This is a genomic window from Acholeplasma granularum ATCC 19168 (genome assembly GCF_000526235.1).
Taxonomy (GTDB): Bacteria; Bacillota_I; Bacilli_A; order Acholeplasmatales; family Acholeplasmataceae; genus Acholeplasma; species Acholeplasma granularum.
Genome location: NZ_JAFR01000002.1, coordinates 1 through 47,159, shown reverse-complemented (window position 1 = coordinate 47,159; position 47,159 = coordinate 1). Strand labels below are relative to the sequence as shown.

Sequence of the window (47,159 nt, the reverse complement as noted above, 5' to 3'; positions counted from 1 at the left end):
ACAATTAAAGGATCTTCTTCATAAAACTTAAGTAGATTGCTAATTTCATTAAGTAAAAACTCATCATCTTTAAACATGTGATAAAGTATTGATTTGTCATATTTTATTAATGCTTCTAAATCTTTAATACCTACAATTTCTAAGACATTTACAACTTCATTTGAAAGTGATAAGTCCTCAATACTTCTTGGTAATTTATAATAGATTAATGTTGGAAGTACTTCGTTAAATGAATCTGATAATAAACTTTGAAGTTCTCTTAAGTTGAATATATTAAAATCTTCTAAGCGGTCAATACCAGATAGTTTTAATCTTTCTAAAGCCGTTTGGCTTAGTTTTAAAGATTCTACAGGTAAGGTTAATACTTGTTTTGATTGTTTATTTTGTTGAACTTTTTCTTCACTTAAGTTCTTACTTTGAAAAGTTTTTTTAACTTTAGATGTGTTTTTAAGTACTAATATATCATTCTTTTTTTCAGTTTTTTTCATTTGATTCTTTGCAATATCGACTGGTTTGTTCGATTTGTTAAGTCTATTTCCACGTTTCTCATTATCGATATCTACCCAAAAAATATTACTACTTTCTGGTAATTGATTTTTTTTAGTATTAATTGTTTCTCCATTATTTTTAGTAACTTTAACTTCTTGGATTTTTATCTCATTGGTATCAATTGGACTATCATTATTAATATCTTGTCGTATAATTCTCGGCTTAAAAAAATCAAGGTCACTAGGTTTACCAGTTGAATGCGTAGTTACATTTTTTTTCTTATCGGTTTTTATACTTTGTTTTGAACTAAAATTTTTATTCTTGTTCGTGTCGATTATTATAATTTCAGATGTTTCTTTTATTTGGATATTTTTATTGTTTGATTTATTTTTGAATCTATCAGTCACTCTTTCTTTTCCATAGAACTCAAGTATTTTATTTGTCTCATCTAGTAATGATTGATCATCCTTAAGTATCTGGTAAAGTATAAATTTACTATATTTCACTAAGGTAAGTAAATCACTTATACCATGATTTTCAAGTAGAAAAACAAGCTCCTTTGACTTTGTAAGCTTGTTAATGCTTCTTGGTAATTTATAGTAAATTAAAATCGACTTAATTTGACTAAACATATCTCCTAAAAATAATTCTAGTTCTTCTAATGAGTACTTGTTGAAATCATATAGTATCTTAATATTGGATTGGTTTAATCTCTTCACTACTTCCGGATTTAATCTTAAAGAGTTCACATTTATGTACAACATTTTATTCATATCTATTTTCTATTCTCCAAATTATAATAATGTTGGGCATCAAAATTATTTTATTATGTGCTTTTCTTATGATAGATTTGGTTTATTATAGTATGTTTTATTAAATACATCTTTAGTTAATATATGTTGAAATAAATTGGAATTATTCCAGTCAAATTAACATTACTCATTTAAACATACTACAAATACTTTAAGATATGTCCCCTATCATAATAGTATTCTTGAACTGAAAGTATAACATAAATAATGAAATTTATCTTTATACTTAACTATATTTACATTTTAAATCCCCAAATAATCATAAACACTCTTGACGCTATTTACTTCAGAATCATTAGATATAGATTTTAATCTATTCTTAGTATTTTTAACTTTAAAGACTTGTTTTAATATTCTTACAAACCATGCCCATGAAAGTAAATATGGATGTTTTTTTAAATATGGGTATGATTCTTTAATACGCTCTTTACTAGGAAAGACTTCATTTAAGAAAAATCTAAATTTAGATTTTTTTAGTCTTGTTTGTTCATGTGTTCTTTTAGTTAGATATTGATCGTGTTTTTGACCTAAGCCGTGGATACCACTATCCATAATATAATCTATGATTAATTCATCTTCAACTGTAGGTTTTATTTTATTTGTAAATATATTATTTAAGTGAATTACTTTTAAGTGAAAATCATATAGGTTTTCATCTTTTAAATACTTATCTAACTTTTCTTTATTGATCCATTCTTCATATGCATTATAAAATATATCAATATCTAAAATACTTCTAATACCGACACCTGATGTTCTTATATGTCTAATTAAATGTGTTAACAAATAGACATATTCATAAGCTGGTTCTATTTTATATGTATATTCTATATCAATACGGGCGTGATTCCAAATTTCTTTTAAAAAGTTTTCATTTTCATATTCATTAGATGATGTGATTGATTGATGAAGTTCAATTTGATTTAAATCATCTGATTCATAGACATGGTGGTGTGAGGTTGCACTTTTAAATTTAAAGTTTGCATTCAATAATACTTTCTTTGCTTTTTCAAATAATTCTAATGGAACTAAAATATCTATATCACCCATACCTCGCATATAACTTTTAGGGTATAAACTTTTTAGGTGTGAACCCTTTAAAAATATATGAGGTATTTTATTTTCATTAAAAATATCTTTTAATGTTTCAATGATTAATTGTTGTTGGGTATCTTTAGCTACAAAAGAACCAAATGCGTGTTTAAGCATTTGGTTATATTTAGGCAATATAAAACTGTCAGTATCTATACTGTTATATAAAAGTCCGACAAGACCATTTTCGAATATTTTTTGAGTTAACTTTAATTCATCTTCTGATTTAAATTTAAAAACTTCTTCTTTTAATGCGTGGTCAATTAAATTAAATATAATTTCATTGTTGTTCAATTAAACTACCAGTCCTAAGTTATTTTAAATTTGATGTGTATGTAACAATAATTTTAGAAACTTCTTCTTTAACTTCATCGTTAGTTAGATTTTCAAAATTAGACATTAAATTAACGACTAAACTTGTATCTAGTTCTACACCTGTTTTATGTTCTACAAAGATGAGTTGGTTTTCTGTTTTGTGAATACTTGGATCATTAATATCTAAAAGTAGTTCTTCATATAGTTTTTCACCTGGACGAAGACCAACGACCTCTATTTTAATTTCATCTAATTTATATCCTGCAAGTTGAATCATTTTTTCTGCAAACTCATAGATTTTTACAGGTTCACCCATATCTAGAACAAATAGGTCATCACTTTTTGCAAATACAGCAGATTGTAAAATTAAACTTACAGCTTCTGGTATGGTCATAAAGTATCTGGTGATATCTTTATGTGTTACTGTAACTGGACCACCATCTTCTATTTGTTTTTTAAATAAAGGTATAACTGAACCATTTGAACCTAATACATTACCAAATCTAACTGCTGAAAAACTTGTTTGACTTACTTCTTGTTCTTTTTTAATAATGAGTTCTGCAAAGCGTTTTGTTGCACCCATTATGTTGGTTGCTCTTACAGCTTTATCACTACTTACTAAAACAAACTTTTTAACGTTATATTTTGTAGATAGTTTTGCTGCATTATATGTTCCAATAACATTCGTACGAACTGCTTCTTTAGCACTATCTTCCATTAATGGTACATGTTTATATGCTGCAGCATGGAAGACTAATGTTGGTTTGAATGTAGAAAAGATTTCTTCTAATCTTTTCTCATTATATACACTACCGATTCGAACATCTAATTTTGGATATTTATGACTATTAAATTTAAATGCTTTTCTAGATAGTTCCATTTGAATGTCATATGCATTGTTTTCATAAATATCAAATATTATTAATTGTTTTGGTTGAAGTTCAAATATTTGTCTACATAGTTCACTACCAATTGATCCACCGCCACCTGTAACTAATACTATTTCATCTTTAATAAAATCAAATATACCTTTGTCATCTAACTTTATTACTGGTCTATTAAGTAGATCTTCTACTTTAATATCTACAAGTTTAGATTGAACATTATCTTTTACATCTTCAATTAAGTTTAATTTTTTAACACGAATACCTTTTTCAATTAATTTATTAACTAAATCATGGAATCTATTTTTAGGTAAATCCTTAATTGCTATAATGACTTCTTCAATTCGGTTATTTTCAACTAATCTATCAATATCATTTAGTGTACCTAATATACGAATACCCATTAGTTGTTTACCAACTTTAACAGGATTATCATCAACAAACCCTATAGGAATATTGCTTAATGCATTATTCTTGTAAAACTCTTTAATAACCATCTCACCTGCAGAACCTGCACCGACAACTAATGTTCTTACACCTGTTGTATTAAACCAGCGCATACGGTGACTTACAATATTAACTGTTCTTCTTACTATTCTTGGTAACATCATACCTGTAATTTCAATTAAAGAAATAAGTATAAATGCTGGTTCTACCATGAATTTTAAATCAAATGAAAAAACAACTAATACAATAATGATATTAGATAGAGCAACCGTTCCAATAATTCTAAAAAAGTCTTCAAAAGACGCATGTTTAGTAATTATTTTATATACTCCAGCAATAAAGTATACTGCTATTTTAGCTGGTATAATAAATGCTAGTGCTAACCATAAATCTGATGTATCAATTTGTACTAAGGTCCCCCCGGCCATAATACTAGATACCCAAATAGTTAAATAATATGACGATATAATTGTAAGTATATCGTATATTATATATTTATAGACTTTAAAAAAAGTCATTACCTTTTTCTTGTTTGACATTTAATTTTCCCCTTGTTTGATTATTATGTCCTTTTTAATTTTTACTACTTTTGTTTATATTTTTAAAAATTTAATCCGCTAACAATTAGTTAATTGATATATAAAAATTATATCATATTAGATCCTTATTTACGAAGGTTGATTTATATTTTCAATTGTAAAAACGTTATTATTAGTTTGTTTTATCAAATATAGGATTAAATATAGCATAAAGGCGCTAGTTAAGCGCCTTTATTATTTAGTAAATTATTTGATTTCTAATAGTTTAGTTGAGTTTTTAGTTACTTCTAAGACGAAGTCTCCACTTTCTAAACCTAATGACTCTAATTTTAGTGCAGCTTCATCTTTGCTTAATACTGGATAAACTCCAAAATGAATTGCAAGTGAACGAGCTTCTTTAGCTGTTTTAACTACTGCAATATTTACTGCTTGAGAGTGGAATTTAGCAAATGATTTAGCAACTTCTAAACCATTTGTAATTACAGCATCTACTTCGTATTCTAATACTAATTTTGCTGCAGATTGAGCAATCGCATCAATATTAGAATCTCCCATGTAATATCCATCTAAGAATATTTCATGATCTAATGTAGATTCTGCTTTTTCATCAATTTTAGCCATTTTAGTAACTGATTCAACAGGGTAATCACCCGCAGCTGATTCACCACTTAACATAGTTGCTGATGTTCCTTCTCTAACTGCGTTAAACACATCAGATACTTCAGCTCTTGTAGGGCGTGGATTTTTTTGCATAGACTCTAACATTTGAGTTGCTACGATAACTACTTTACCAGCTTCTAAACATTTATCAATCATTTCTGTTTGATACATTGGTACTAATTCACCTTCAACCTCGATACCAAGGTCTCCACGTGCAACCATAATACCATCAACAACTTCTAAAATATCATCTAAGTTATCCATACCTTCTTGGTTTTCAATCTTAGCAATAATTTGAACATCTTTTCCGCCATTTTGATCTAAAATATCGCGCACTGCTTGAGCATCTTCACCGCGTCTTACAAAACTTGCTGCAACAAAGTCATAACCCATTGATGCTGCAAATTTAATATCGCTTGCATCTTTTTCTGAAATGAAAGGCATATTTAAAACAACACCAGGAACATTCACACCACGTCTTGATTTTACAACATGCGTGTTTAATGCTTTTGTAACAAGTTCACGGTTTGCTTCATCTTTAGCAATCACTTCTAAAGTTAAGTAACCATCATCAACTGTAACAAACTCTCCAACTTTCATATCATCATATAAACCTGGATATGTTACTGAGAATTTTTCTTTATTTCCTAATACAGGATTAAATGTAATTCTTACCTCTGAACCTTTAGTAATTTCTACTTTACCATCAAATTCATGTGTTCTAATTTCAGGTCCTTTAGTATCTAGTAAATAAGCTACGTGTGTTCCTAATTCTTCGTTGATTGATTGGATTGTTTTTAAACGATTACCATGTTCTTCATAGTCTCCGTGTGAAAAGTTAAAGCGTGCAACGTTCATTCCAGCTTTAACAAGTTTTGTCATAACTGCTTTATCTTCTGAAGCAGGTCCTAATGTACAAACAATTTTAGTTTTTCTCATATTTTTATATACCTTTCATTTTATTTAATTTTTTTAACTATCTTAATTTTTTTATTAAATCGTATAATTCTACACGTTCTTTTGGATGGTTTACAATATCTTTTAATGGTGATGTAACTAGTTTATCATCTTTGATCCCAACACAATGTCCACTTACACCTCTCATAATTGATTCAACAGCAAATGCGCCCATTCTTGATGCTAAAATTCTGTCTTCAGCAATTGGTGTCCCACCTCTTTGAATATAACCAAGGACTGTAGCTCTTGAACTAAAACCTGATTTAATTGAGATTTCAGCAGCAAGTTTATGCACATCGAATTGTTGTTCTGTAACAACAATAATCGCATGGCGTCTACCTTCTTCATTATGTTTTCTTAATGTTGTAATTAATTTGTCTTTATTAATTGGATTTTCAGGTGTAATAATAAACTCTGCACCACCACAAATACCTGCATATAGTGCTAAGTCACCAGATGTTCTACCCATAACCTCAATAATACTACAACGTCTATGACTAGAAGATGTATCTCTTAATTTATCGATTGCTTCAACAATTGTATTTAATGCTGTATGAAATCCTATTGTATAATCTGTTCCATATACGTCATTATCAATTGTTCCTGGAATTGCAATTGTTTGAAATTCTAGTTCATGTAGTGCAAGTGCACCTTTATAACTACCATCTCCACCAATAACAATTAATGCATCAATGCCACGTGCTTTTAAATTATCCAGTGCAACCATTTGTACGGGTATTTCTTTAAATTCAGAAACTCTTGCAGTTCCTAATTTAGTCCCACCAATACTCAACATACCTGAAACGTCTTTTGCAGTCAGTGGAATAAATCTATCTTCTAAAAGACCTCTATATCCATCCATGATTCCAAACATTTCATGACCTTCTGCAATACCGGTTCTTACAATTGCACGGATTGCAGCATTCATCCCAGGAGCGTCGCCTCCAGATGTTAAAACTGCTATTTTCATGTGTCATACCTCCTCTAATGCCTTTATAATTATATCATGTTTATGTAAATAAATTGAATCAAAAAAATGAAACCTTATTCATTATATAATTTTTTTTATAAACATGAATGTTTAGAGGTAATTTTCACAATCATTCCCATGATTTTTATCCCTATTTTCTACAATATTGTTAGAAAACAATTATAATGAGATACAAGTGTTTGCATTAACGGACATTCTTTGATAAACTTATTAATGGAAAATTAGTTAAATATTAAATAAAAGGATGGTATACAATGAAAAAATTAGTTGGTGCTGCACTTCTAGGACAATCAGGTGGTCCTACATCAGTAATTAACGCTTCAGCTGCAGGTGTTTTCTTAGAAGCATTAAAGCATGAAGAAATTACAGAAATTTATGGTGCACAACATGGTATTAAAGGTATCTTAGATGAAAACTTTTATGACATTAGACAAGAAGAAATTGAAGAATTAGAGAGATTAAAATATACACCTTCTTCTGCAATTGGTTCTGTTAGATATAAATTAAAAGATTACAAAAAAGATCCAACAGATTATAACAAACTACTTGAAATCTTTAAAAAATATAACATTAGATATTTCTTCTATAATGGTGGAAATGATTCAATGGATACTTGTTTAAAAATTTCTAAGTTTATGAAAACTGCTGGTTGGGAAATGCGAGTTGTTGGGGTTCCTAAAACAATTGATAATGACTTAGCAGGTATTGACCATTCTCCAGGATATGGTTCAGCAGCTAAATATGTTGCAACATCTATTATGGAATTATATTTAGATGCAACTGTTTATAATACTCAACAATTTATTATTGTTGAAGTTATGGGAAGAAATGCAGGATGGTTAACAGCAGCAACAGCTTTAGCATCTGTAGGTGGTGTAAAACCAGACTTAGTATATCTTCCAGAATTACCATTTGATATGGATAAATTCTACAATCAAGTAGGTGAATTACTAAAAACTGGTAAATCAGTATTTGTTGTTGTATCAGAAGGAATTAAAACTGCTGAAGGTAAATACATTCCAGAATATGAAACAGAAATTGCTCGTGATGCTTTCGGACACGCAAACCTTGGTGGAACAGCAAGTGTTCTTGCAAGCCACGTTGGTGAAAAATTCGGTGTTAAAACACGTGCAATCGAATTCTCACTACTACAAAGATCAGCTGCTCATATTGCATCTCAAACAGATATTAATGAAGCATTTAAAGTTGGACAAATCGCAGTTAAAAAAGCAATTAATGGTACAACAAACAAATTTGTTGGTATCCAAAGAGTTCCTGGGGATAAATATAAAGTGAAGTATCCTCTACTTCCATTAAAGATTGTTGCAAATGCTGAACGTAAAGTACCATTAGAGTGGATCTTACCTGATGGTAAAGGTTTAACTCAAGACTTTATTGATTATGCATTACCATTAATCCAAGGTGAAACTAAACTAGAAAAAGTAAATGGGTTACCTCGTTTTGCTAAATTAAATAAAGTTTTAGCACCTAAAAAATAAATACTTATATTTGAAATAGAGTCTAACAAAAATGTTAGGCTCTATTTTTATATCAATCACTTTAACTATCATTTATATCAAATATTTGTTACAATATGGCTAATATACTAAGGAGTTGACATATAAAATGCATGAACATTTAGAATCTATATATCATGATTTAAAGTTAAAATATCCATATCAAAAAGAATATTTACAATCTGTTTTAGAGTTTTTTGAATCCATTAATAATGTATTATTAGAAGATCCTAAAATTATTGAATCTAATGTCATTAGAAATATTGTAGAACCTGACCGTATTATCACATTTAAAGTACCTTGGGTAGATGATAAAGGTAAAAATAGATTTAATACAGGATACCGTGTTCAATTTAATCAAGCACTCGGACCTTATAAAGGTGGAATACGTTTTACACCTAATGTAAATGAATCTGTTTTAAAGTTTTTAGGTTTTGAACAAACATTTAAAAATAGTTTAACAGGACTACCACTAGGTGGTGGTAAAGGTGGGTCTGATTTTAATCCTAAGAATAAATCAGATGCTGAACTTCTTCGTTTTTGTCAATCATTTATGATAGAACTTCATCGCCATCTTGGACCAACATTAGATGTTCCTGCAGGTGATATTGGTGTATCCCAAAAAGCTATTGGATATATGTTTGGTATGTATAAACGCCTAACACATGCGCATCACGGAAGTTTTACTGGTAAAGGTACAAACTACGGAGGTTCTTTAGGTCGCACAGAAGCTACTGGGTATGGCATTATTTATATGACGCTTGCTGCATTAGATAAATATTTTAATACAGACTTAAAAAATATAACAATCATTATATCCGGTAGTGGTAATGTTGCATTACATACTGCATATAAAGCTAAACAAATGGGCGCTAATGTGGTTGCAATGTCATCTATTGATGGTGTAATTTATCATCCACAAGGCATTGATGTTGCACTTTTAGAACATATTAAAGAACATAACCAATTAATTGAAGTTTATCTAGAAAGATATCCAAATGCAGTTTTTTCAAAAGATACTAAAAAGATTTGGGAAATACCATGTGAAATTGCACTACCTTGTGCAACTGAAAATGAACTTGAACTTGAGGATGTTAAAAAATTAGTTAAAAATGGCCTAAAAATGCTTGTTGAAGGAGCAAATATGCCAACAACTTTAGACGCAACTCATTATTTACTTGAACATAATATTTTATTTATTCCAGGAAAAGCTGCTAACGCTGGTGGGGTTTCTGTTTCAGGTCTTGAAATGCAACAAAATGCATTACATACAAGCTGGACATTTGAAACTGTTGATAATAAACTTAAGGAAATAATGACTAAGTTGTTCAACTCAATTTATGAAACCGCAAAAAGTTATGATAAACCATTTGATTTGGTTAGTGGGGCAAATATCTTATCATTTAAAAGAATATACCAAGCAATGCTTGATCAAGGACTATAATCATAAAAATTAACATTGGTATAAAGCCAATGTTTTAATTTTTATGATATAATTTTTTATAAGCTTTACAATTAAACTTTGGGGTAGTAAATTTGAAAAAATGTATAGAACATTTATTAAATAATAAACTTTATCAGGTGATTATGCTTGGTATTTCTTTAACGATATGGTCATATCGCTATTTTATACCAAGTGACCTTATCATGTTTTTTTCATTCTTAAGTTTACTTCTACTTTCTATTCCATTTTTCTTAATATCTTATTTTTATGAAAATACCATTTATACCATACCGATTGTTTTTGGACTTGTATTTTCTTTAGGCATTCAAGATATGGGACTACACACATTTGATCAAGCACTCCTAGGTTTTTTAAGTGTGTTTTTAATTATATTTGGAATGATTATTCACTTAATAAAGTATAAGGTAAAAATCAAACTCAATACACTGGGTGTATCACTTATTTTAGTATCGATTAGTTTTATACTACCAGAACTTTCAAAACCATTTGTTCCTGTAGGAATGATGTTATCATTTCTAGGCGTACTTTATTTACTAATTTATTTATATTATGCGAATACCATTAAAGGTAATCAATTAAATTATTTAATGCGTACTTTTATCATTACTGGATTTATGTTATCCTTACAAATAGTTTTAATGTGGTATGACGGTTTTAGAGTTTGGGAAGGTACTGATTTTCTTCTTGATTTTATGGATATGTTTAACCTGGGAACTGGTGCAATTCCTGGTTGGGGTAACATGAATGATTTAACAATCCATATCGTTTTATTTTCAGGTTCCGTTATATATTATTTATATAAATACCCTAAAAATATATTACCGTGGCTTTACTTAGCCTTTGTAGCATTTTGGATATATGTTTCAAATGCACGTGGTTCAATTATTACTATTACTATTTATGGTGCTGGTGTTATTTTATATGCGATATTTAAAAGAAATAAGCGTCAACTCCTAAACCTACTGATTACACTATTATTAGGTGGTATCGTCATACTCATATTTTATCCAACCATTGAACAAATATGGAACTCATTTTTTAGTACCATAGACTTTGATAATCCAGATTCAATGCTTACAGGAAGATTAACACTTTGGTTTTATCATGAATATTCTGCATGGCATCAATTCTTACAAAATCCCGTTGTGGGTACGGGTTGGTATAATGAAATATGGATACTAGGTACAAGTGAAAATAGAATAACTGTTTATCACTCCACATTTTTCCAAGTACTTGCAACAGGTGGTATATTCGGATTATTTACTTTAATCTATCACTTTGTTTGTATCGGCAGATTATTTATAAAAAACTTAAGATTTAAAGCCGTTTCAGCATTCTTATTCACTTATATTTTAAGTCAACTTCATGGCTTGCTTGATAATACTCAGTACATGATTCACTTTTCTGTGATCACTTATATTACCTTTGCCGTATTTGACAATTTAGGTAGTGAAGATGACTTCGTACCTAAGGAACTTCAAGTTTCAAAAACACCTCATGATCCAAACATAAAAACCGTGTAGACTCAATGTGTCTACACGGTTTTATTTATCTTAAGGATTCAAATGTTATAAATTCTTTATGAAAACTTTCTGCTACATCTTTTTGAGTGATGTATCCTTTATAGGTATTGAGTCCTTCATTGATTGAAAGATTTTCTTCTACTGATTTTTCTAAACCCTTATTTGCAATCTCTAATCCAAATTTTAAAGTTGCATCATTAAGTGCAATCGTTGCTGTTCTAGGCACAATACCTGGCATATTTGCTACACAATAATGTGTAATACCAGAAACTTTAAAGACTGGTTCTTTATGTGTAGTCGGTCTACTTACTTCAGTTGATCCACCTTGATCGATTGCGATATCGACAATCACCGCACCTTTTTTCATATCTTTATAATATGCTTTTTTAATGAGTTTTGGTGCCTTCTTACCAGGTAATAGGACACTTGAAATCACTAAATCTGCATCTTTTAATGAAGCGATAATATTTTCTTCATTAGAAATAAGTGTTGTTAATTTAGGATAGATTTGTTTTAAATCGTCTAATCTTTTCTCATTAATATCTAGAATCGTGACATCACTGCCTAATCCGTAAGCATTTTGAAGTGCTGCAGTACCTGCAACACCAGCACCAATAATAGTAACTTTTGCAGGGTTGACACCTGTTACACCAGAAATTAATAACCCATTTCCACCATTGTTTTTATATAAAAATCTACTACCTTCTAAAACAGATAGTCTACCTGCAACCTCACTCATAGGTTTTAATAAAGGTAGCCCTGTTTCATCACGTACAGTTTCATAAGCGATGGATGATACACGTTTTTTTAGTAATGTTTTTAATAAGGGTTCATCTGCTGCTAAGTGCAGATATGTAAATAGAATTTGACCGGTTCTAATGAGTGGATACTCACTACGAACTGGCTCTTTAACTTTAATAATCATTTTTGACTTATGCCAAACTTCTTTTGCACTGTCTATAATGACAGCGCCTCTTTTTTTATATGCTGCATCGCTAAACCCTGAGGTTTTACCTGCACCACTTTCTACCAAGACTGTGTGTCCTGCTTTTACATAAGCTCTAACAGCATCCGGTGTTAACCCAACTCTATCTTCACTCTCTTTTACTTCTCTAACTAATCCAATAATCATGTGTTTTACTCCTTTATAATTTATTTGGAAATAAGACCCCTGGCTCTTGTATATTGTTTCGGTAATAATTGATCGTCTAATTGAAATATAAAATATGGTTCTTTTAATAATTTACGGCCAAAATAGGCCATATCCATTGTGCCATCTAAAATAGCGTCTTCTGCCAGTAGCGGTTCATCAATTTGTCCACCGCCTATCGTTACTAGGCCAGTTTCTTCTTTAATAATCTTTGCATAAGGCAGTTGGTATCCTGGATAGTCTTTAACCGGTGTAGGTAGAATGCCTCCACTTGATACGTTTACGATATCAATTTTATCCTTAAATGTATTTAAAATACTTGCCCAATCATAAGGTGTCATCCCTAGATCGTGATACTCGTATCCTGATACTCTAATTTGAAGAATTTTTTCGTTTGGAAAATAAAGTAATACTTCATCAATAATTTCTTTTAAGAATAAAGTACCATCTTTATATTTATCTGTTCTTTGATTTGTAACATCAGATATAAATTGTGCAATTAAATACCCATGTGCACCGTGAAGCTCAATACTATCAAAACCTGCCTCATTGGCACGACGTGCTGCTTGGCCAAATGCTTTAACAATTTCTTTAATACCTTCTTCATCCAACATCTTAGGGGTCAAATTCTTATCTGAAAAAGGTACATCTGTACTAGATACAATATTGTGGGTACGAGATTTTCTACCTGCATGAGAGATTTGAACACCAATTTTTGCACCATACTTGTGTACTGCATCTACGATTTTCTTTAGTGGTGCTACATGTCTATCATCCCATAAACCTAAATCTTCATAACTAATACGTCCATTTGGTAATACTGCAGTAGATTCAAGCATAATATAACCTACACCACCGATTGCTCTTGTAACATAATGTACATAGTGAAAATCAGTTGCTACTCCATCTTGTTTTTCTACAGAATACATACACATAGGACTCATCATCACACGGTTTTTAAACTCTGTATCTTTAACCTTAATTGGTTCTAATAGTTTCATATTTAACCTCCACTTACTTCTATTTTAACATGCGCTATCTCATTAGATTACCCAAATCACTTAAAAATCAATTCCGTAGTAATTGAAATCCACCGTCATTAACGGTGGATGGATTGTTTATTTTAATTCAATTTAAGAAGGAGTATGTACGTAGTCTTAGTTTATCGGAACTAAGGTAGAAACTTAACTACCGAATATTAGTTAATTATACGGTACATAAGATACATGTTAAAATTATAACCTATTCACATAAAATTGTAAAGTCTAATGTTTTATAATAACTTCGATTGTCAAAACTTCACACAATCTTATCCTTGACAGTTTTTACATATACCGTAAAGATTTAAATCGTGATGTTGAACTTTAAATCCGTAAGTAATTTTAATTTCTTCTATCAAACTATCGATATGACAATCAAACTCATATTTCTTATGACAATTCTCACACACCATGAAATGGTGGTGTTCAGCTTCATTTAAATAGTAATACGCTGTATTGTCTAAGTAATTTCTAGAAACCAGTGCATCTTGATGAAATTTTTCTAAAGTTCTATAAATGGTAGATAAATTAAGTTTTTCTCCACCGAGTGCGTTATATATGTCATCAGCACTTTGAGGCTTTTTAGCTCTTTTTAAAGTATCATAGACCATTTGCCTTTTAGTTGTAAGTTTCATTTAAGTAGCCCTCCTAAATATGACTTTTTTAATAATAAATAAGACAAGAAATACAAGTGTATATAATAACACAATAATACTTCCTGCAGGTTGCTTCATGATGTGTGCAAGAATTAGTCCTGTACTAATGACTAAGGTTGACACCACACTTCCAATAATCATAAGATCTGGAAATCTTCTTGCAAATAAATTTGATGTTACAACAGGAAATATCAGTAAACTAGAAATTAATAAGACCCCAATACTACGTACACCAATAACTACAAATACTCCAGTTAGGGCTGCAAATATGTAATTATATAAATCCACTTTAATACCACTGAATTTTGCATGTTCATAATCAAAGGTAATACTAATAAGTTTTCTATAACTTAAGATAATGAATAATAACGTTAAACCTAGTAACGCAAGTGTTAAATAAACATCCACTTCACTTCTAAACCATAGGTTGCCGGATATTAAACTTTCTAAGTCAATACTAGAATTAGTATATCTAATTAAAATTAAACCGATTGCAAAACCGACACTAGATACAATACCGATTGCACTATCTGCGTGTATTTTTGTATACCTAATAAGCCATCTTATAAATATCGATGCTACAATGACAATCGGTATAGCAATATAAAATGGGTTATCTATAAAAAAGATACCAACAACTAGTGCAGCAAAACTCACATGACTTAGTCCATCTGCGATTAAGCTTTGTTCGTTTAATACAACAAAAGGACTTAATAAACTTGCTGTAAGTCCAAGGAGTAAGACAATCATAATACCATACTTTAGGGTATCAAAAATCAATAATAGATCAGTCATGATGGTGGCCCTCGTGTTCAAATTTGTTGTAGTCAATGTATGTACCAAAGAATTTAATTTCTTGATCCACATACATGACTAAACTATTTTCCAAAATAACATCTGTTAAATCATGTGTAATATGAATAATTGTTAGATTGTTATTTCGTCTAATGTCTTTAATCAGTTCATAAAAATATTCTCTAAAATTAGGATCAAGTGCACTAGCAGGCTCATCTAATATGAGTACTTCTGGATTTGATATTAAACTTCTAATTAAATAAATACGTTGTAGTTGACCACCGGATAAGTGACTTACCTTTTCATTTAATAGCGATGTATCTAACTTCATTTTAGTTAACCACTCAACGATGAGTGCTTTATCACTTTTAGATATGATAAGGCGTTGTTTGGTAAACCCTGTATAGATAAACTCTAATACGGTTAAAGGGATATTTCTTTTAATGGTTAATTTTTGAGGCACATAACCCATGTTTAGATCTTGCATGATGATTTGTCCATGTTTTGGTTTGATTTGGTGAATTAAACTTTTAATTAAGGTGGTTTTACCTGCACCATTTGGTCCAACGATGTTTAAAAAGTCATTTTGGTGCACGGTAAAACTTGCATGCTTAATGACGTCTAAATAACCATAAGAAAGGGTTACATCTTTATATTCAATTAAACAATTTGAACAATTAGGTTTCATAGTTTTAATTTGCCATTTCTAAGTGATTTATATTTCTTTCAATTAATTCATAGTAACCAATATTATTTTTATAATCTTCTTTAGATATTTTATGGAAGGTGTGTAGTTCAAGTATTTCTATATTAGGTATTTGTGCTTTAATATAGTTTACTGTTGTTTGATCAGGTGTTTCTTCCATATACATTGTTGTTATGCCATTATTTTTTAATGCACTAACAAATGCTAGTACTTGAGCACTGGTTGCTTCTGTATTAGGTGATACATTTTCATCAAGTGCAATAATATTTAAATTAAATGCTTCACTAAAGCCGTTTAGTGCATTATGTCCAATAAAATAAATATCTAAAGGTACTAAGGCTTCTCTACGCTCATGATATGGTGTAATTAGATTGGTAAGTTTATCATAGTAGTCATGTGCATTTTCATCAAATACTTGTTTTAATTCTGGATATAGTTCACCTAAGTAGTCACTTAGATTTTGTACAATTGTTGCTACATAAAACGGATTAGATATAAAGTCAAATCCGTGATCATGGTCATCATGCATATCTTCTTCATGATCATGCCATGTTTCTTCATCATGTGTTACTTCTAAATTAAGTAACACTTCAAAAGATGTAAAGGCACCATCACCGATGACACTAGATACATTATTTTCAGATACTAACCAAGGTGATGCATTAATGGATGTATAGATAAAGAGATCTGATTTCTTTAAATCTACTAAATCACTGCTACTTGGTTCATAAGTGTGATAGTCCATATGGATGGGTTGTAGCGTTTTAATGGTGAGTTCATCACCTGTAACTTGCTTAACAATATCATATGTGAAATAATCAGATACAACAATATCATAATGATATGATGAGCCACAAGCATATAAAATTAATAAAGGTGATAAAATAAAAAGTGTAACAAATAGTTTTTTCATGTCGAATTCCCTCTTTTGCGAATCATTTGCAAAAGTATTATATCACACAAAATAGACTTTGCAAACGATTTGCAAAAGAAAGGTGCATGCAATGTTGTATTATGATTTCATAAGCTATGGTGATTGGACCTTTATCATTAAAGTGTCCAAAAACGGTTTAAAATCTATTGATATTTATAATCATCAAGACCTTTCAAATTTAACTTTAAACAAAGAAATAACTGCACCGTATATTCAAATACTTGAAAACTATTTTAAAGGTATACCTATACCTAAAGATATTAAACTTGATTTAGAAGGTAGTTCATTTGAAAAATTAGTGTGGCAACAATTAATTGAGATACCTTATGGAAAGACTGCATCCTATAAAGATATTGCAGTTAAAATTTCAAACCCACGAGCATACCAAGCCGTTGGTAATGCGGTGGGCAGTAATCCTTTATTGATCGTCATACCTTGCCATAGGGTGATCAAATCAGATGGCAGGTTAGGTGGATTCTCATCAGATATTCAGTTAAAAATAGATTTATTACATAAAGAAGGGGGAAAGTATTTATGAAAAAACTTTATGATTTTTATCTAAACCAAGTGAAACATACCCATTATGTTGAACTTAATTTTGAAGCGTTTGGTGATATGCTTACGAAATTAGAATACATTGACACTTATTATAACATCATATGAAATCTATCAAAAATATAAGCGTATCTAGCAAATTAGATACGCTCATTTTTATTTTTTATTTATCTATTTTAATTGTCTTTCTGGTTTATCTTTTGGATTATCTTTAGAATCACCAGATTTATTTGTTAACTTACCTGATGCATAACCTGCAAGTAAACTGGTTAAATCAATACCTGTTGATTCTTGAATGGATGATAATATTTGAGTAGATGAATTTACAATATCACCTACAAGTTTTGTAGAGTTACCATCACCATACATTGTGATCTTATCAACTTTAGATAGTGGTGCTGCAGCAGCCTCAACAATCTTAGGTAATACATCTGATTTTAGAATTAATTCTAATACAGCTGCCTCTTCCATTAACTTCATTGCTTCTGCTTTTTTCTCAATTGCTTCAGCCTCAGCAATACCTACAGCTTGAATACCTTGAGCACGTTGTTCCTCAGCAAATCTTTGAGCTTCAGCAGCAACTTTAATAGCTTCTGCTCTTCTTGATTCTTCAATATATTTAGCTTCTGCTTCTTTAGAACGAATATAAAGGTCTGCTTGAGCTTTTTGTTCAGCTGCATAACGCTTAGCATCTGCATCTTTTCTAACAACTGCATCTAGACGTTTTTCTTCAACTTCAATTTCTTTTTGTTTTAACTCAATTTCTTTTGTACGTTTTGCAATCTCAGCTTCTTGTATAGCAATATTTACACTCTTAGACTCATTTGCACTTTGAATTTGATAAGCTGCATCAGCTACCGCTTTTTGTGTATCTGATTTTTGTTTTAATGCTGCTTGACGTAATTCAAGATCTGTATTTTGCTCAGCTATTTTTAACTCGGCTGTAATTCTTGCCTCGTTTGCAGCCTCTTTTGCTTGAGCTGTTGCAATCTCTACATCTTTTTCAGAATTCGCACGAGCAATTGAAGCATCTTTTCTAATTTGAGTTACATTATCGACCCCTAAATCTTCAATCACACCATTTTTATCACTAAAGTTTTGAATGGTGATATTAATGATTTCAAGGCCCATACGGTTCATATCTTGCATTGCAGAATTATATACTTGCTCAGCAAATTTTTCTCTGTTTTGAACAAGTTCTTTTAACTTCATTTGACCAATAATTTCACGCATGTTACCTTCTAGAATCTCTTTAGTAACGATACGTATACCTTCTAAGTCTCTTGATAAAAGAATTTGACCTGCTAAACGTATAGAGTCTTCATCCGTCATAATACGAATATTTGCTACCCCATCTACAAAGATATTAATAAATTCATTTGTAGGTACTGCAGAATCTGTTTTAATATCTGTTTGAATAAGTGATAGAGGAATTGCATCAATTCTTTCTAAAAACGGAATTCTTAATGTCCCTTTTCCTATAACAACACGTGACTTTTTAGGTCCTGTAATAATGTATGCTTGGTTTGGTTTAACCTTAACATATGATGCAGCAAGAAATATTATTAATATGACTACTACAATGCCGACAATTAAAATCCATCCACCTGGTTCCATATTTTACCCCTTTTCTTTTTATGGTCGTAATTATATACACATTTATTATACATTAAATCCTTTAAAACATTGTAGAATTTAATAATAGTTTTTTATTAAAAATAAGGATGCCTTTTTTAGCATCCTTATATCTTTAAATCTATCTAGATTCTAAATACTCATCATAACTTGTTATATGTAAAATAAGTTTTCCATCTTCTGATATTTCATATAATTTATTTGCTGTTGAAGATACTAACTGATGATCTGTTGATGTAAATAATACTACCCCTTTAAATTCTTGTAAACCTTTATTTAAAGCGGTAATAGACTCCATATCTAAGTGGTTTGTAGGTTCATCTAATATCAGTGTGTTTTTCTCTTCAATCATCATTTTTGAAAATAATAATCTTACACGCTCACCACCGCTTAATACATTAATTTTCTTTAATGCATCCTCGCCACTAAATAGCATTCTACCTAAGAATCCTCTTACATATGTATGCTCTTTATTTTTAGAATAATTAGTTAGCCAATCAACCATAACAATAGGTTTTTTAAACTCATCATTGTTATCTTTTCTAAAGTAACCTTTAATTACAGTTTCACCCCATTTAAAGGTTCCAGAATCTTGTGTATCATAACCATTTAATATGTTAAATAAAACTGTTGTTGCTTTTTCATTTAATCCAATAAAAGCAACTTTATCTTCTTTACCTAATGTAAATGAAATATCATCTAAAACTTTTATGCCATCTATTGTTTTAGTTAAGTTTTCTACCTTTAAGATGTCATCACCTAAAGGTTTTTCAAACTTAAAGTTTACATATGGATATCTTCTAGTTGATGGTCTAATTTCTGTTAATTCTATTTTATCTAGTGCTTTTTTTCTAGATGTTGCTTGTTTAGACTTTGATGCATTTGCACTAAATCTTGCAATAAAATCTTGAAGTTCTTTAATCTTTTCTTCACTTTTCTTATTAGCTTCTTTTGCTTGTTTTAACATTAATTGGCTAGATTCATACCAAAAATCATAATTACCTGCATAAAGGGTTACTTGTTTATAATCAATGTCTGCAATATGTGTACATACTTTATTTAAAAAATATCTATCGTGTGATACAACAATTACTGTGTTTTCAAAATCCATTAAAAAGTTTTCTAACCATAATACAGCTTTACTGTCTAAATGGTTTGTAGGCTCATCAAGTAATAATACATCTGGGTTATCAAATAAACTTTGTGCAAGTAAAACTTTAACCTTATCATTACCTGATAAATCTTTCATATACTCATAATGTTTATCTACTTCTATACCTAGACCGGTTAATAAAATTGCTGCATCTGATTCAGCATTCCAGCCATTCATATCATCAAATAAACTTTCTAATTCTCCTGCTTTAATACCGTCTGCTTCAGTAAAGTCTTCTTTGGCATAGATTGCATTTTTTTCAATCATAATTTGATATAACTTTTTATTACCTTGAATGACTGTATCCATAACTGTAAATTCATCATATTTAAATTGATCTTGTTCTAAGAAAGATAATCTTTGATTTTGTTGCATTGTAATCACACCACGTGTTGTAGATAATTTACCTGCAAGTATTTTTAAAAATGTAGATTTACCAGCACCATTAGCACCAATAATCCCATAACAATTTCCTTTTGTAAACTTAATATTAACATCTTCAAATAAAATATCTTTTCCTATTTGATACGTTACGTTTGAAACATTTAACATAAATTATAATCCTCCAATATGATAAACCTTTACTATCATATCATAAATGAGAAAATATTGCATAATTATGAAATAATTTAGTTTATTAGTATATATTTCATATATAAAACATTTATTTATTAAAAATTATTGCATGATATAATAAACTATATAGGGGGCTTTGTCTTATGAAAAAAATATTTTCATTCATCTTATCGTTAATTGTATTATTTCTTATTGGATGCAATCCAAATTCTAATATATTAATTCCAGATGAGAATCTAGATAATATCGATTATACACATGGATTAGAACACAATACTTATTTAGATAGTCTTTATAATGATTTTTTTAATCCCAATAGTACAGTTGAAATTAAAATTGATATTGAACCAAGTGAACTCGCTCTCATTCAAAGTGATTATGAATATTATTCTAGTATCCATAGTAAATCTCCAATTTACCGTAAAAGTGATGTCACATTTAAGGTAAATGGCGTATCTTATGAATTTTTAGAGGTAGGTATTCGAATGAAAGGTAATACCTCGAGAACTTCCTTTTATAATGATAGTGATGGCATGTTTGATATGATTCACTTTAAACTTTCTTTTAAAGAAACATTTGATGATGAAGACGAGTATATAAATCCTAAAGTGTGGGAAAATAACACGCTTAGAACAGAAAGAAAAAATCGTAGATTTGCACAAATGGAAAAATTAGATCTTAAATGGAATCGTACAAAAGATGAAACATATTCAAGAGAATATTGGACATACCGTATGTTTGAGTCACATGGTGTACTCTCACCAAATATTACCCCTGTGAATTTAAAAATTAATTATAACCAAACCGAAGAAAACTTTGGTGTTGTCTATGCCCTTGAAACTATTGATGAACTTTTCTTAGAGAAAAGATTAAATGAAAAACATTTAGGTGGAGACTTATATAAGGTTGGTTGGAATAATTTATTTGGTGGTGAACTCACCACTAGAACACTTGAGGCAATTGGTATAGAAGATGAAAAAATATCATATTTTCCAGTTTATGATTTAAAAACCAATAAAAAAACAAGTACGAATGAATTACTCATTCATATGATAGAGACACTTAATGCTTCAAATGACTTTGAAGATATTATTCATATAAACTATTATCTAGCATTTGAAGCAATTAGTTATTTAGTCGGTAACCCTGATGATTTAAGAAACCATTATAATAATTACTATATATATTTTTTAAAAGACTCAAGTAAAGCTATATTTATTCCTTATGATTATGACAGAACATTTGGTATAAATTGGGACTGGGACCCAACATCTAATGCAATGACCAGTTATAGTCCTTATTCTACAAATACAACTATGGGTGGCATAAATGATCAAGTAAATCCGTTAGTACTAAAAACAATTGCTAGAAACTCCAGTAATATAGATTATATTGAAACTTATAAAGAAATGATTATTGATGCTGTTAATTCTAAATTTTATAAACCAAATGAATTTGAAAATATATTTAATATTCATAAAAACAAATATAATAATCTAACAGATTATTCATTAAATAAATTATCTGATAAATCTATTGATTTTAATTATAATGAAACATTTAATATGCCATTTAATACTTATAGAGAAAAAAAGTTAGAAACGCTTAGGAATTTAATTAATAGTTATTAAAAATATAAGGGAAATGACTTCATAATCATTTCCCTTATAATTTGGTTAAAACATAAAATATAGTACAATCATGGATACAATAACAACAGATATATCTATAATAATTGCAGCAGCAACAGGTTTTGCACCAACACCTTTAACCTCATTAAAACTAGTTTTTAAGCCGATTGCTCCCAGGGCTGTTGCCATAAAAAACTTAGATGTGGTTGAAATAATATTTACAGAACTATCACTTAAGATATTTAAACTTCTAATACCTACAAATGCAATAAAACCTAAAATAAACCACGGGAATATTGCTGTTAGTTTAATCTTATTTGTTTCTAATATGTCTGAATTTTTTTGTTTTTTCTTAGCGTAAAACCATGAAAAGAATAACACAATTGGTACAATAAATAAGGTTCTTGTAAGTTTTACAATGGTTGCAAGACTTCCTGCTGCTTCTGAAAATGCATAACCTGCAGCGACAACTGATGATGTATCATTTACAGAAGTTCCTACCCATAAACCGTATGTTGTATCACTCATTCCTAGTAACATTCCAATCCATGGAAATAAAATAACTGTTAGTAGATCAAAAATAAATGTTGCAGATAATGCATAAGCAATTTTATGATCTTCTGCTTCAATAACAGGTCCTACGGTAGCTACTGCAGTTCCTCCACAAATTGCTGTTGAAACTGATAGTAAACTTGATAGTTTCCAGTCGATTTTAAAGATATTTTTACAAATAACGCCTACACCAAATGCTGTAATAAAGGTAAATGTTAATAATATTAAAGCATATTTACCACCTTCTAGTACTTGAGCAAAACTTAAAGAAATACCTGCAAGTATAATACCTAACCTTAATATATATTTACCTGACCAATCAATACCTTTTTGGAATTGAGCTTTTTTTGAAATGATTGGATTTAATAACATACCTAATAAAAGTGAAATTAAAGCAGCCCCAATTAAATCAATAGGTAATATATTATTAATTAATATTGCAAACACTGCAATTGTGAAACTCAGTAATATACCTGGCATAATTTTTCTTATTTTTGTTATCATATTTTTATCACCTTTATAAAATTAATTATTTTAAAAAAATAAAAACCCCCTTCATAAAGTATATATAACTTTTAAGGAAGTTTATGTTTTTATTTAATTTATGCTAAATCAATTATAGCACCGATAAGTAATTTAAGCCAATACTTATGTATTTAAATTATTAACTTTACTTAAGTATCCTTTTAATGATTTTTTTTGACTTTTCATTAGATGGTAAATATTTGAATTTTACATCAAATTTGTTACTTTTATAAAGTACTGGTTTTTCATGTGTGAATGTATCAAAACTATATTTACCATGATATCTACCCATACCACTTGCACCAACCCCTCCAAAACCTAAATGATGATTACTAAAATGCATTAATGTATCATTAATAGTCATACCACCTGCACTTATATTTGTTGTTACATAATCTTTAATTTTATGATTATCCGTAAACAAATAAAGTGCGAGTGGTTTTTCTTTAATATAGTTTTTTATTTCTTCTATATTTTTAATTGTTATTATAGGAAGAATCGGTCCAAAGATTTCTTCATCCATAACTAAACTATTTTTACTAGGTATTAGAATTATTGGTTCTAATTTTAAATCCTTATGCTTTCCACCAAATAAAATTTCTTGGTTAACTAATAAGCTCTTTAATCTGTTTAAATGATTTTCGTGAATAATATTTGGATAATCCTTGGAATTTAATATATCTTTTCCATAAAATGAAAAAATGGCTTCTTTATAATACTTAATAAAATCATCTTTATAGGTATCTTGAATTAATAAATAATCTGGTGCAATACATGTTTGGCCTGCATTAATTAGTTTCCCAAAAGCAATCCTTTTAGCAGCTAATTTCAAATCTTTTTTATCCATAATGATTACAGGACTTTTACCACCTAATTCTAGGGTAACAGGTGTTAGATTTCTACTAGCTTTTTCCATAACTATTTTTCCAACTTTTGTACTGCCTGTAAAAAAGATATAGTCAAACTTTTCATCCAGTAGTTTTTGATTTACTCTATAATCACCTGATACAACCATACAATCATCCATTTTAAATACTTCGGATATGATCTTGATGATTATTTTTTCAGTTGATATAGCAAATTCAGATGGTTTAATAACCACTTTATTTCCAGCACCGATTGCTCCAATTAATGGCATCATAATAAGTCCAAACGGATAATTCCATGTTCCAATTATAAGCACTTTACCATAAGGTTCTTTATAAATATATGATTTTGATGGAAAAACTGTTAATGTGGATGGAACTTTTTTAGGTTTCATCCATTTCTTTAATTTTTTTATAAATAAAGAAATTTCATTTAATACAATACCAATCTCTGTTAGATAACTTTCTTGATAAGATTTACCTAAATCAAGTAATAATGCATTTGTTATTTCATCTTCATAGTCTTTAATTTTTGTTTTTAACATTTTTAAGTATTCAATGCGTAGTTTATAATCCATCATATATATTTCCTATTCTTTTATTTTAATTTATTGGAACTTGACTTACAAAGTCAATTAATATGAGTCTATTTTCAGATTTATAATAAATTAAAAATAAATACTTAAAGCGTAGTGTTGTAAGTTTATCTAATAATAAATATTCAAAGTCACTTTCATTATCTATTTGATATGCTCTTGGAATATCTATATTCCCATCTTTATGCGGTATACTTTTAAGTGCTTTATTTAAACTATTTTGAAAATCTAGTTTTGTAATTGAGTTATTATCATTTATAAACAATGATGCATCGATATCTTCTTTAATATCTAGTACATAATAATTGATGTATCCGTCAATTGCTGTATTATTTATTTTATATTTTAAATCATATTTATTTGGTAGTTCGATATTCCACTCATTTTCATACTTATTCAAATTAACTTCAAAATACATGTATAAAAAAATAGCTATTAAAGATAATGCAGTAATTAAAAATATTGATAATAAAATGATATTTTTTTTCATAACTTCGTTTTCCTTATATAAAACTGTTCGACATTAAAATCTATTCATTTTTTAAAAAAATCTATTAATAGTTCGGGTCTTATAACCATTATAATCAGAGCCGGTATCCCTGTTATTAGTGTTAATAATATTGGTAAAATGTACAAAAATCACTCTTAAATAATGTACATGACACTAAGTGATTTGATAGAATCAAACACTGGAGGTCATGATGATAAATGAAAGGTGAACTTTGGATGAATATTCTTTTCATATTCAAAACCTCCTGTTTATTTAGTTGCTGTTAACAAATTAATTACGCTATCATAGTTGATTTTATCACTTTCAGACATATATTGAACTGATACCAAAAACCTGTACTTAGTGTAAACTTATATATATGCAGGAGGAATCAGATGAAAGATAAAAAAGAAAAAGAACATAAAGTACAAGAAAATGGTATCAATTCAATTTTATTAAAGAATATTAATAATGTTAATCACCTTAAAACTAATAAAAATAATGTAATAAATTATTAATAATCCCTATACACAATAAATGGTTTGACGATTTGAATGATTTCATTCATAATACTTGTTTCAGCTTGTTGTCCAAAAATGTTTCCTAGTTTTTCATTTTTTGTATAGGCTAAAATAATAAAATTATGCGTAAATTTGTAATTATCTTTATCGGCAATATTAAAATGTTTCCACGTATGTAAATCATCAAATACATAAATATCATATCTGTTGACATGCGATGCATCAATACCCGGCCAATAAGAAAATGTGTCCATACCGATAATACCTGAAAACCCCAGATTAGAAACATCATAATAATCAATTTTATAACGTTCTGTTCGATAACGATTCAATTCTAAAAATTCAATTTTTTTGACATTCAATTTTTCAATCAATTCGTTGATTTTTTCTCTATCGGTCATGCGACTTTCCTTTCCCACTATATACTTAATTTAACCTATATACTGCCCATACAAGTATATCCTTGTCTTATTTGAGATGTCATAAATGGTAATTACTGAATTCATTGTTTTAATTTATATTGACTATGCAACGCTCACTTTGATAAGAGTATTTTTGACTTTCACCATCTATTCATAAAAACCAAAAGATTAATGATCCTAAATAATTTAAAACACTAAATAACAAGATTTTTTTGTAAAATTTAAAATAGTTCATTTTTCCGTTGTTAACAATAATATTTGAGTTCATAAAAACACTCATTCCCAACACCCTGTTTAATTTAGAATTGTTTCTAAATATTATAGATATAATGGGTGTAATCATTATAGAAGAAATAATGACGATTAAGTATTCTAATTTTATTTTTTCAATTATCATTATTGTCGGCAGTATTAATAATGGTAATACAGAAAATTCCAAAAGCATTGTGAATATGTTCTCAAAAAACTTATTCCCCTTTTTTTGAGCATTAGCGCACATAAATCTGATACCAAATGAAACACCTAACATAACGACATATAAAATCGAGTATAAAATCATAACACCACCTCTTCTTTCTCATATTTACCCGATTTTTCCACTATTTGCCTATCTATTACCCATAAAAGTGTATCATTTTCTTATTTAAGACGTCATAAACAGTGATTATTATAATTATTGAATATGATTAATTATTTCTAAATATTTAGCAATTAAATTCTAATAATTATATGTATTCAACTGAGATTGCTTTAACCAAGTACGTGGGAGGGTATTTAGCTTATGCTTCTCTCTATAAAGATATTGCTTACTCTTGTAATTTTATTCTTTCTGCTAATTCTTTACTCATTGATTGTAAATCTTTAATTGTTTTGCCATAGTAATTTTTAAGAGTATCTGATTTATTAATAAATTCTTTAATGCTTTCTGGAAACAATCTAGTAACATATTTTAATGTTCCAATTTTTTTTAGTTCTTTTTTTAGATCAATCACTTTAGGGATTTTCAATTCAAGTTTATACAAATCATTTACCATTACAACGAATGGCATCTCTAAAAATGTTATGAAGAAGTTCATCATTACTTTATTAAATGCAATTGATTCTGGAACTTGAAATCGTTCGGTAAACAATGTCATGACTCCTTCAAAATTCGTGTGTGAAAACTTATTAAGCATTTCTTTCAAAAGCATCAAATAATTATTAAGTTGATTGAATTCTTCTACTTTTAATTGATATTTTTGTGTTTTGATACGATTCATTATCGTTTTAGGGCTATGTTCCTTTGTTACTAATTCTTCTAATGTATAAACTTTTTCATATACGCCAATTATAACAACAATATTCTCTTGAATTTGTCTTAACCACGGTGAGATTGTAACTATACTATTTTCAATTAGTTCAATGTATGATTTATAAAATAATTTTGCACTACTTAATACAAGTGCATCAATCAAAAAACTTTCTTCTGTTTCCCAGTCTTCAATTGTTTCTAAATGTTTTATTACTTTAGTATACTTTTCCATATTACAATCCCCCCTTTGGTTTTATTTTTTTAAAGTGTTATTGATTCGTGTAAAAAGGTTATTAAATCTTTACCATTAGTAGGATAATACCAGCGCTCATTATGTCTTCTTAATCCTAAATCCACTGTCCATTCCTCCCCATCATCAGTATAAAAAATCAAATAGTTAATTATCGGAGATAAATCAATATCTGTTCCTTTCGGATATGCTTTATACTTGATGTCAAATAATCTTTCTATTATCTCAAAAGATTTTTCTCTTTCTATCTCATATTCAATTGGTTCACCATATATGCCGTTCTCGTCGTCATAATTATTTGAATTTGTTCCAAATACAATTCTACTTGGATTCCTAGGCAAGTCTGCTAATCCATCAAAATCTGTAATACTAAGTGTTTTTTGACATGCTGCTAATAGTCCTAAACTCATAATAAGCATTACCCTAAGTAAAATATTTTTCTTAAACCAAACCTTGTTTTTAATGGTTCTCATGTTTATTTCCTCCGTTCTTTTGATACAATTAAAGTCTTTATTGATTAGATTTGCTGTGGTAAATGACGTTCAATTGACTGTGTGTAATCTTTAGTTAATATTTTTCTACCATATATTACTTTAAATTCATAGATATTTCCATTATTCCAAACTCGAATAAAATATCCATAAAAGTGTGTAAAATACATTCCCTCAATGATAAGTCCAATCTCTTCTTCCTAATATATACATGTAAGACAATTTACATGTAATTTTTTTATTATACTTGATTTTAATATGGATTCCCCATGCTCATCGAAAGTAATATTATATTTCTATGAGTTTTTTTGTTGTAGCACTTTCTTTGATTTTAAATATTCTATATGAAACCATAAGGGTATAGCAACTAATCCAGCAATTATGCCTGTTACTACATCATATCTTTCCATAGGCATAGTAGATCTAATGATTGCATATTGGGTATTGAAAAAATTTTCTTTATATATTCCAAAAACTACCCAATCTAAAATAGCAGTAAATCTTGAGACAAATGATGCCACTATAAATGTAAAACACAAACTTACTATAATAAATAAACTGTGATTACTTGTGTATAACCTTTTTATGTAATTCAAGGTACCCATTGATTCTATTACTACAGTCTTATATCTGCAATATATTTTTGAGGCAATAAAAATCATTACGAGGTAGATAATATTTAGTGGGAAAACTAAATAGCCATATTGACTATTATTGAAAACAACATTCCCTTCTGAAACTATATCACCGTAATTAAGTAAATAATATGTTGTCAATCCAAAATCTAATAAGAGCAATACAAACGCTATAGTTGTGATTTTCCAAATCCTTTTCACTTTTTTACCCCTCAAACTAGAATAATAAAACTGGCAACAATAACATAATGTAAATCATTATTGAATTGATACCATTTTCTTGTACTTTATGTTCTTTGTAGTTATTATATCATTTGTTGATTAATTAACCTATATTGCTATAATAAGCAGAAAAAGAATAGCGTAAGCATTACTGTTAAAAACTTAACTACTCTACTTATGGATGTTATCTCTACTATGAAATTTTATATGAATGATTTATCAGCAAACATTACATCATTCCTAAATGAAAGTATAACCGTTTGTGATGCTGATTTAGAAAATGCTAATGAAAAGATAGACTTATTAAATTTCAAAACTAAACTTTTATCTGCAAAAAACAATCTTCCAAGTTACTTTAAGTTTATTCGTAATATTGATGACTCTTTAGACATACAAGAAATCAAAAGAATATTCACTGCAATTACAATCCACTCAATATCAAATTTTTCTATCAAACTTAATCTTCTTGATAATGGTGAATATAATCATAAGTTAATTGAATCTGTATTACCTTTGAAACTTGGTTATAAAAATGTTGATGTTACATATTCCGTTTATCTATAAATTTCGAACCCGTGTCACAACTTAATTTCAATTTATATTTTCAAAAATAAATGTCCATCTTGTAGGTCGTTACAGACTTTCAGATGGACTATTTTTATTAAAAAATGCCCTAAAAGGGCATAATTTGGTGTTATTTGGTAGTTTTTCGCTACCAATTCAAGATTTCTTTGGAGGCCCCGATCGGATTTGAACCGACGAATCAAGGTTTTGCAGACCCATGCCTTACCGCTTGGCTACGGGGCCAAACACGCTATTATATTATACGGTTTGAACTAAGAAATGTCAATGATAAATATAACCCATCAAACCTTTTAATTGTTTTGATGGGTTATGTTTATTTTATTTTTTAGATATTTGATTCATTTAAGTATGAACTTTGAGCTAATAAATGATCTTTAGAAATATTGTGTTTAATAACGTAACGATTTCTTGGATGTATTCTACATGCATGTGAACATGCACCAAAATATTTAGCTTCAGACTCTTCACTTGCTAATATTTGTTTATTACATTCCGGGTTCGAACAATTAATATATCTTTCACAAGGCTCATTTGTAAAATAGTCTCTACCAACGATTACATGTTCATGTTTATTAATATCTACAGCAATTCTTTCATCAAATACATACATTTTACCATCCCAAAGCTTACCTTCAGTATCTTTATTTGTACCATAATGATGAATGCCACCGTGTAGTTGATTGACATCTGAAAAGCCTTCTTTAATTAACCAACCACTAAACTTTTCACAACGTACGCCACCTGTGCAATAAGTTAAAATCTTTTTCCCTTCAAATTTAGTCTTATTTTCTCTAATCCAATTTGGTAGTTCTCTAAAGTTTTTAATTTCTGGCTTAATTGCACCTCTAAAATGACCTAAATCATATTCATAATCATTTCTAGCATCAATTACTACTGTGTTAGGATCTTGCATTTGTTCAAAAAAAGCTTTAGGTTCTAAATAGTTTCCTGTAATCTCAAGTGGATTTACATCATCTTCCAAACTTAAATTTACCAGTTCATTTTTTACTCGAACATGCATTTTTTTAAATGCATGCGCATCAACTTCATCCATTTTAAAAAACGTATCTTCAAATCCAGGTAAACTTTTTAAATAATCCATATATGCACCGGTTTGTTCAAATGTACCTGATAATGTGCCATTAATACCTTCATGCGATACTAAAATTCTTCCTAAAATACCTAAATCTTTACAAAATTTTAAATGTTCATTTTTAAAACTTTCAGGGTCTTTTATGTAATTATATTTATAATATAATAATACTCTAAATTTATCTTTCATTCTACAACTTCTTTCTTGGTTTTAATTACATCATTCATTATACAAAATAGCTTTAAGCTTATCAAAACATTTGCGTTAATTCACATTATTGGCACTCATTACTTGACAGTGCCAAAGTTTAAGATTATAATATGTTTGAAATATTAATTAGGAGGTATTTTATATGCAATTTAATCCAGTAGATGATTATTCTAAAGATCCTGATATACTAAAAAAATTCGGACGTAACCTTGTTGACTTAGTCAAAGATGGTAAAATTGATCCAGTAATTGGTCGTGATGAAGAAATTAGACGTATCATTAAAATTTTATCAAGAAAAACAAAAAATAATCCGGTTTTAATTGGTGAACCAGGTGTTGGTAAAACCGCAATTGTTGAAGGTTTAGCAAGAAGAATTGTAAATAAAGACGTTCCAATTAGCCTTCAAAATAAAACCGTATATGAACTAGACTTAGCTGCACTTGTTGCAGGTGCTAAATTTAGAGGTGAGTTTGAAGAACGCCTTAAAGCCGTTTTAAATAAGATAAAAGATAGTAATGGCGAAATTATCTTATTTATTGATGAATTACACACAATTGTTGGTGCAGGTCGTGCAGATGGTGCAATGGATGCATCTAACATTTTAAAACCGATGCTTGCTCGTGGTGAACTACACTGTATTGGGGCAACCACATTAAATGAATACAGACTCTATATAGAAAAAGATAGTGCACTTGAACGTAGATTTCAAAAAATTACTATTTTAGAACCTACTGAAGAAGATACTATTTCAATTCTAAGAGGTCTAAAGGATAGATTTGAAGCACACCATGGTGTCCACATTGCAGATAATGCAATTATTGCAGCAACTACCCTTTCATCAAGATATATTACAGACCGTTTCTTACCTGATAAAGCAATCGATCTTATTGATGAAGCTTGTGCTTCAATTCGTATGGAGATTGACTCAATGCCTGTTGAGCTGGATGATGTCCAACGTAGAATGCTTCAATTAGAAATAGAAAAATCAGCACTTTCTAAAGAAAACGATGCATTATCAAAAGAAAGACTTAATAAAATTAAAACAGAAATTGATTCTTTAAAGATTGAAGAATCAAATCTTAAAACACAGTGGGAATCTGAAAAATCTCATTTAAATGATATAAAAATAAAAAAAGAAATTTTAGAAAACTATAAAAACGAATTAAATACGGCTTATAATTCAGGTAATTACTCAAAAGCTGCAGAACTTCAATACTCTAAAATCCCTAATCTAGAAAAAGAAATTCTAAATTTATCTAACCAAGATAATGAAAATAAACTATTAACTGAAACAGTTACTCAAGAATCCATCGCTGAAATTGTAAGTAAATGGACTCATATTCCTGTTACTAAACTTGTATCAGGAGATAGAGAAAAATTGAAGAACTTACGTCAAAGTCTAGCTAAAAGAGTATTAGGTCAAGACAATGCTCTAGAACTTATAAGTGATGCAATCATTAGACATCGTGCCGGTATTAAAGATCCAAATAGACCAATTGGTTCCTTCTTATTCTTAGGACCTACGGGTGTTGGTAAAACTGAAGTAGCAAGAAGTTTGGCAGAAAACTTATTTGATTCAGAAAATCATATGGTTCGTATTGATATGTCTGAATATATGGAAAGCCATAGCGTCTCTCGATTAATTGGTGCACCTCCAGGATATGTAGGTTATGATCAAGGTGGTCAACTCACAGAAAAAATAAGACGTATGCCTTATGCAATCATCTTGTTTGATGAAATCGAAAAAGCGCATCCTGAAGTATTTAACGTACTACTTCAAGTCCTAGATGATGGTCGTTTAACTGATGGTCAAGGCCGTGTAGTAGACTTTAAGAATACGGTTATTATTATGACTTCTAATCTAGGTTCAGAATATCTATTAAATCAAGATACTGATGCTAAAGAAAAAGTTAATAAACTCATTAAACAATCATTTAAACCTGAGTTTATCAACAGAATTGATGAAATCATCACATTTAATCCATTAGGATTTAAAGTACAAGTTGATATCACAAGAAAGATGTTAAATGAGTTAGAACATAAACTTAAAAACGAACAAATATATATTACACTTGGTGAAGATATTCAAAAATACGTTATTAAAAACGGATTTAACGAACAATTTGGTGCCAGACCACTTAAACGTTATATTCAAAGATATATAGAAACATTTATTGCTAAAAATATTATTAATGAAACAATACTTCCAAATACACATTATCAATTAATTGTTACGGATGATGTATTAGCAATTAAAACAATTTAAATATAATGGCCCTAAGCATATAGCTTAAGGCCATTTTTATTATTATTTATTAATTTGTTCCAACAAATATCCTTCTCTTACACCATATTTACTTACAATTAATTTTTCCACCATAAAATAATCCATAATGGATTCTAATATAACTAGTCCTGGCATAATAGTATGAATTCTATCTGGAATCATACGAATAATTGATAAATAAGTTTTCTTTTTAGTTGGATCTATTTTAGATATCAAATCTTTAATGTTTGCTCTTGTAATAAAATCAAACTTCTTTTGATAATAGTTTTCTAATAATACAAGTGCGGCACGTATTGTTCCACCAATACCATAAGCAAGTTCCATTTTTTTATGTTCAATTTTATGTTGTTCAAATGCTTTGAAAACTGCTTGTTTAATACGTTCATTTTCTACTTTACTTGGCAGAATATCTTTAACATAAGTAATATATGCATTTAAAGAACCTAGATTGAGGCTAACCGCATCTTTTAGTTCTTCTTCAATTACAACACTAACTTCTGTAGATCCACCACCAATATCTAAAATTAGACCGTTTTTTATTTGGTATTCTATATCAACACCTTTAAAACCATATATACCTTCTTTAGCTTCATCTAGAACTTCAACATTTAAATTAGATGCACGTTTAATTCTAGTAACAATTTCATTTTGATTTCTAGCATCTCTAATGGTTGCTGTTGCAATTATAAACATTTTTTCCAAGTTATAACTTTGACTTAAGTTTATAAACTCTTTTAAAACTCTTATTACTGTATCAATACCTAAATCTGATAAATAACCTTCGGGTAATAAGTAACTTGCTAAACCTATAACCTCTCTGTGTGAATAAATATTATGTAGTTTTTTTCCATCATACTTAAATACTTCTAACCGAATTGAATTTGATCCTAAATCTATAATTCCATAATTCATTTAGTTCACCACCCTATTATCCTATATTTATATATTACCAAAATCAATAATAAATCAGTTAATATTTTGCTAGTATAATTTAATTATATATTAATTGTAATATTTTAAAATTATTGATATCATAATGTAAAGGAGATTTATACATATGAAAAAAAATTATCATACGGGGTTACTTACAGCAGGCATTATTTTAGTCTTAGCTCTGATTGCATCATTTGTTCTACAAAATTATTTTAAAGGCTCTTATTTAACACTAAGTTATCAGTTTGACACATTTGTTTTAATGGCCGTAGCATTTATGCTTATATTACAATTTAAATCTTTCGATAAAATCGTTTCAATTGTATTAGTTATATATGGTGCATTTAATATTTTATATGGTATAACTGGGAGTTATGCAGTATCAAATATCGTACAATCAGTAGAAATTGAAGTTATCTTTACATTAGGTTTACTTTTAGGTCACGTTTTATTTGAAATTGCAGCACTATTTATACTTGTTCATGTCATGCAAACTAGATTTGAACTTAAATTTACAAAAACATTTGTAAGAGTAACATTATTAGTATCCGCTGTTTTCTTAATTGCAATCTCACCTTTTGTTACATCTTTTTCACTACAATCTATCTTAAGAATGGTATTTCAGGTTATCGCTATTCTAGCAACTTACTTTGCTGTTCAACAATTAGTATTTGAAAGACCAGCACCTGAGGTTGTAACTAATACTGAATCAAATAAAAAACTAGATGAATTAAATAGATTATATCAACGTGGTTTAATTTCAAAAGATGAATTTGAATCTCGATTAAACCAAATAAATAAATAGTAAAAAAGCATCATTTCACAATTGAAATGATGCTTTTATTATGCTTCATTAGTTAATCCAAATAGCTTATTTAAATATTCAACACTACTTGGTCTATAATAATAAAAACCTTGTACATAGTCAATATTATATTGTTTTAGTATCTCTATTTGTTCAATACGTTCAACACCTTCTAGTACAACTTCCTTTTTCATTGAATGGCTTAAATCTAAAACAAACTTTAAGAAATATCTTTCATTTTCGCTTTTATCAATTGTTGCAATAAAATCTTTATCCATTTTTACAATATCAACCGGTAAGTGTTTAAAATACGTCAACGATGAATAACCACTACCAAAATCATCTAATGCAACTAAGAAACCCTTTTGTTTAAGTTCTTTAATAACTAATACTGTATCCGTAATATTATCAAGTGCCATAGACTCAGTAATTTCTACTATGACTTGATCTGAATCTATTTTGTGTTTATCTACATAAAATAGTAGATCTTCAATAAAATTAGGATGCATGAGTACTTTAGGTGATATGTTTATATCTGTTCTAATCTTCTTACCTAATTTTTTCCAAATACTTAACTGATTAAATACTGTATCGTATAAAAAATGTGTAAGTTGCATAATTGAACCAGATATTTCTGATAATGCAATAAATTCATTTGGTGGAATATAACCCATTGTTGGATGCATCCATCTCATTAAGGCTTCAATTTTATTGATTTCATTGGTTTTAAAACTTAATATTGGTTGATACTCAATATAAAACTCATTATTTTCAAGCGATGGAATGATTTGATTGGTCAGTTCATATTCTCTTTGCTTAGCTTCATGCATAAATTTATTGTAGAAAACATATTGATCTTTACCATTTTTCTTTGCTGCTGATAAAGCAAGATTTGAATATCTTAAAACCTCATCATAATCACTACCGTGTTCAGGATAAAGTGCTACCCCTGCAGAGGCTGAATAAAAGTAAGCCTCACTTTGTTCTGCCATTAAATTTTTAATTGCATTAATCGATTTTTGAGCAAGTTCATTAACATGTTCAGTAGATTCATAATTTAAAAAAACTAGAACAAATGAATCCTCACTCATTCTGGCAACCATATGGTCTTTAGCTATTTTTTCTAACTCACGAGCAATTAATACTAATGCTTGATCTCCCCAAACATGCCCCTTTAGTTCATTAATTGCACCAAAATCATCAATGTCGATATAAAGCATAGCAAAACGTACCTTTTTTTCAACAAGTCGATCAATTCTTACTTTTAATCTGTTTTTATTAATTAATCCTGTAAGTGAATCAAAATATGCAATTTGGAAGTGTTTTTCTTCTAGTTCGGTTAATAATTTATTTTGGCTTTCAAATTCTTTTATTAACTTTTTTAGTTCATCATTATTTGATAAAAATCTATGTATACGGCGATATACAATAAAATGATAAACTATACCTATTAAACCTAAAGATATAAATCCTTTTATTGTTTGAATGATGCCAGATAATTCCGGATTACTGATGAATTCTTTTATTAACCAGTCACTCACCCATAAATATGCATAAGCAAAAACAAAGTATGTCAAAGTTATCTCTAACGTTTCTCTAATTGCTGTTTTTTTATATTTTTCATCCTGTTTTAAATAGTTTGGCATTTTTATCCTCGGTTTATTATGCTTTGGGGTATCATAACTATACCTATGTGAATATATAAAATACTATAATGATTCGATTATTTTTTTACGACGAATTTCATATTCTTCTTTAGTAATTAAACCTTTATCATATATACCATCAAGTTCAATTAGTTTTTGTTCTACAGATTGTAGTCCAGATACTTGGTCTTGCGTGCTTGCAGCAACCAGTCCACAAATACCTGCAATTGTTGATGTAAAAATTAGATAAATACTATAGTTTGTTACTTGTTCTTTAGTTGCTTGTCCTTCTTTAGCTTTTCCCATAATAGTTGCAGCTTTAAAGTTAAAGAATGCTAATATCAAGGGTAATATAAATATTCCAAATGGGAAAATCATGAGTGCACCAGAAATGATTGAAAATACTTGTGCAACTGTTAATAATGTTTTATTCATAAATTTATACCTTTACCTTAGATTGATTCGATAATTCTTCTACGACGTTCTTGGTATTCTTCTAAACTAATAAGCCCTTTATCGAATAAATTATCTAAATCTTTAAGTTTTTGTTCAATTGAAGACTCATTGTTATTGGTTGTATTTGAATCTTGACTTAAGGCACCAACTAACCCAAATACACCTGCTAAAATATTACCTGTAATAATAAAAGCTATACTATAAATAATGATTTCAGTTTTCATGAGTGAATTGGTTTTTGCTTGATTAAATCTGATAAATACAAGTATATATAGCGATACAATAATTAAGACTATAAAGAGTGTAATCGTACTAAAACCAGCACCACTGTTGAACATAAATATCATTTGTCCAATAAAAACTATATAAAATGAAGTAACTAAACTACCTAAAATTTGAAATACTTGTGATACCGTTAGAAACGTTTTATTCATTGATAAACCCCCTATTATTAAGCCTCAACAAAGTTATTATAAACTAATTAGTTTAATTAATCAAAATATTTTATGAAATAAATTACTTATTATTTTTTATAACTGCATTTATCCAACTTGGCACATAAGCTGATGTACATCCTTTTGAAACTTTCATGTCTTTATAAACTCCAAGTTTTTCTGATATTTTTAATACATTTTCTCTATAGTTTTCATATTTAATACCTATTGTAGCAAATGCACGGTTCATCATCCACTGGGTATGTGGCTTTGCATCTATTAATTCATTTGTGATAATAGTTATTAATTCATCTATTTCATTATGATTTAATAACTGACCCTCAATTTTGATTACATAGATTGCCCAATATGCACGCATCATTAAATCATTTCTATATTTTTTAAGGCTATCTTGAAGTTCATTTATTAATTTATAATCCTTTATAACTCTAAACATATAATCATCTAGTACTTGAACAAAATCTATAGATTCTAGATCATTAATTATGTTTTCTATAGTTAATTTATCAACATCAAAAAGCATAATAGCAAGTAATCTAGCATCCGTATTATGAGTTTTCCATAGTTCTTTTGCAAGTATATGATTTATACCGATTTGAGCGGCGTATTTTCTTAATGTACCTAAAAGTACTCCGTAGGTATTTATGCTGGCTCCTGCTTTAATGAGTGTTTTTTTTCTTGAAGGATTTGATTGAGATTCTAAAAATATAAGTACTTCATTTAAATTCATACATACACCTTCTTTTATTATATAGGAAAAAGAGTAAACCAATTTTAGGTTTACTCTTATTTTACTACTTTATATCTGTTACTTGGTAACCTAAGTTTTCAATTGATTCTTTAATAATACTATTATCTAAATCATTTTTTAGATTTAATGTAGCAATACCTTTATTTAAATTAACTTTTGCACTTTTAACACCTTCAAGATCAGATAGTTTATTTTCTACCTTAGCCATACAGTTTTTACAATGCATACCTTCAATATATACTTGTTTTTTCATATTTTTCTCCTTTTAGTTTTTAGTTTTAAAACGTTTAATTCTAAGTGCATTTAATACAACAGAAACAGAACTTAAGCTCATAGCTAGTGCTGCAAACATTGGATTTAATAGTGGACCATTAAATAGGTATAATATGCCCATTGCAATAGGAATACCTAAAATGTTATATGCAAATGCCCAAAATAAGTTTTCTTTAATGTTTTTGATTGTTTTATGACTTAATTCAACTGCATTTAGTACATCTAATAAATCATTTTTAACTAATACAATATCTGCTGATTCTATTGCAACATCGGTTCCAGAACCTATTGCAATACCAACGTGTGATTGTACAAGAGCTGGTGCATCATTAATACCATCACCTACCATCGCTACAATTTTACCTTGGTTTTGATAGTTTTTAACTTCATTTGCTTTATCTTCTGGTAGTACATCTGCACGTACTGATTGAATGCCTATTTCTTTTGCAGTTGCATGTGCAGTTTTTTCATTATCTCCTGTAATCATAACTACTTCTATGCCTAACTTAGTTAATCGTTCTACTGCTTTTTTTGATGTTTTCTTAACAACATCAGCAACTGCGATTAACCCAATTAATTCATTGTTTTTAGCAATAAACATTGGTGTTTTACCTTCAAGTGCTAATTTTTCAGATTCTTTTAATAATGCTTTATTATCAATTGACTTTCTATCCATAAGTTTTTGATTGCCTAAGTAGTAATTATCTTTATTTTTTACAACGTGAATACCATGCCCTGGAAGTGCTTCAAATTTATCAATTTTAACAAGATTAAGGTTTCTAGTATGAGCCTCATTAATGATTGCTTCTGCTAGGGGATGTTCTGAGCCCTTTTCACTAGAAGCTGCAATGATAAGTAGTTCATCTTCTTTAAGATTATTTAAAGTAATTATATCAGTGACTACTGGTTTTCCTTGTGTGATTGTACCTGTTTTATCTAAAATAATTGTATCAACTTTATGTAGTGTTTCTAATGCTTCACCACCTTTAATTAATATGCCATTTTCAGCACCCTTACCTGTTCCTAACATAATTGCAGTAGGTGTTGCCAAACCAAGCGCACAAGGACATGCAATAACTAAAACTGTAATAAATATTGTAAGTGAAAAGTTTAAGTCTTTTCCACCAAAAATATACCAAAGTAAACTTGATATAATAGCTAGTGCTATGACTACTGGAACAAAATATCCACTAATAATATCGGCTAGTTTTGCAATTGGAGCTTTAGATCCTTGTGCATCTTCTATGAGTTTTATAATTTGTGCTAATACTGTGTCTTTACCAACTTTTGTCGCCTCATATTTAAACGAACCGTTTTTATTAATGGTTGCTCCAATTACTAAATCATTAACTGATTTTTCAACTGGAATGGATTCACCTGTAATCATTGATTCATCGATTGAAGAATACCCTTCAATAATAAGTCCATCCACAGGTATTTTATCACCAGGTTTTACAATAATAATATCTCCTACTACTACATCATCAATTGGGATAAGAACTTCTATACCATCTTTTAAGATACGTGCCTCTTTAGGTGATAATCCAATTAGTTTTTTAATTGCTTGTGATGTTTTACCTTTAGATACTGATTCTAAATACTTACCTAGCGTTATAAGTGTTAAGATTACAGCTGCTGATTCAAAATAAAGTTGATGCACAAAGTGATTGTTACCTAGTATAATCATAACAAGCGCATATACACCATAAATATAGGCCGCAGAGGTTCCAATACCAATTAATGAATCCATGTTTGGGTTTAACTTAAAAAGGGTTTTAAAGCCATTTTTAAAGTATGAATATCCAGTAATCATTACAGGAGTTGTTAATAACAGTTGTAATATGGTAAAGGTAAGTGGATTTTTATCAGGATGCATAAAATCAGGTAAATATAATCCAATCATCGGTCCCATTGATATGTAAAGAAGTGGTAATGAAAAGATTGAAGATATTAAAAATCTTTTCCATAAACTGTGGGTTTGTTTCTCCTTTATGAGTTGATGTGCATCAAAATTCATAAGATTTTGATCAAGTGTATATCCAGCATCTTTAACTGCTTTTTCAATATCTTTTATCTCTAGTAAAGTAGGATCAAATTTAAGTGTTAATTTTTCAGTTGTAAGGTTTACACTAACATCTTCAACACCGTTTAATTTTTTGGTTGCCCTTTCTACACTTGCTACACAGGCAGCACAAGTCATACCTTTTACATTAAATGTTTCTTGTTTCATTTGTATTCACCTCTGAGTTACCTCCCCTATATAGGGGGTATATATTTATATTACCATATACTTTTTATATATGTCAAATAAGTCGTCTATAAAATTAAAAAAAAGACCTTTAAAAGGTCTTTATAATTTAAATAGATGGAGCGGGTGAGCGGAATCGAACCGCCATCTTCAGCTTGGAAGGCTGGGGTAATAACCATTATACGACACCCGCGAAAATAATGGTCGGGAAGACAGGATTTGAACCTGCGGCCCCTTGGTCCCAAACCAAGTGCTCCACCAAGCTGAGCTACTTCCCGATTATTTATTCATGCTTAATTATTTTATCAAATAAAATTTTTATTGTCAATGATAATATGGCGCACCCAAGAGGACTTGAACCCCTAACCTTTTGATCCGTAGTCAAACGCTCTATCCAATTGAGCTATGGGTGCAATTAAGTGGTGACCCGTACGGGATTCGAACCCGTGAATGCATGCGTGAAAGGCATGTGAGTTAACCGTTTCTCCAACGGGCCACTTTGTGCGCATGTATAATTATATCAATTTATTATGATTTGTCAACAATAAATATAATTTTTTATTTTAATTATTTTTTTTAATACATAATGCTTTTAATAAGCGATTTAGCTTCTTGTTCATTTATGTTTTTCTTTACAATTTCATAGACAAATTCAATGACACTTCCTGCTGATCTTGCTGTAATAATTTTAGGTGTTACCACAACTTTTTCTTGAGGCTTGTAATTTCCATTTAAGGCATCTTTTTCAGAACCAGGAAACGCTGTATAGTCTAGTCCATTTAACAGGTTTAATTGACCTAAAAAGCGTGGTGCAGCACAGATTGCGTATATGTCTTTTTCCTTATCATGAAAGGCCTTAATTGTTTTTTTAATAAAGACATCATTATCTATAACTTTTGAAACATATCCACCACCTGGAACGATTAAAAATTGATAATCATCTGAGTTAATTTTATGTAGATTTTTATCTGCATAAACATTTATTCCAAAGGCAGTTTTGACTAATAAATTATCTTCAATTGTGGCAGAATCTATGATTATACCAGCACGGCGTAATAAACTCAAAGTTGAAAGTGATTCATTATCTTCCATACCATTAGAAAATATAATTAAACCTTTCATTATAAAACCTCCATTACTTCTATTAGAGTATTTCTTAATCTATTAGATAAACTCATTTCATTGGTTTGATAATCATTTAATTGTTCTTTACTACCTATTACATCAGATACTATTTTTAGTGATATTATTGGATAATTAAATCTAAATGCTACTTGAAAGAGGCTAGTACCTTCCATATCTACTATATAAGGTTCATTTGAAATAGGTTTTAAGGAAAATATATCTCCAGTATAAAGTCTAATTCGTGGGTAATTTGTAAATTTATTTAATATATTAGTATCAGGTAAATATATAGTAGGAAAATTTGGAATTTGACCTTTTTCGTAATTAAATACGGTTAAATCAACATCATGATAAGTACTCTCACAAACAATGTAAGTTTCATGTAGTAAAACTTTATAACCACCAACAATGCCTAAATTAATGATTAATTTAGCATGTGGATATAAAGTAATTAAATATGTGAGTGCACTGGATGCATTAGTTTTACCAACACCTGTAATAATTAGTGCTACATTTTTAGATTGAATTTGACCTTCGTATATTGGATAAGGTTTAGATGAAATAAGCTCTAAATGAGGTAGTATTTCATTAACTTCCGAATCCATAGCTGCAACTAATAGTATCATTGTTACTCCTTAATTGTTTTTAACATATTTACAATTACATCAACTGCTGTTGAATGTTTTTCATCATTTGGAATGATCATATCCGCATGACGTTTTGTTGGTTTTACATAAAGATGATACATTGGTTTTACAGTCTTTAAATATTGTTCAATAACAGAGTTCATTGAACGTCCTCTATCTTTAACATCTCTTGTTAAACGTCTGATGAAACGAAGATCATCATCTAATTCAACATATAATTTAAGGTCTGCTAAGTCTCTAATATTTTGGTCAGTTAAACTTAAAATACCTTCTAATATAATAATTGGTTTTGGTTCTATTATCTCTTTTTTTTCACTTCTTGTATACAAATTATAGTCATAAATTGGTTTTTCAATTGATTTTCCTTGTAATAATTGGTTTAAATCATTCTTTAATAACTCAATATCCACACTTTCAGGACTATCATAATTCATCTTTATACGTTCTGACATTGGAATATCTTTTTGATCTAAATAGTAATCATCTTGATTGATTACTAGCACATTTTGTATGCCTGATTTTTTTAAAATTGACTTAACGACTGTTGATTTACCAGATGCAGAACCTCCTGCAACAATCATAAAAAATGGTTTTTTCATATTTTTAATCCTTTACATAAATTGATCTTCATTTGGAAATTCATCGATATTTAACAATAATAATATATCATTCAAATTGTTAAACTTACCTAAAGATTCACCTAATTCGTTTTTCAGTTCATAAATAATTTGATTGCTATATTTATAATATGTTTGATAAGAGTATAATAAATACTTTTTATTATTAATTCTAAAAGTTTTTATTGGTTTATGTTTAGCTGTTAAACCCTTAATAACTGTATAAATAATAGAAGCAAATACTAATATAAATATTGATAAAGATATAATTGGAAAAACATTAAATAAAAATTGCATCTTGTAATAACCTCGTTAAATATTCTATATGTATTATACATGATTATTACTAATATGATAGATTTTTTCATAAATATAGAAAATATATGATTTTCTTGCATAATAAAACCCCACAATAAAGTGAGGTATATATTAATTAGTGGCGCCCACTGCTGGACTCGAACCAGCGACCCCCTGATTAACAGTCAGGTGCTCTAACCAACTGAGCTAAGTAGGCTTACAATTGATAATACATGGGTGACACGAATTGTTTATTTTGTTTAATTTAAGAAAGTAATGCCTGGCAACGTCCTATTTTCGCTATTTGTATTAACTATCGTCGGCGCTAAGGTGCTTAACTTCTGTGTTCGGGATGGGAACAGGTGGAACCACCTTGCCATCGTCACCAGACATATTACTCTCAAAACTAGATAAATGATTTTCTCTGAAAAGAATGTGATGCGAATCATCACGATAGGTTAAGTCCTCGACCTATTAGTACCAGTCAGCTAAATACATCACTGTACTTACACACCTGGCCTATCAACCTCATCGTCTTTGAGGGGTCTTACTAATTGGGAAATCTCATCTTAAGGGGGGCTTCACGCTTAGATGCTTTCAGCGTTTATCCCTTCCGCACATAGCTACCCAGCTGTAGTACTGGCGTACTAACTGGTGCACCAGGGGTGCGTCCATTCCGGTCTTCTCATACTAGGAACAGCTCCCTTCAAATTTCCAACGCCCACGATAGATAGAGACCGAACTGTCTCACGACGTTCTGAACCCAGCTCGCGTGCCGCTTTAATGGGCGAACAGCCCAACCCTTGGAACCTACTCCAGCTCCAGGATGCGACGAGCCGACATCGAGGTGCCAAACCGCTTCGTCGCTGTGAACGCTTGGAAGCGATAAGCCTGTTATCCCCAGGGTAACTTTTATCCGTTGAGTCACGGCCCTTCCATTCGGTACCGTAAGATCACTATGTCCGACTTTCGTCCCTGCTCGACTTGTTGGTCTCGCAGTCAAGCTACCTTCTGCCATTGCACTCTATAGAATGATTTCCAACCATTCTGAGGTAACCTTCGAGCGCCTCCGTTACTCTTTGGGAGGCGACCGCCCCAGTCAAACTGCCCACCAGACACTGTCCTTTAGATTACACATCTAGAAGTTAGAAACTAAGTGCACGAAGGGTGGTATCCCAACGTCCGCTCCGACAATACTAGCGTACTATCTTCTTCGCGTCCCACCTATCCTGTACATCTTACACCCAGTTTCAATATCAAGTTACAGTGAAGCTCCATGGGGTCTTTTCGTCTAATCGCGGGTAGCCGGCGTTTTCACCGGCAGCTTGATTTCACCGAGTCTGTTGTTGAGACAGTGCCCAAATCGTTACGCTTTTCGTGCAGGACGGAACTTACCCGCCAAGGAATTTCGCTACCTTAGGACCGTTATAGTTACGGCCGCCGTTTACTGGGACTTCAATTCAATGCTTTGGGTTGCCCCTGACATCTCCTCTTAATCTTCCAGCACCGGGCAAGCGTCAGCCTCTATACTTCACCTTACGGTTTTGCAGAGACCTGTGTTTTTGCTAAACAGTCGCTTGGGCCTTTTCTCTGCGACTCCTCGTTTTCATAAGGAGTCCCCCTTTTCCCGAAGTTACGGGGTCAATTTGCCGAGTTCCTTAACAACAGTTTTCTCGCGCGTCTTAATATATTCTACTCACCCACCTGTGTCGGTTTACGGTACGGGCAGTTTAATGATTATCCCTAGAAGCTTTTCTTGAAAGCATGAACTCGTACGTCTTTATATCAGTTCTCAGCCTTTATAGCACCCGGATTTACCTAAGTACTAGCCTCGAAGCCTTCTCACCCAATCCATTTAGGGCGGACGCCTATCCTTCTTTGTCACTCCATCAGTCATTACACTGGTACTAGAATCTCTACTAGTTATCCATCGGCTACGCTCTTCAGCCTCACCTTAGGCCCCGACTTACCCAGGGCGGACGAACCTTCCCCTGGAAACCTTGGGTTTATGACGGACAGGATTCTCACCTGTCTTTTCGTTACTTACACCGGCATTCTCACTTCCTAACGCTCCACTAGTCCTCACGATCTAGCTTCTCCGCTGTTAGGAACGCTCCCCTACCACTTAAAATATTCTTTACTTTAAATCCGCAGCTTCGGTAATATGCTTAGCCCCGGTACATTTTCGGCGCAGAGTCACTCGACCAGTGAGCTTTTACGCACTCTTTAAAGGATGGCTGCTTCTAAGCCAACCTCCTGGCTGTTTGTGCATCTCTACTTCCTTTTCCACTTAGCATATATTTTGGGACCTTATCTGGCGGTCTGGGCTCTTTCCCTTTTGACCACGAACCTTATCACCCGTAGTCTGACTGCCAACTTACTTTACCGACATTCGTAGTTTGATTGAGATCAGTACCCCGAGGTGGGGCCATCACACATTCAGTGCTCTACCTTCGATAAACCTTTTTCGTTGACGCTATCCCTAAAGATATTTCGGGGAGAACCAGCTATCTCTGAGTTCGATTGGAATTTCTCCCCTAGCCACAAGTCATCCGAGCCTTTTTCAACAGGCGGCGGTTCGGTCCTCCATAAGGTACTACCCTTACTTCAACCTGCTCATGGCTAGATCACCCAGTTTCGGGTCTACATCACACAACTTAGTCGCCCTATTCAGACTCGCTTTCGCTTCGGCTCCGGACCTTCATCCTTAACCTTGCTATGTAACGTAACTCGCCGGTTCATTCTACAAAAGGCATGCCATCACCCATTAACGGGCTCTGACTAATTGTAAGCACACAGTTTCAGGTTCTCTTTCACTCCCCTCCCGGGGTTCTTTTCACCTTTCCATCACTGTACTGGTTCACTATCGGTCACCAAGTAGTATTTAGCCTTAGGAGATGGTCCTCCTATCTTCAAACGGGATTCCACGTGTCCCGCCCTACTTTCTGATACCATGGATTATATAATTTCGACTACAGGGTTCTCACCTTCTTCGACCGATTTTCCCACATCGTTCATCTATTATATAATTTTGTAACCTTAGGTATCTGGCTCCTCCGCGTTCGCTCGTCGCTACTTACAGAATCGTTATTACTTTCTTTTCCTGTGGGTACTTAGATATTTCAGTTCCCCACGTATCGCCTCTAACACGTGTGTTAGATAACATGTCTTCCACATGCTGGGTTCCCCCATTCGGACATCTCGGAATCGTCGCTTACTTACAGCTTCCCCGAGCATTTCGGTGTTAGTTCCGTCCTTCATCGCCTCTTGGTGCCAAGGCATCCACTGTGTGCCCTTTGTTCCTTAACCTTGTTTCTTTTCAGACATCATTTATCTACTTTTCAAAGA

41 protein-coding genes, 6 tRNA genes, 2 rRNA genes, 1 pseudogene and 1 riboswitch are annotated in these 47,159 nt (G+C 30.3%); of the genes and pseudogenes, 9 read left to right on the top strand and 41 right to left on the bottom strand.

Annotated elements, in window-relative coordinates; all coding sequences use genetic code 11:
* From G324_RS08095 to pfkA, 5 genes and pseudogenes are all read right to left on the bottom strand, one after another.
* A pseudogene (locus G324_RS08095) lies at positions 1-1,262 on the bottom strand (hypothetical protein); the annotation flags it as partial.
* A 282-nt stretch (positions 1,263-1,544) separates the two neighbouring features.
* Complete coding sequence (locus G324_RS0100460; RefSeq protein ID WP_025724435.1) at positions 1,545-2,687, bottom strand: nucleotidyltransferase domain-containing protein; 1,143 nt, start codon at positions 2,685-2,687, stop codon at positions 1,545-1,547.
* A gap of 19 nt (positions 2,688-2,706) precedes the next feature.
* Positions 2,707-4,578 carry a polysaccharide biosynthesis protein gene (locus G324_RS0100455; RefSeq protein WP_025724434.1) on the bottom strand — a complete coding sequence of 624 codons (1,872 nt, stop codon included), beginning with the start codon at positions 4,576-4,578 and terminating at the stop codon, positions 2,707-2,709.
* Positions 4,579-4,824: 246 nt separating this feature from the next.
* The gene (pyk, locus tag G324_RS0100450) at positions 4,825-6,177 is read right to left on the bottom strand and encodes a pyruvate kinase (protein ID WP_025724433.1); all 1,353 of its coding nucleotides are present in this window, start codon (positions 6,175-6,177) and stop codon (positions 4,825-4,827) included.
* 37 nt (positions 6,178-6,214) lie between these two features.
* The gene (gene pfkA / locus G324_RS0100445) at positions 6,215-7,165 is read right to left on the bottom strand and encodes a 6-phosphofructokinase (protein WP_025724432.1); all 951 of its coding nucleotides are present in this window, start codon (positions 7,163-7,165) and stop codon (positions 6,215-6,217) included.
* A 275-nt stretch (positions 7,166-7,440) separates the two neighbouring features.
* Here pfkA and G324_RS0100440 point away from each other — a divergent pair, with 275 nt between their 5' ends.
* The 3 genes from G324_RS0100440 (at position 7,441) to G324_RS0100430 (ending at position 11,691) form a co-directional block, all read left to right on the top strand.
* Entirely contained in the window at positions 7,441-8,685 is a 1,245-nt protein-coding gene (locus tag G324_RS0100440) for a 6-phosphofructokinase (protein WP_025724431.1), read from the top strand.
* A gap of 127 nt (positions 8,686-8,812) precedes the next feature.
* A complete protein-coding gene (gene gdhA / locus G324_RS0100435) occupies positions 8,813-10,147 on the top strand; it encodes an NADP-specific glutamate dehydrogenase (RefSeq protein WP_025724430.1) in 1,335 nt (444 codons plus the stop codon).
* A 92-nt stretch (positions 10,148-10,239) separates the two neighbouring features.
* Complete coding sequence (locus G324_RS0100430; RefSeq protein ID WP_156921255.1) at positions 10,240-11,691, top strand: O-antigen ligase family protein; 1,452 nt, start codon at positions 10,240-10,242, stop codon at positions 11,689-11,691.
* A 25-nt stretch (positions 11,692-11,716) separates the two neighbouring features.
* Here G324_RS0100430 and ald read toward each other — a convergent pair whose 3' ends face one another.
* The 6 genes from ald to G324_RS0100405 form a co-directional block, all read right to left on the bottom strand.
* Positions 11,717-12,823: an alanine dehydrogenase gene (gene ald / locus G324_RS0100425; protein ID WP_025724428.1), complete on the bottom strand. Its 1,107-nt coding sequence runs from the start codon at positions 12,821-12,823 to the stop codon at positions 11,717-11,719.
* A gap of 20 nt (positions 12,824-12,843) precedes the next feature.
* A complete protein-coding gene (locus G324_RS0100420) occupies positions 12,844-13,842 on the bottom strand; it encodes an oxidoreductase (protein WP_025724427.1) in 999 nt (332 codons plus the stop codon).
* A 131-nt stretch (positions 13,843-13,973) separates the two neighbouring features.
* Positions 13,974-14,076: riboswitch (purine riboswitch) on the bottom strand.
* 74 nt (positions 14,077-14,150) lie between these two features.
* Positions 14,151-14,516: a Fur family transcriptional regulator gene (locus G324_RS0100415; protein WP_025724426.1), complete on the bottom strand. Its 366-nt coding sequence runs from the start codon at positions 14,514-14,516 to the stop codon at positions 14,151-14,153.
* Positions 14,517-15,332, bottom strand: coding sequence for a metal ABC transporter permease (locus tag G324_RS0100410; protein ID WP_025724425.1), 816 nt, complete (start codon positions 15,330-15,332; stop codon positions 14,517-14,519). It lies immediately after the preceding gene.
* Complete coding sequence (locus G324_RS07805) at positions 15,325-16,020, bottom strand: metal ABC transporter ATP-binding protein (RefSeq protein ID WP_012243040.1); 696 nt, start codon at positions 16,018-16,020, stop codon at positions 15,325-15,327. Before G324_RS07805 ends, G324_RS0100410 begins: the two co-directional genes overlap by 8 nt.
* 4 nt (positions 16,021-16,024) lie before the next feature.
* Complete coding sequence (locus G324_RS0100405; protein WP_025724424.1) at positions 16,025-16,951, bottom strand: metal ABC transporter substrate-binding protein; 927 nt, start codon at positions 16,949-16,951, stop codon at positions 16,025-16,027.
* A gap of 91 nt (positions 16,952-17,042) precedes the next feature.
* Between G324_RS0100405 and G324_RS0100400 the strand changes: the two genes are divergently transcribed.
* The gene (locus tag G324_RS0100400) at positions 17,043-17,510 is read left to right on the top strand and encodes a methylated-DNA--[protein]-cysteine S-methyltransferase (RefSeq protein WP_162146762.1); all 468 of its coding nucleotides are present in this window, start codon (positions 17,043-17,045) and stop codon (positions 17,508-17,510) included.
* A gap of 188 nt (positions 17,511-17,698) precedes the next feature.
* Here the strand turns inward: G324_RS0100400 and G324_RS0100390 are convergent, their stop codons facing one another.
* Both G324_RS0100390 and G324_RS0100385 read right to left on the bottom strand, forming a co-directional pair.
* Positions 17,699-19,144 (bottom strand): flotillin family protein, encoded by a 1,446-nt coding sequence (locus G324_RS0100390; RefSeq protein WP_025724422.1) that lies wholly within the window; start codon positions 19,142-19,144, stop codon positions 17,699-17,701.
* 139 nt (positions 19,145-19,283) lie between these two features.
* On the bottom strand, positions 19,284-20,867 hold the full coding sequence (locus G324_RS0100385; protein WP_025724421.1) for an ABC-F family ATP-binding cassette domain-containing protein: 1,584 nt from the start codon (positions 20,865-20,867) through the stop codon (positions 19,284-19,286).
* Positions 20,868-21,034: 167 nt separating this feature from the next.
* Between G324_RS0100385 and G324_RS0100380 the strand changes: the two genes are divergently transcribed.
* Positions 21,035-22,522, top strand: coding sequence for a CotH kinase family protein (locus G324_RS0100380; RefSeq protein WP_025724420.1), 1,488 nt, complete (start codon positions 21,035-21,037; stop codon positions 22,520-22,522).
* Positions 22,523-22,567: 45 nt separating this feature from the next.
* Here G324_RS0100380 and G324_RS0100375 read toward each other — a convergent pair whose 3' ends face one another.
* From G324_RS0100375 to G324_RS06960, 3 genes are all read right to left on the bottom strand, one after another.
* Positions 22,568-23,578 (bottom strand): YeiH family protein, encoded by a 1,011-nt coding sequence (locus tag G324_RS0100375; protein ID WP_210994102.1) that lies wholly within the window; start codon positions 23,576-23,578, stop codon positions 22,568-22,570.
* A gap of 166 nt (positions 23,579-23,744) precedes the next feature.
* A complete protein-coding gene (locus G324_RS06965) occupies positions 23,745-25,043 on the bottom strand; it encodes an aldehyde dehydrogenase family protein (RefSeq protein ID WP_210994101.1) in 1,299 nt (432 codons plus the stop codon).
* 25 nt (positions 25,044-25,068) lie between these two features.
* On the bottom strand, positions 25,069-25,551 hold the full coding sequence (locus tag G324_RS06960; protein WP_035356967.1) for a hypothetical protein: 483 nt from the start codon (positions 25,549-25,551) through the stop codon (positions 25,069-25,071).
* Positions 25,552-25,946: 395 nt separating this feature from the next.
* Between G324_RS06960 and G324_RS08130 the strand changes: the two genes are divergently transcribed.
* Complete coding sequence (locus G324_RS08130; RefSeq protein WP_281172279.1) at positions 25,947-26,069, top strand: hypothetical protein; 123 nt, start codon at positions 25,947-25,949, stop codon at positions 26,067-26,069.
* Here G324_RS08130 and G324_RS0100355 read toward each other — a convergent pair.
* The 5 genes from G324_RS0100355 to G324_RS0100335 form a co-directional block, all read right to left on the bottom strand.
* The gene (locus G324_RS0100355) at positions 26,066-26,473 is read right to left on the bottom strand and encodes a hypothetical protein (RefSeq protein WP_025724417.1); all 408 of its coding nucleotides are present in this window, start codon (positions 26,471-26,473) and stop codon (positions 26,066-26,068) included. The genes G324_RS08130 and G324_RS0100355 overlap by 4 nt on opposite strands.
* Before the next feature lie 827 nt (positions 26,474-27,300).
* A complete protein-coding gene (locus G324_RS0100345; protein WP_025724415.1) occupies positions 27,301-28,017 on the bottom strand; it encodes a hypothetical protein in 717 nt (238 codons plus the stop codon).
* A 29-nt stretch (positions 28,018-28,046) separates the two neighbouring features.
* Entirely contained in the window at positions 28,047-28,508 is a 462-nt protein-coding gene (locus G324_RS0100340) for a hypothetical protein (RefSeq protein ID WP_025724414.1), read from the bottom strand.
* Positions 28,509-28,552: 44 nt separating this feature from the next.
* A complete protein-coding gene (locus G324_RS07915; protein ID WP_156921254.1) occupies positions 28,553-28,696 on the bottom strand; it encodes a hypothetical protein in 144 nt (47 codons plus the stop codon).
* A gap of 126 nt (positions 28,697-28,822) precedes the next feature.
* The gene (locus G324_RS0100335) at positions 28,823-29,362 is read right to left on the bottom strand and encodes a hypothetical protein (protein WP_025724413.1); all 540 of its coding nucleotides are present in this window, start codon (positions 29,360-29,362) and stop codon (positions 28,823-28,825) included.
* Positions 29,363-29,578: 216 nt separating this feature from the next.
* Between G324_RS0100335 and G324_RS0100330 the strand changes: the two genes are divergently transcribed.
* A complete protein-coding gene (locus G324_RS0100330; protein WP_025724412.1) occupies positions 29,579-29,947 on the top strand; it encodes a hypothetical protein in 369 nt (122 codons plus the stop codon).
* 168 nt (positions 29,948-30,115) lie between these two features.
* Here the strand turns inward: G324_RS0100330 and G324_RS0100325 are convergent.
* Both G324_RS0100325 and trhO read right to left on the bottom strand, forming a co-directional pair.
* A tRNA-Cys gene (locus tag G324_RS0100325) sits at positions 30,116-30,190 on the bottom strand.
* Positions 30,191-30,293: 103 nt separating this feature from the next.
* On the bottom strand, positions 30,294-31,250 hold the full coding sequence (trhO, locus tag G324_RS0100320) for an oxygen-dependent tRNA uridine(34) hydroxylase TrhO (protein ID WP_025724411.1): 957 nt from the start codon (positions 31,248-31,250) through the stop codon (positions 30,294-30,296).
* 163 nt (positions 31,251-31,413) lie between these two features.
* Between trhO and G324_RS0100315 the strand changes: the two genes are divergently transcribed.
* Positions 31,414-33,537, top strand: coding sequence for an ATP-dependent Clp protease ATP-binding subunit (locus G324_RS0100315; protein WP_025724410.1), 2,124 nt, complete (start codon positions 31,414-31,416; stop codon positions 33,535-33,537).
* 42 nt (positions 33,538-33,579) lie between these two features.
* Here G324_RS0100315 and G324_RS0100310 read toward each other — a convergent pair whose 3' ends face one another.
* Positions 33,580-34,470 carry a Ppx/GppA phosphatase family protein gene (locus G324_RS0100310; protein ID WP_025724409.1) on the bottom strand — a complete coding sequence of 297 codons (891 nt, stop codon included), beginning with the start codon at positions 34,468-34,470 and terminating at the stop codon, positions 33,580-33,582.
* 145 nt (positions 34,471-34,615) lie between these two features.
* Between G324_RS0100310 and G324_RS0100305 the strand changes: the two genes are divergently transcribed.
* Positions 34,616-35,296, top strand: coding sequence for an SHOCT domain-containing protein (locus G324_RS0100305; protein ID WP_025724408.1), 681 nt, complete (start codon positions 34,616-34,618; stop codon positions 35,294-35,296).
* A gap of 38 nt (positions 35,297-35,334) precedes the next feature.
* Here G324_RS0100305 and G324_RS0100300 read toward each other — a convergent pair whose 3' ends face one another.
* The 17 genes from G324_RS0100300 to G324_RS0100220 all read right to left on the bottom strand — a co-directional run bounded on the left by G324_RS0100300 (position 35,335) and on the right by G324_RS0100220 (position 47,120).
* Positions 35,335-36,942, bottom strand: a complete 1,608-nt coding sequence (locus tag G324_RS0100300; RefSeq protein WP_025724407.1) for a putative bifunctional diguanylate cyclase/phosphodiesterase — start codon at positions 36,940-36,942, stop codon at positions 35,335-35,337.
* Between the two features lie 63 nt (positions 36,943-37,005).
* Complete coding sequence (locus tag G324_RS0100295; protein WP_025724406.1) at positions 37,006-37,377, bottom strand: SHOCT domain-containing protein; 372 nt, start codon at positions 37,375-37,377, stop codon at positions 37,006-37,008.
* Between the two features lie 17 nt (positions 37,378-37,394).
* Entirely contained in the window at positions 37,395-37,832 is a 438-nt protein-coding gene (locus G324_RS0100290; RefSeq protein ID WP_025724405.1) for an SHOCT domain-containing protein, read from the bottom strand.
* Positions 37,833-37,914: 82 nt separating this feature from the next.
* Positions 37,915-38,583, bottom strand: a complete 669-nt coding sequence (locus G324_RS0100285) for a DNA alkylation repair protein (protein ID WP_025724404.1) — start codon at positions 38,581-38,583, stop codon at positions 37,915-37,917.
* Between the two features lie 64 nt (positions 38,584-38,647).
* Positions 38,648-38,857, bottom strand: a complete 210-nt coding sequence (locus G324_RS0100280; RefSeq protein ID WP_025724403.1) for a heavy-metal-associated domain-containing protein — start codon at positions 38,855-38,857, stop codon at positions 38,648-38,650.
* 12 nt (positions 38,858-38,869) lie between these two features.
* Positions 38,870-41,107, bottom strand: coding sequence for a heavy metal translocating P-type ATPase (locus G324_RS0100275; protein WP_025724402.1), 2,238 nt, complete (start codon positions 41,105-41,107; stop codon positions 38,870-38,872).
* Between the two features lie 136 nt (positions 41,108-41,243).
* A tRNA-Gly gene (locus tag G324_RS0100270) sits at positions 41,244-41,318 on the bottom strand.
* 8 nt (positions 41,319-41,326) lie between these two features.
* Positions 41,327-41,403 (bottom strand) — tRNA-Pro (locus tag G324_RS0100265).
* 58 nt (positions 41,404-41,461) lie between these two features.
* Positions 41,462-41,538, bottom strand: a tRNA-Arg gene (locus tag G324_RS0100260).
* 7 nt (positions 41,539-41,545) lie between these two features.
* Positions 41,546-41,621 (bottom strand) — tRNA-Glu (locus G324_RS0100255).
* An 80-nt stretch (positions 41,622-41,701) separates the two neighbouring features.
* Complete coding sequence (locus G324_RS0100250) at positions 41,702-42,247, bottom strand: DJ-1/PfpI family protein (protein ID WP_025724401.1); 546 nt, start codon at positions 42,245-42,247, stop codon at positions 41,702-41,704.
* Positions 42,247-42,876, bottom strand: coding sequence for a 5'-methylthioadenosine/S-adenosylhomocysteine nucleosidase family protein (locus G324_RS07530; protein WP_025724400.1), 630 nt, complete (start codon positions 42,874-42,876; stop codon positions 42,247-42,249). The genes G324_RS0100250 and G324_RS07530 overlap by 1 nt, the downstream gene beginning before the upstream one ends.
* A gap of 2 nt (positions 42,877-42,878) precedes the next feature.
* On the bottom strand, positions 42,879-43,496 hold the full coding sequence (udk, locus tag G324_RS0100240; protein WP_025724399.1) for a uridine kinase: 618 nt from the start codon (positions 43,494-43,496) through the stop codon (positions 42,879-42,881).
* A 12-nt stretch (positions 43,497-43,508) separates the two neighbouring features.
* Complete coding sequence (locus tag G324_RS0100235; RefSeq protein WP_025724398.1) at positions 43,509-43,811, bottom strand: hypothetical protein; 303 nt, start codon at positions 43,809-43,811, stop codon at positions 43,509-43,511.
* 140 nt (positions 43,812-43,951) lie between these two features.
* Positions 43,952-44,028 (bottom strand) — tRNA-Asn (locus G324_RS0100230).
* A 61-nt stretch (positions 44,029-44,089) separates the two neighbouring features.
* Positions 44,090-44,201 (bottom strand): 5S ribosomal RNA (gene rrf, locus G324_RS0100225).
* Positions 44,202-44,265: 64 nt separating this feature from the next.
* Positions 44,266-47,120: ribosomal RNA gene (locus G324_RS0100220) — 23S ribosomal RNA — on the bottom strand.
* Between the last annotated feature and the right edge of the window lie 39 nt (positions 47,121-47,159).

Excerpts from the sequence above, each read along its gene's own strand:
- G324_RS06965 (WP_210994101.1), bottom strand. The coding sequence starts at position 25,043 with ATGGATTATAAACTACGCATTGAATACTTAAAAATGTTAAAAACAAAA.
- G324_RS07915 (WP_156921254.1), bottom strand. The coding sequence starts at position 28,696 with ATGTATTTTACACACTTTTATGGATATTTTATTCGAGTTTGGAATAAT.
- gdhA (WP_025724430.1), top strand. The coding sequence starts at position 8,813 with ATGCATGAACATTTAGAATCTATATATCATGATTTAAAGTTAAAATAT.
- G324_RS0100355 (WP_025724417.1), bottom strand. The coding sequence starts at position 26,473 with ATGACCGATAGAGAAAAAATCAACGAATTGATTGAAAAATTGAATGTC.
- G324_RS0100340 (WP_025724414.1), bottom strand. The coding sequence starts at position 28,508 with ATGAGAACCATTAAAAACAAGGTTTGGTTTAAGAAAAATATTTTACTT.
- G324_RS0100385 (WP_025724421.1), bottom strand. The coding sequence starts at position 20,867 with ATGTTAAATGTTTCAAACGTAACGTATCAAATAGGAAAAGATATTTTA.
- G324_RS0100415 (WP_025724426.1), bottom strand. The coding sequence starts at position 14,516 with ATGAAACTTACAACTAAAAGGCAAATGGTCTATGATACTTTAAAAAGA.
- pfkA (WP_025724432.1), bottom strand. The coding sequence starts at position 7,165 with ATGAAAATAGCAGTTTTAACATCTGGAGGCGACGCTCCTGGGATGAAT.
- G324_RS0100235 (WP_025724398.1), bottom strand. The coding sequence starts at position 43,811 with ATGCAATTTTTATTTAATGTTTTTCCAATTATATCTTTATCAATATTT.
- G324_RS0100285 (WP_025724404.1), bottom strand. The coding sequence starts at position 38,583 with ATGAATTTAAATGAAGTACTTATATTTTTAGAATCTCAATCAAATCCT.
- ald (WP_025724428.1), bottom strand. The coding sequence starts at position 12,823 with ATGATTATTGGATTAGTTAGAGAAGTAAAAGAGAGTGAAGATAGAGTT.
- G324_RS0100315 (WP_025724410.1), top strand. The coding sequence starts at position 31,414 with ATGCAATTTAATCCAGTAGATGATTATTCTAAAGATCCTGATATACTA.
- G324_RS0100290 (WP_025724405.1), bottom strand. The coding sequence starts at position 37,832 with ATGAATAAAACGTTTCTAACGGTATCACAAGTATTTCAAATTTTAGGT.
- G324_RS0100405 (WP_025724424.1), bottom strand. The coding sequence starts at position 16,951 with ATGAAAAAACTATTTGTTACACTTTTTATTTTATCACCTTTATTAATT.
- G324_RS0100275 (WP_025724402.1), bottom strand. The coding sequence starts at position 41,107 with ATGAAACAAGAAACATTTAATGTAAAAGGTATGACTTGTGCTGCCTGT.
- G324_RS0100400 (WP_162146762.1), top strand. The coding sequence starts at position 17,043 with ATGTTGTATTATGATTTCATAAGCTATGGTGATTGGACCTTTATCATT.
- G324_RS0100345 (WP_025724415.1), bottom strand. The coding sequence starts at position 28,017 with ATGGAAAAGTATACTAAAGTAATAAAACATTTAGAAACAATTGAAGAC.
- trhO (WP_025724411.1), bottom strand. The coding sequence starts at position 31,250 with ATGAAAGATAAATTTAGAGTATTATTATATTATAAATATAATTACATA.
- G324_RS0100410 (WP_025724425.1), bottom strand. The coding sequence starts at position 15,332 with ATGACTGATCTATTATTGATTTTTGATACCCTAAAGTATGGTATTATG.
- G324_RS08130 (WP_281172279.1), top strand. The coding sequence starts at position 25,947 with ATGAAAGATAAAAAAGAAAAAGAACATAAAGTACAAGAAAATGGTATC.
- G324_RS0100330 (WP_025724412.1), top strand. The coding sequence starts at position 29,579 with ATGAAATTTTATATGAATGATTTATCAGCAAACATTACATCATTCCTA.
- G324_RS0100305 (WP_025724408.1), top strand. The coding sequence starts at position 34,616 with ATGAAAAAAAATTATCATACGGGGTTACTTACAGCAGGCATTATTTTA.
- G324_RS0100280 (WP_025724403.1), bottom strand. The coding sequence starts at position 38,857 with ATGAAAAAACAAGTATATATTGAAGGTATGCATTGTAAAAACTGTATG.
- pyk (WP_025724433.1), bottom strand. The coding sequence starts at position 6,177 with ATGAGAAAAACTAAAATTGTTTGTACATTAGGACCTGCTTCAGAAGAT.
- G324_RS0100310 (WP_025724409.1), bottom strand. The coding sequence starts at position 34,470 with ATGAATTATGGAATTATAGATTTAGGATCAAATTCAATTCGGTTAGAA.
- G324_RS0100455 (WP_025724434.1), bottom strand. The coding sequence starts at position 4,578 with ATGTCAAACAAGAAAAAGGTAATGACTTTTTTTAAAGTCTATAAATAT.
- G324_RS0100390 (WP_025724422.1), bottom strand. The coding sequence starts at position 19,144 with ATGGAACCAGGTGGATGGATTTTAATTGTCGGCATTGTAGTAGTCATA.
- G324_RS07530 (WP_025724400.1), bottom strand. The coding sequence starts at position 42,876 with ATGATACTATTAGTTGCAGCTATGGATTCGGAAGTTAATGAAATACTA.
- G324_RS0100440 (WP_025724431.1), top strand. The coding sequence starts at position 7,441 with ATGAAAAAATTAGTTGGTGCTGCACTTCTAGGACAATCAGGTGGTCCT.
- G324_RS0100300 (WP_025724407.1), bottom strand. The coding sequence starts at position 36,942 with ATGCCAAACTATTTAAAACAGGATGAAAAATATAAAAAAACAGCAATT.
- udk (WP_025724399.1), bottom strand. The coding sequence starts at position 43,496 with ATGAAAAAACCATTTTTTATGATTGTTGCAGGAGGTTCTGCATCTGGT.
- G324_RS0100375 (WP_210994102.1), bottom strand. The coding sequence starts at position 23,578 with ATGATAACAAAAATAAGAAAAATTATGCCAGGTATATTACTGAGTTTC.
- G324_RS06960 (WP_035356967.1), bottom strand. The coding sequence starts at position 25,551 with ATGAAAAAAAATATCATTTTATTATCAATATTTTTAATTACTGCATTA.
- G324_RS0100420 (WP_025724427.1), bottom strand. The coding sequence starts at position 13,842 with ATGAAACTATTAGAACCAATTAAGGTTAAAGATACAGAGTTTAAAAAC.
- G324_RS07805 (WP_012243040.1), bottom strand. The coding sequence starts at position 16,020 with ATGAAACCTAATTGTTCAAATTGTTTAATTGAATATAAAGATGTAACC.
- G324_RS0100380 (WP_025724420.1), top strand. The coding sequence starts at position 21,035 with ATGAAAAAAATATTTTCATTCATCTTATCGTTAATTGTATTATTTCTT.
- G324_RS0100295 (WP_025724406.1), bottom strand. The coding sequence starts at position 37,377 with ATGAATAAAACATTATTAACAGTTGCACAAGTATTTTCAATCATTTCT.
- G324_RS0100250 (WP_025724401.1), bottom strand. The coding sequence starts at position 42,247 with ATGAAAGGTTTAATTATATTTTCTAATGGTATGGAAGATAATGAATCA.